This is a genomic window from Streptomyces sp. NPDC057271 (genome assembly GCF_042668715.1).
Classification (GTDB): domain Bacteria; phylum Actinomycetota; class Actinomycetes; order Streptomycetales; family Streptomycetaceae; genus Streptomyces.
The window spans coordinates 1-53,156 of the sequence record NZ_JBHUYJ010000041.1 but is presented as its reverse complement, the minus strand read 5'-3'; the positions used below and the strand labels follow the sequence as shown (position 1 = coordinate 53,156).

Genomic DNA, 53,156 nt, shown 5'->3' with positions numbered 1-53,156 from the left:
GGCGAGGGAGCCCGTGCCGTCGGGGTCGAGGCGGAGGCCGAGGCCGATCTGGCCCATCACGGCCACCTGTCCTTGTGGGAGGGACGGATGGCCGTCCGGCTGGTCAGCGAGAACCACGGCCCGTCGGACGTGTCCCAGGCGACGGTGCGACTGGCCTTCTCCGAGCCGATGGCGGGTGGGCAGGAGCTTCCTCCGTCCTGTCTGTGGGCGAGTGAGCGAGTCGTGGTCTGTCGTACCGGCGAGCTGCGTGCCGCCGGAGCGGTCGAGGAGCTGGTGCTCGATCTGCGGACGGCGGACTCCCCGGACGAGGTGATGGTCGACATCGCGACGCTCTGGTCCGACGGGGTCGCCGACGGGAACGCTCTGAACGACCGCCATCACGTCCTGGTCCTGGCCACCGGCGACCCGTACGTCTTCTGATCCCTCCTCCGCCCGCTGCGGCCGCATCGTCAGAAGGTGTAGCCGTCGGGGCGGACGAGGAGCGTCGTGCGGCGGGCGGGGTCGGCCCAGGTCGCCCGTATGAGCCGGGCCGGTGTCGTGGGGGCGGCCGGCAGGGCGGGTGTGCCGCCCTCGGGGGCGATCAGGACGAACTCTCCTTCGCGCAGCAGCTCGTAGAGCCTTCCCTCGCGCAGCTTCAGGTCGGGGACGCGCCGGGTGTTGCGGCCGTAGGAGATGCCGATCCCGCTGATCATGCCCATCGCCCTGGAGGAGGCTGCCGGGACGTGGTTGAGGAGGTGCGCGGCGAGAGCGCGCAGGGCGCGCCGGATCGGGCCGCGGGCCATGGCGAGCCGGATGATGGCGCCGCTGCTGCGGAGCACCGAGGCGCCGACGGGGTGGCGCTCGGACTGGTAGCTGTCGAGCAGGGCCTCGGGGTCGGGGGCGTCGCCGCGCAGGACCGCCGTGAGCTTCCAGGAGAGGTTGGCGGCGTCCTGGAGGCCGGTGTTCATGCCCTGGCCGCCGGCGGGTGAGTGGACATGGGCGGCGTCTCCGGCGAGGAAGACGCGTCCTACGCGGTAGGCCGGGGCCTGGCGTTCGTCGCTGTGGAAGCGGGAGAGCCAGCGGGCGTCGTGCATGCCGTAGTCGGTGCCGAGTGCGCGGCGGGCGATCTCGCGGACCTCGTCGAGGTCGAGGGGCTCGCCGTCGGGGACCTCGCGGTCGCGGTTCCATCCCATGACGCGGTACCAGCCGTCGCCGAAGGGGGCGATGAAGGCGAAGGCGTCCCCGACTCCGTTGACCGTGAGCATCCCTTCGGGCTTCTCGGCGAGACGGACGTCGGCGAGGACGATGGAGCGGATCACCGATTCGCCGGGGAAGGGCAGGCCGAGGGCGGTCCGCACGGTGCTGCGCACGCCGTCGGCGCCGACGAGATAGCGGGCGCGGACGGTGGTGGTGCCGTCGGGGCCGGTGAGTTCGGCGGTGACGTGGTCGGCGTCCTGGCTCAGTCCGCGCAGTTCCGTTCCGTACAGGAAGTCCACGCCTGTGGACAGCGCGCGCCTTTCGAGGAGCCGCTCGACCTGGTACTGGGGCGTGATGAGGAGGTACGGGAAGCGCGAGCGGAGACGGGTGAGGTCGAGGGAGAGGCGGCGGAAGAGCTTCAGCTCGGTGATGGGGGAACCGGTGGCGATCAGTTCGTCCGCGAGGCCCCGGGCGTCGAGCTGCTCCAGGGTGCGGGCGTGCACCCCGAAAGCGCGGGTCATGTTGCTGATGCCGTGCGGGCGGCGCTCGATCACCGTGACGCGGAGGCCCGCGGCGGCGAGGTCGCCGGCGAGCAGCATTCCGGTGGGGCCGGAGCCGGCGACGAGGACGTCCGTGTCCAGGTGGTTCATGGTTCACTCCTGACTCGACAGTGGTGCCCACGATTGTTTGCCAACAACTGTTGGTCAACGCTTGTTGGTAAATGTAGGCCCGGCCGCCCTGGCATGTCAACGCCTGTTGGCCTACAGTTGTTGACATGATGACCGCACGTCGCTCCGACGCCACCCGCGCCGCGATCCTCGAAGCCGCCCGCGAACGATTCGCCTCCGACGGCTACGAGCGCGCCACCATCCGGGCCATCGCCCGCGACGCGGGAATCGATCCCTCGATGGTGATGCGCTACTACGGCAGCAAGGAGGGGCTGTTCGCCGCGGCGTCCGAGATCGAACTGGACCTCCCCCAGCTCGGCGCCCTCCCGTCCCGGCACATCGGCGCGGTCCTGGTCAGGCACTTCCTCGAACGCTGGGAGCGCGACGACGTGCTCACCGGGCTGCTGAGGGTCGGCGTCACGAACACCGCGGGCGCCGAGCGGATGCAGGCGATCTTCGCCGGGCAGCTCGGCCCCATCGCCCTCGGCGTCTGCCCCGATCCCGCCGAGGCGCCGCGCCGCGCCGCGCTCGTCGCCTCGCAGATTCTCGGCATGGCGCTCGCCCGCTTCGTGCTGCGGCTGCCGCCCGCGGTCGAGATGTCCCAGGACGAGATCGTCGCCTGGCTCGGGCCGACCGTGCAGAGATACCTGACGGCCCCGGCGCCGGAGGCCCCGCAGTCCCGGACTTCGGAGCCGTAGACCCGGAGCCTCGGGACCTGGAGTCTCGTCACCACGGTGCCGGAACGCACGGCGGGGCCGGGCGCGTTCTGGCGCGGGCTCAACGCGGCCTGGGGCACCGTGTCCGACGCGTACAGCGATGCCGCAGTCGCCCTGCTCATCGCCCATATGCGACGGACCGTCGAACTCGGCGCCGTCCAGGTCGAGCGGCTGCGCGAGGGGGAACTCGACTGATCGTCGCGACCCGAACGGCCGGCCGCCGACCCCCTGGTACGCCTTCGGTCAGCGCGCGGCCGCGCCGCCGAACTCCCTCAGGGCGTCGGTGACGATCGCCTCCAGGCGGGCGTGGTGGGCGCCGCGCCAGTACACCCGCTCGCACTCCGTGCATCGCGCGAAGACGTCGTACGTCTTCTCCGTGCCCTGCTCCAGGCGCTCGCGCACCGAGTCCTTGTCGGCGTCGGTCAGCGGTCCGTTGCATGCGGTGCAGCGGGTCCACGGCCTCAGGGGCGGCGCGAACCGCTCCAGTACGTCACGGAGCTGGTCGTCGGGCTGGTCGCTGTACACATACGCGCCGGCCCACAGCTCCCGGCGGCGCAGCAGCCCACGGTCCCGGGAGAGCATCACGCGCCGCTCCTTCGCGGAGAGCGCCGCGAGCGCCGGGTCGCCGATGTCCTCGCTCTCGTACGCCGCGTCGACCCCGAGGAGACGCAACCGTCGGGCGAGCGTGCCCAGATGGACGTCGAGGAGGAGCCGCAGCGGGGCGCCGGGCACCTGCTGGGGCCGCTCGACTCCCTCGACCTCGATCGTCTCGCCCGTGGCGGGGATGTGGGACACCTCCACCGGACGCCCGTCCACCAGCAGCCGGCCGGTCTCGGTCAGCGGCACGCCGAGCGACTCCACGACATGGCCGAGCGTCGAGGCGCCGTCGGTGGCCACGGCCGTGCGCCCCGAGCGCCGTTCCGCCGAGACGAAGAGGCGCAGTCCGGGGGCGAAACTGATCTGGATCTCCGGTCCGTTCACGGGGACAGGATGTCACCGCCGCCCACTGGACGGCCAGGGAATTCGGTCCGGGGACGGCCCTGCCGGGCGGCCTGTCGCCTCGGCGAGTACGGTCGGCTGCTCGGTGAAGTCGAGCGGCTCCGGTCCGGTCGGCAGGGGGCGCCGGTTCCTGGGATACGGTCCCGCCATGAAGATCATCGACCTTGAGCCCGGTGACTCGCGCCTGGAAGCCGACCTGCTCCCCGTCCTGCGCGAGCTCCGCCCGCACCTCACGCCGGAGCTCTTCCGCGAGGTCCACCGCAACGGCCGCCCCCAGGGGCTGCGTTTCAGCGCCGCCTACTCCGAGGACGGTCTCTGCGTGGGTGCCGCCGGCTGGCGGATCATCGACAACACCAGCTCGATCCGGCAGCTCTACGTCGACGACCTGGTCACCGCCGCCACCGAGCGCTCCACCGGCGTCGGCCACGCGCTCCTGACCCACCTGGAGCAGCACGCCCGGAAGGCCGGCTGCCACGAGCTCAACCTCGACTCCGGCACCCACCGCACCGGAGCCCACCGCTTCTACCTGCGCGAGCGCCTCGACATCGTGGCCTTCCACTTCACCAAGGCCCTGGACGCGGACAGCCCGGAGAACTAGAGAGCCTCCAGATCCAGGCGCCAGTCGTTGCAGCGCATCGGACGGCCGGGCGGGTACTCAAGGTCACGCGCGCCGAGCAGCTCGAAGCCCACCTTGCGGCAGACCGCGTTCGACGGTCCGTTGTCCGTCGAGGGGAAGGCGTGCAGGAAGCGGTGCGTGCGTTCGGCGCGCGCCAGCTCGGCGACCAGACGCGTGGCAGCCGTCGCGACGCCCCGGCCCTGGTACCCCGGGAGCACCGTCCAGCCCGTCTCGTAGACCGGCTCGCCGTCCTCGGCCTGCTCCCAGAATCCGATACCGCCGACCGCGACCTCCTCGGGGATCAGCACGATCCGGTACATCCGGCCCGCGCTCGTCCGCTCGGCGCTCAGGCCCACATAGCGCCGATGCCGTCCGAGGAGCGCGTCGTCGGTTTCCGGGCCGCCGAGATGCTCCATCAGCTCGGGCGCGTTCATGGCGGTCAACAGACCGAAGTCGCCCTCGGACCAGGGCTCGAGACGCACGGGCGAGGCGGCCGGGGAGGGCGAGGCGGGGGAGGAGAGCGGGGCGTCGGCTTCCATGCCCGCACTGTAGGTCAGGGGTCTGACACCCGGCGGGCGTACGCGGTGGGCGGTACCCCGACCGTCGCCGTGAAGTCCCGTACGAGATGGGCCTGGTCGCTGTAGCCGAGCTCGGCCGCCAGGGCGGCCCAGTCGGGGGAGCTCCCGGCCTCCGTCGCCTCGGCGCGCTCCAGGGCCTCGTGGATGCGGTACCGCAGGATGACCCACTTCGGCCCGACGCCCACGTAGTTCGCGAACAGCCGCTGGAGCGACCGGTTCGACAGCCCCGCCATACCGGCCAGTTCGGACGCGCGCCGGATCGTCCGGTCCGTACGCACCCGATCCACCAGCGCCATGGCATGCGCGGCCTGTGGCTCGGGCGCGGGGCCGCGGGCGAGCAGGAAGGCGTCGAGCGCCGCCACGCGCGCGTGCTCGGCCTCCGGGGCGAGTACGGCGTGCACGGCGGGGGCGTCGGCGTCCGCGAACACCTCGCCGAGCGGGACGCGGCGGCCCGTCCACTCCGACACCGGCCACGCGGGGGCGAACGGCCGGAAGCCGCCCGGCCGGAACTGCACGCCGCAGACCCGGCCGACGCCCGTGAGCTTCTTCGTGAAGAGTTCGAGCCCTATCCCGGCGACCTCGGCGAACGACACGCCGCCCTCGCCCGCGCCCTCGATTCCGCCCGCGCCCGGGCCTGCGATTCCGCTCGCCCCCTCGCCTGAGATCCCGCCCGCGTCCTCGCCCTCGATCCCGCCCACGTCGTCGTAGCGCTGGAAGACGACGTTCACGGACGGATGCGGAACGACATGGCTCGCGTACGGCTCGGACAGGGCCCAGTCGATGAACCAGTAGTGCTCCAGGTACGGGCGCAGCTCCGGCGCCGGCTCGTGGCGGCGGAACCGGACGCGGGTGAGGAGTTCCGCCGCGTCGACGATTCCGCGGGTGTCACGGCGCGGGCCACGGGAGGGCGTCATGCCACTCAGCCTAGGCACCGACCTGGCGCTGTCGTGTTTCTTCAAGACTCCGACGGGAGGATCACCTAGCGTCATGACATGACGAACCGTATGCGACCCCTCAGCGAGCTGCTGGGTACCGCCGCCGCCCACGCCGCCCCCGTGGTGCGCGGTATCGCCGACGACAGCCTCAGCGCGCCCACGCCGTGCTCCGAGTACGACGTACGGGCCCTGCTCAACCACCTCTTCCACGTCGTCGTGAACTTCCAGGCGCTGGCCGCCAAGCAGCCCGCCGACTTCTCCACGGCCCCGGACTACCTGGGCGATGCCGACTGGCGCGCACGCTTCGAGGCCGAGACGGCGAAGCTCGTCGAGGCCTGGGCCGCGCCCGGCGCTGAGGAGGGGACCTCGGGGACGATGGGACTGCCGGCCCGTACCGTCGGATCCATGGCGCTGCTCGATCTGACCGTCCACGTCTGGGACCTCGCCCAGGCAGCCGGACAGACCTTCGAGCCGGATCCGGCCGTCGTGGAGAGCCTGGCGGGAACGGTGGAGCAGCTGGCTCCGACGGCCCGGAAGATGAACGTCTTCGGCGAGGCCGTGGAGGTTCCGGAGAGTGCCTCCGCCTTCGAGCGGCTCCTCGCGGCGACCGGGCGGAACCCGCGCGACCGGGCGGCGGCCTGAGGTATCCGTGCCTATCGCAGGCGGTCCGGGGAGCCCACCGAGAGGTGCGAGACGACCTGCCCGAAGGCCTGCTCCTCGGCGTGGGTGAGCGGCACGGTCTCCTGGGGGTGCCAGACCCGCTCCAGCGGCGCTTCGGCCCGCGCACGGCGAGCACGGGCGCGCAGGCCCAGCGCCACCCAGACCGTGGTGGAGACGGCGAGGAGTCCGACGAGGGTGATCACACGGGGGTCAGAGAACTGGCCGGGCAAGGACGACATGGCTGACTCCGGGGAGCGAGGGCCGGTACGGGGGGGCGTGCCCTGGCAGGGGGCGCGTGCGCACGGCGCTGACAATTACTGCGGCTTCCTCCCGACCTGTTCAGTTAACACCACGATGGGGGCTTTCCGGCAGGGGGCCCGGGACCGAAGCCCTGCCGGGAGGCCCTCTTGTGCGGGTCGGTGAACCGCTTCAGTGTGGCGGGGCAGTCAGGTTTCGGCCGGGGAGGGAGCAGCCGCATGCCGGACATGAAGGTGTGGGGGTTCACCGACGACAGGGGCACGGCGCTGGGTGCCGTGCGGGGGCCGGAGCGGGTGGTGGCCTATGTGCGGGCGGGGGCGGCCCTGCTCGACCTGGGGCTGCCGCCCGTCGCGGTGTACGGCTCGGGCCATGACGGCGAGGGCCTCGATCCGGTCAAGGCGGGAGAGCTGGCGGCGGCCGGGGTGCCCTACCTGGGGCCTGGGCGCGCCCTGGACGAGGCGCGGCTGCGGAGCCTCGGCCCCGAGCTGATCGTCGACGTCACGTACGACGGGAAGAGCGCGTACGCGCTGGACGAGGGTGTCGCCGAACGGCTCGGGGTGCCGCTGGCCGCGATCTCCGTGGGCAACGAGCTGCCGTTGGCGGCGATCATCGGGCGCTTCCGTGAGCTGGCGTCGTCCCTCGGCGTGGCTTCCCCTGGTGTGGCTTCCCCTGGTGTGGCTTCCCCCGGTGTGGCTTCCCCCGGCGCAGCGGCAGGCGCGTCCGCCGACCCCGTGGCCCCCGCCGAGGCGGCCCTGCGTGACGCCGCCGCCCGGACGGACGTCACCGTGCTCGCGCTCTCCGGCGCCGGTCCCGACCAGGTCCATCTGGCCCGGCCACAGGCCTGGCCCGAGCTCGCACGGCTCCGGGAGCTGGGCGTCCGGGTGGTCGATCCCGGCCCCGGACCCGGCGCCAACTGGCTCACGGCCGACTGGGAGCACGCCGCGGCGCTCCGCCCGGACCTCGTGCTCTTCGACAGTCGCGCCAACGCCATGGGGCCCGAGGTGTTCCCGCCCGTGGGTCACGCGCGCGTGGCGCCGTGGAATCCGGAGACTCCACCGAGCCCGGCGGCCTACGCCCGCTTCTTCGAGGGCATCGCGCAGGCCCTTCTGCGCTAGGTCCCCGTACGGTCACCGATCCGCCGGCGCTCCTGCCGTAGGGTCACCGATCCGCCGGCGCTCCCGTCCTACGGTCACCGATCCGCCGGCGCTCCTGCCGTACGGGCACCGATCCGCCGACGCTCCCGTCCTACGGTCACCGATCCGCCGACGCTCCCGTCCTACGGGCACCTATCCGCCGACGCCCTCGCCGACCCGGCCGCTCCCACCGCTCTCGCCACCCCCGACGCTCTCGCCCAGCTTCGCGCGCAGGGAGTTCGCGAACTCCTCCACGCGCGACAGCTGGGAGCGGAGTTCCGCGACGCGCGCGGCGGCCGCCCGTTCGTAGCGGCGTACCCGGGCGACCAGAGTGGACCGTTCGGCGGGGGAGAGGCGCGGGTCGGCGAGGCGGTCCGTCGCCGAGAGGAGGTCGCGGGTCTCGTCGATCGTGAAGCCCAGCGGCTTCATCCGGCGGATCACCATCAGCCGGTCGACGTCGGCGTCCGTGTAGAGCGGGAAGCCGCCCTGGGACGAGGCGGAGGGGACGACGAGACCACTGTCCTCGTACTGGCGGATGGTCCGCAGGGACAGTTCCGTCCGGGCGGCGACCTCGCCGATCTGCATGGGTTCGCCGACGATGCGCACTCTGCTCACGGTGCCCGTCCTTCCCGCGCGACTTTCGCGCGCTACATAGGCATTTGTCCTAACTTCAGCACTTATGCGAGCTGGAAGTGCGGCGAAACGCCTGCCGGTGGGGCGGCCTTTGGACAGCGGCCGGCTCGGCGAGACCCTGTTGCCCAAGCGGCTCGCACTGCCGATCTTCTGCACGCGCCGAGCCTGCGGGCCCTGTCCCGGAGGACCGGCTGGACGACGGAGCGGTACGGGGTGGGGCACTGGTGGGAGCAGCCGCTGCACAACCAGAGCGCGCTGCGGCTCAAGGCGCGGTTGCTGTTCATGAAGAACGGCGTCGTCGTCGACGTCCCGTACCGGCTCGGCTCCGCCCGTGAGCCGGCCGCCGAGCGCGCGAAGGCCGCCGCGGCCCGCGAGCGGGAGAACCGACCCCACGGCCCGCGGGCGGAGCCGGGAGGAGCCGGGAAGCGCGGCCAGGAGCCGGGAGGAGTCGGGAAGCGCGGCCAGGAGTCGGGAAGCGCGGCCAGGAGCCGGAAGGAACCGTCCCCTACGGCCAGACCAGGCAGTACGGCTGGTGACCCGCCTCGTGCAGACGGTGCGAGAAGTCCTGCCACTCGTGGAGCAGTTGGTAGACGTTGAACGCGTCGCGCGGGCCGCCGCGGTCCGGGACCGTGGACCAGATGAAGGCCGCCGCGCCGACCGACTCCTCGCCGATGCCGCGCAGCGGGTCGACCACGGTCATGGGCAGCTTCACCACGGCGTAGTCGGGGTGGAGGACCACCAGTTCCAGCGGGGGCACCTTGTACAGGGGCATGCCCTGGATGCCCGTGAGGACCATCGCGGCTATCGTCTCGGGCTTGATCTTGCTGAACATGCCACCCATGCCCAGCTCGTCGCCGCCCAGCTCCTCCGGGCGCATCGAGATCGGGACGCGGGCCGCCGTCGCGCCGTCCGGCGCGCCGAAGTACTTGTAGGTCACCCCCAACCGGCCGCCGCCCCCCGTCGTGGGTTCCGAGGACCCCGTGGGTCCTGTTGATTGCGTGGGCTCTTCCGTACGCCGTCGCCGGTGCCTCCCCCGCCGGGCAGGCTCGGGACCCAGATCGTCCGTCCCCTCGCCCAGTCCGCCACCGCGATGCATATCTCCACCCGACTGCTTTTTAGGCAACACGACCCCCGCCGTGCAACCCGATCATCGTGACAGTGACCTCCCCCACGCTCTCGCGGTGAAACACCTGTCCGCAAGAACGTCCGGCCCTCTGACACCATGGATTCCGTGAGCCATCCCTATGACGCCCCAGTTTCGCAGACGCCGGGGATCGACGCCCCGGCGTAATTTGCGGGGTGCTCACGCCCATACCGTAGTACTCGCAGCCGTACTCGCAGGTCAGGACCACAGTGCCGTATTCATACGAAGCCCCAGTCTCACAGACGCTTTTCGACCGCGCGTCCCTCGTGACGCCCGGCGGCGTGAACTCACCGGTGCGCGCCTTCCGGGCCGTGGGCGGAACGCCCCGGTTCATGGTGTCCGGTACCGGCCCGTACCTCACCGACGCGGACGGCCGGGAGTACGTCGACCTCGTCTGCTCATGGGGGCCGATGATTCTCGGCCATGCTCACCCCGAGGTCATCGCGGCGGTGCAGGCCGCCGTCGCCCGCGGCACCTCTTTCGGCACGCCCGGCGAGGGCGAGGTCGCCCTCGCCGAGGAGATCGTCGCCCGGATCGAGCCCGTCGAGCAGGTTCGGCTGGTTTCCTCCGGTACGGAAGCCACGATGTCCGCGATCCGGCTCGCCCGAGGCTTCACCGGCCGGGCGAAGGTCGTGAAGTTCGCCGGCTGCTACCACGGGCACGTGGACGCGCTGCTGGCCGCCGCCGGCTCGGGTGTCGCCACCTTCGGCCTGCCCGACACGCCCGGCGTGACCGGCGCGCAGGCGGGGGACACCATCGTCCTGCCGTACAACGACCTGGAGGCGGTCCGGGCCGCGTTCGCCGCGCACCCGGGTGAGATCGCCTGCGTGATCACCGAGGCCTCGCCCGGCAACATGGGCGTCGTCCCGCCGCTGGACGGCTTCAACGCAGGCCTGAAGCAGCTCTGCTCCGAGAACGGCGCGCTGTACATCTCCGACGAGGTCATGACCGGCTTCCGGACCTCCCGCGCCGGCTGGTACGGCGTCGACGGGGTGAAGCCCGACCTGATGACGTTCGGCAAGGTCATGGGCGGCGGCTTCCCGGCCGCGGCCTTCGGCGGCCGCGCCGACGTCATGGGGCACCTCGCGCCGGCCGGCCCGGTCTACCAGGCGGGCACCCTCTCCGGTAACCCGATCGCCACCGCCGCGGGCCTCGCGCAGCTGCGCCTGCTCGACGACGCCGCGTACGCCAAGGTCGACGCCGTCTCGAAGGAGATCCAGGAGCTCGTCACCGGCGCGCTCACCAAGGAGGGTGTGGCGCACCGGCTGCAGACCGCCTCCAACATGTTCTCCGTCTTCTTCACGGCCGACGAGGTCCGGAACTACGACGACGCGAAGACGCAGGAGGCGTTCCGCTTCAACGCGTTCTTCCACTCGATGCTCGCCGACGGGGTCTACCTGCCGCCGTCCGCCTTCGAGTCGTGGTTCGTCTCGACGGCGCACGACGAGCGCGCGATCGAGCGGATCGCCGCCGCGCTGCCCGCCGCCGCCCGCGCCGCCGCGGAGGCCACGGCATGAGCGCCTCCGACATCACGGTCGTCCACCTGGTGCGCCACGGCGAGGTGCACAACCCCGACGGAGTCCTCTACGGCCGCCGCTCCGGCTACCACCTCTCCGAGCTGGGCCGGCAGATGGCCGACCGGGTCGCCGAGCACCTGGCCGACCGGGACGTCACGTACGTCGTGTCGTCCCCGCTGGAGCGCGCGCAGGAGACGGCGCAGCCCGTCGCCAAGGGCCACGGCCTGGACCTGGCCACGGACGAGCGGCTGATCGAGGCGGGCAACGTATTCGAGGGCAAGACCTTCGGTGTCGGCGACGGCGCGCTGCGCAAGCCGGGCAACTGGAAGCACCTCACCAACCCGTTCAAGCCGTCCTGGGGCGAGCCGTACGTCGAGCAGGTCGTACGGATGATGGGCGCGCTGGACGCGGCGAAGAACGCGGCGCGGGGGCACGAGGCGGTCTGCGTCAGCCACCAGCTGCCGATCTGGATCGTGCGGAGCTTCGTGGAGAAGCGCCGGCTGTGGCACGACCCGCGGCGGCGACAGTGCACGCTGGCCTCGCTGACCTCGTTCACGTACCAGGGCGACAAGATCGTCTCGGTCGGGTACAGCGAGCCGGCGCGTGACCTCGTGCCCGCGCACCTGCTCGCGGGCGCGAAGCCGGTCAAGGGGAAGTCGAAGGCCTTCGGCGCGTGAGCGTTCCGCTGGGGAAGTCGTAGTCGAGCCGTCGAGCCGTCGAGGCGTCGAGGCGTTGAGCTGCCGAGTCGTCGAGTCGTCGAGTCGTCGAGGCGTTGAGCTGCCGAGCTGCCGAGCTGCCGAGCTGCCGAGTCGTCGAGTCGTCGAGTCGTCGAGCCGCCGGGTGGGTCGGCCGCGGGCCGTGGGGCTGGTCGCGCAGTTCCTCGCGCCCCTTCCGGGCCCTCGCGCAGTTCCTCGCGCCCCTTCGGGCTCCCGAACGTGGGGCGCTCCGCGTTCGGGAGACTGTTCCTCGGGTACACCTTCAGGGCGATCGGATGACGTGAAGTCATCTGGTCGCCCTGAAATTTTTGTGCTAATTCCCGGAACCTCCCTGTTCCTCCCGGCATCTCACTCATTGTCGGTTTGGATGACCGGCCGGTCATACGTACACGCGAATGGGGACGTCATGCGCGGGATCACTCGAAGGGGACTCATCGGGGCGGGTGCTGGCGCCGCCGCTGCGATCGGGATCGCGGGATGCAGTGGCAACGGGTCCGGCAGATCGCGTAATTCGGGTGCGGGTAAGGGCGGTGACGCCTCCGGAACCCAGGGCACCCCCACGCCCACCAAGGAAGAGGCCCAGCTCATAGGCGACGGTTCCACGTCCGACACCGGGAAGCAGCCGAACCAGCCCGACGCCCCCGTCCCCCTCGAACCGGGCCAGACCCCGCCGCAGTTCGTGATCTTCTCCTGGGACGGCGCCGGTGAGGTCGGCAACGGCCTCTTCCCGCGCTTCCTCGAACTCGCCAGGAACCACGACGCCGCGATGACCTTCTTCCTCTCGGGGATCTACCTCCTGCCGGAGTCGAAGAAGAGCCTCTACCGCCCGCCGAACAACCGCGTCGGCGCCTCCGACATCGGCTACCTCACCGACGACCACATCAAGGACACGCTCAAGAACGTCCGCCGGGCCTGGCTCGACGGACACGAGATAGGCACCCACTTCAACGGCCACTTCTGCGCCGGCTCCGGCTCGGTCGGCAACTGGACCCCGGCCCAGTGGCAGAGCGAGGTCGATCAGGCCGTGAAGTTCGTCACCGAGTGGAAGACCAACAGCGGCTGGACCGACCTCGACCCGCTGCCCTTCGACTACCGCAAGGAGCTGATCGGCGGCCGCACGCCGTGCCTCCTCGGCCAGGACAACCTCCTGCCCACCGCGAAGCGCCTAGGCTGGCGCTACGACGCCAGCTCGCCCGGCGGCCGCCAGATGTGGCCCGTCAAGCGCCAGGGCATCTGGGACCTCCCGCTGCAGGCCGTGCCGTTCCCCGGCCACTCCTTCGAGGTCCTCTCGATGGACTACAACATCCTCGCCAACCAGTCGAGGAACACCACCAAGGGCATGCCCTCGCGCTACCCGGGCTGGCGCAAGCAGGCCACCAGGGCGTATCTCAACGGGTTCGAGCGCGCGTACGAGTCCAACCGCGCGCCGTTCTTCATCGGCAACCACTTCGAGCAGTGGAACGGCGGCATCTACATGGACGCCGTCGAGGAGTCCCTCAAGGTCATGGCGGGCAAGAAGGACGTCCGGCTTGTCTCGTTCCGCCAGTTCGTGGACTGGCTGGACGTGCAGGACCCCAAGATCCTCGCCAGGCTCCGTACGCTGGAGGTCGGACAGGCGCCGACGGGCGGCTGGAGTACCTTCCTGAAGCCCGCTGCGTAAGGCGGAGCAAGGCGGAGTAACGCCGAGTACGTCCCTTAAGCCCCCTTGACAAGGGGCTTTACGGGCAGTCAGGGGGGTGCCCAAGATCCCCCAAACGCCCATGCGAAACTTTTCACATGAGCCTTAGCCGTGCCCCTCGACGCACCCTGCTCGCCGTCGGAACCCTGTCGGCCGCCCTCGCTCTGTCGGCCTGCGGCTCGGACTCCAACGGCAAGTCGGGGGGCGGCGGCGGAACCAACTTCGTGACCAACACGGGCGGTATCTCCACCGTGGCCAAGGGCGAGCGCACGGCGCCCAGCAAGATCGCGGGCGAGACCCTGGAGGGCGAGCGGCTCGACGTCGCCGACCTCAAGGGCAAGGTCGTCGTCCTGAACGCCTGGGGATCCTGGTGCGGCCCCTGCCGCGCCGAGGCTCCGCACTTCGCCAAGGTCGCGAACGACCTCAAGGCCGAGGGCGTGGAATTCGTCGGCCTCAACACCCGCGACTTCAACAAGCAGCAGGCGATCACCTTCGAAGAGGACTACGAGGTCCCCTACCCGAGCCTGTACGACCCCGCCGGAAAGCTGATCCTCAACGGATTCCCCAAGGGCACGCTCAATCTGCAGGCCATTCCGTCCACCGTCGTGCTCGACAAGGACGGGAAGATCGCCGCCCGCGCCCTCATGGCACTCGACGAGAAGAAGCTCCGCTCGATGATCGAGCCGCTTCTCGCGGAGAAGTGATCCGGTGAACGAGACGGTCTTCAGCGGGGCCCTCCTGCTCGCCCTGCCCATCGCCGTGCTCGGCGGCCTGGTCTCCTTCTTCTCCCCGTGCGTCCTGCCCCTCGTCCCCGGCTACCTGAGTTACGTGACCGGCGTCACCGGAACCGACCTGGCCGAGGCCAGGCGCGGCCGGATGGCGGGCGGGGCCGCACTCTTCGTCCTGGGCTTCACCGCCGTCTTCGTCTCCGGCGGCGCCCTCTTCGGCGGCTTCGGCAACACCCTGCAGGAACACCGCGAGGTCATCTCCAAGGTCCTCGGCGCGCTGACCATCGTGCTCGGCGCGTTCTTCATGGGCGCGATGCCGTGGATCACCCGCCGCGAGTTCCGCTTCCACAAGCGGCCCGTGACGGGGCTCCTCGGCGCGCCCATGCTGGGCGTGCTCTTCGGCGTCGGCTGGGTCCCGTGCATCGGCCCGACCCTCGCCGCCGTCCTCGCGCTCGCCTCCAACGAGGCCAGCGCCGGCCGCGGCGCCCTGCTCACCGTCGCCTACTGCCTGGGCCTCGGCCTGCCGTTCATCCTCACCGCGATCGCCTTCCGACGGGCGCTCGGCGCCTTCGGCTGGGTGAAGCGGCATTATGTCTGGGTCATGCGCATCGGCGGCATCATGCTGATCGCAACCGGCCTGCTGCTCGTCACCGGAGCCTGGGATCGCATCGTGTCCGAGATGCAGGTCTGGACTGCCGGCTTCACCCCGGGGATCTGACCCATGACCCACACCAGCCCGAGCGACACGAACGCGAGCGGCGCGAGCCCGAGCGAAGCCGACCCGAGCGACACGAACGCGAGCGAGGCCGAGGAGCGCGCGGACCTCAGCGCCGCGGGCTCGCAGCTCTCCACGGCCCCGCGCGAGGAGAGCGCCATCGGCGGTCCCACCCTCGGGGTCGTCGGCTGGATCCGCTGGTTCTGGCGCCAGCTCACCTCCATGCGAGTGGCGCTGATCCTGCTCTTCCTGCTCTCCCTCGGCGCGATCCCCGGCTCGCTCATCCCGCAGACCAGTGCGGACGAGCTGAAGGTGCGGACCTTCCAGGAGGCCCACCCCACGCTCACGCCGATCTACGAGAAGCTCCAGCTCTTCGACGTCTACAGCTCGGTGTGGTTCTCCGCGATCTACATACTGCTGTTCGTCTCCCTCATCGGCTGCATCGTGCCCCGCAGCTGGCAGTTCGTCGGCCAGCTCCGCGGCATGCCGCCCGCCGCGCCCGGACGCCTGACCCGACTGCCCGCGTACGCGACCTGGCGCACGGAGGCCGAGCCCGAGCGGGTCCGTGAGGCCGCGCTCACCCTGCTCAAGGGCCGCCGGTTCCGTGCGCACACCGTCAAGGACGCCGTCTCCGCCGAGAAGGGCTACCTCCGCGAGGCGGGGAACCTGGCCTTCCATGTCGCGCTGATCGTGATGCTGGTGGCCTTCGCCTGGGGCCAGCTCTTCAAGTCCGAGGGCGGCAAGCTGATCATCGAGGGTGACGGGTTCTCCAACACGCTCACGCAGTACGACGACTTCAGGTCGGGCTCCCTCTACAGCACCGACGACCTCGCCCCGTTCGGCTTCCAGCTGGACAGCTTCACCGGTACGTACGAGAAGAGCGGCCCGCAGCGCGGCACCCCGCGCACCTTCGAGGCCGCCGTCACGTACGCCGAGGCGGGCGGCAAGGACAAGAAGGCCGTCATCCGGGTCAACGAGCCGCTGGAGGTCGGCGGCTCCAAGGTCTATCTGATCGCCCACGGTTACGCCCCCGTGGTCACCGTCAAGGACGGCCGTGGCAAGGTCGTCTTCCACGGCGCCGTCCCGCTGCTGCCGTTCGACAACAACATCACCTCGACCGGCGCGATCAAGGTGATGGACGGCTACCGCGACAAGAACGGCAAGAAGGAGCAGCTGGGCTTCCAGGCCTTCTTCGTGCCGACCTTCGCGGGCGCCGGCAAGGGGGACATGTTCTCCCAGTTCCCGGCGCTCGACTTCCCCGTCATGGCCCTGACGGGCTACCACGGCGACCTGCGCGTCAACTCGGGGCTGCCGCAGAACGTGTACCAGCTCGACACCTCGAAGATGAAGCAGTTCAAGGTCGGCGGCGGGACCGGTGTCGCGCAGCGGATGCTGCCCGGCGAGACCATGACCCTCCCCGACGGTGCCGGCTCGATCACCTTCGAGAAGGACATCAAGGAGTGGGCGAGCTTCCAGATCTCCCAGCAGCCGGGCAACGGCCTCGCCCTCACGGGCGCGATCGCGGCGATCGCGGGCCTCAGCGGCTCGCTCTTCATCCAGCGCCGCCGGGTCTGGGTGCGGGCCGTACGGGGGGAGGACGGCGTCACCGTCGTCGAGATGGCGGGTCTTGGCCGGAGCGAGTCCGCCAAGCTCCCCGAGGAACTGGCCGAACTCGCGGCCACGCTCCACGCACAGGCGCCGACCGCGCCGGAAGCCGAACGGGCGGACGCCGAACCGGCGGAGCCCGCAGAACCTGCCGAAGCTGAAGCCGAAGGGGCTGAGAAGTGAATCTCGCCGCCGTGAGTCTCGCCGCCGAGACCAACGAGAGCCTGGCGCGGATGAGCGACATGCTCATCTACTCGTCGATGGCCGTCTACACCCTGGCCTTCTTCGCGCACATCGCCGAGTGGGTGCTGGGCAGCCGGAGCAAGGTCGGCCGTACGGCCGCCGCGCTGACGGCCCAGGCGAAGGCGACCGCTTCCGCCCCCGCCGTCCAGGTGAAGCAGGCCGGTGGCACCGCCGTACTCGACAGGCCCACGGTCGTCACCCGGGCGGGGGCGGGCGTCCGCGACGTCCCCGACGGCCCCGGCGCGGCCGGCGGCACGGTCAAGGGCGATCTGTACGGCCGTATCGCCGTCTCGCTGACCGCGCTCGCGTTCCTCATCGAGGCGTCGGGTGTGATCGCCCGGGCGTTCGCCGTGCAGCGGGCCCCGTGGGGCAACATGTACGAGTTCTCCACCACGTTCTCCACCGTGGCGGTCGGCGCGTACCTCGGCTTCCTCGTCGCCCGGAAGAACGTCCGCTGGATCGGTCTGCCGCTGGTCACCACGGTCCTGCTCGACCTGGGCCTGGCCACGACCTGGCTGAAGACCCCCAGCGACCAGTTGGTCCCCGCGCTCGACTCGTACTGGCTGTGGATCCACGTCTCCACCGCGATCTTCTGCGGCGCGGTCTTCTACCTCGGCGCGGTCGCCACCCTGCTCTACCTCTTCCGCGACTCGTACGAGAACAAGCTCGCGACCGGAGGCAACCCGGGTTCCTTCGCCCGCTCCGTCCTGGAGCGGCTGCCGTCGGCCGCCTCCCTGGACAAGTTCTCCTACCGGGTGAACGCGGCGATCTTCCCGCTGTGGACCTTCACGATCATCGCCGGCGCGATCTGGGCCGGCGACGCCTGGGGCCGCTACTGGGGCTGGGACGCCAAGGAGGTCTGGTCCTTCATCACGTGGGTCGGTTACGCGGCGTACCTGCACGCGCGGGCGACGGCGGGCTGGAAGGGCCGCAAGGCCGCGTACATCGCGCTCATCGCCTTCGGTTGCTTCCTCTTCAACTACTACGGCGTCAACATCTTCGTGAGCAGCAAGCACTCGTACGCGGGCGTCTGAGCTGGCACGGCGCCCGCCCCGGCGTGACGCTTGAGGTATGAGCGAGATACCCCGGGGCAGGTGCGAGACCCATGACGGCAACCTGCATCACCTGCGGTACGTGATCGATCTGCCCCATCCGAAGGTGCGGGTCTGGGCGGCCGTCGCGACACCGGAGGGGCTGCCGCAGTGGCTCTGCGCGGCGGATCCGCTGGAGCCGAGGCTCGGCGGAGCGGTGACGCTGCGCTGGCTGAACGATGACACGGAGGTCTCCGGGCAGGTGACGGCCTGGGACCCGGAGTACGTGGCCGAGTACACGGTCGGCCCGTCGCACGGCCGGATCCGGTTCCATCTGGAACCGGCCGGCAGCGGCGGGGCGACCGTTCTGCGTTTCACCAACGAGTTCCGCGCGACGCACGACGAGAAGCTGGACGTCATGGCCGGGTGGCACGACCACTTCGAGCGGCTGGCGGAGGCGCTGGACGGCAGGCCCACGGACTGGCGGGAGTGGTCCCCGGACCGCTGGCAGCACCTGCGCGAGCTGTACGTACGGGACGACGCCCCCTGGCCCAAGTGGGAGCCGTGAGCACCCCGGCCGGACCCGCCGGTGACGGCATGGCGTCGAGACCGTCCTCCCGGACCCGTACGGCCCGCCGAGGAGCATCCGGTCGTCGACGACCGCAGCCGCCCCGGTGACGGACCCGCCTGCCGAGCCGGTGACGGATCCGCCTGCCGCCCCGGTGGCGGACCCTGCCGCGCCGGTGACGGACCCTGCCGCGCCGGTGACGGGCCGCTCGCCCGGCGCGCGCGACGCGGGCCCGGGAGCGCCGGCTGCGCCCGCGGGGCCTCCGAAGTCAGCCCCTCCTCGGCGGCAGGCAGTCCTTCGCCGGAGGCCCGCCCTCCGGCCAGGCGATCTGGACGAACCTCTGTGAGCCGTCCTCGGCCAGTTCCACGATCGGGACCGCCTTGTTGAACGGGTTGCCGAAGTTGTCCAGGCAGATCCAGCCGCTCGCGCCGTCGACCCGGAGCGAGCCCTTCACCTGGGGCCACTGGGTGACCACGTCCGCCGCCTCCGGGTACCGGGCGCCCCGCGGCGTCGCCTGCCGGATCGCGTGGACCGCCGTCGCCATCGCGTCGTACGCCACGATCGCCTGGCCGTCCGTGAGCGGGACCGGCTTCTTCGTGGCCTTCGTGACGTCCGCGAGGAACGTCTCGTACGCGGCTGCCGAACCGCCCGTGCGCGGGATCGGGCGTCCGGGGGCGGGCTTCCAGGCGTCGGGGTGCGCGAGCGAGGCGTAGCGGACGGTCAGCTTCGTCTTCAGGGCGCTGCGGTTGAGCTTGCGGTCCCCGCCCAGATACGACCCCTCGTCACCGGTCAGGATCGTGAACGGGCGCTCCGCGCAGCCCCGGGCGCCGAGCGCGTTGATGAACTGCCGCAGCTGTGTGTGGCGGCCGGCGAAGAAGACCGTCTCCGCCCTCGTGTCGCAGATCAGATGCGTGATCTGGCGGAAGGTGTTCGCGGTCGTGCCCTCCTCCGTCGGGTCCGCGGGCGAGGTGAAGAGCTGCGGCTCGTACGGGGCGCCCTTGAGGGAGGAGCTGAAGGCCGCCTTCAGCGTGTCCGTGTAGTGGTCGCCGGTCCGGGTGTCCTGGACGAGCAGCGCCTTCGAGCCCTCGACCTGACCGAAGTGGCCCAGCGCCTTGGCCTCGTCGCCGTTGGTGGGGGAGACGCGGGCGAGGCCGGGGTAGCGGTTGTTGCCGGCGCCGGGGCCGTTGGCGATGTCGTCGGCGGTGATCGTGGTGCCGACGACGGCGATTCCCGCGCCGGTCAGGGCCGTCACCGCCTCCCGTATCGCGGTCGAGGAGGTGGCGACGCCGCTGACCGCCCGCAGCCGGTCGGGACCGCCCGTCATCGCCTTCAGCCGGTCGACGGTCTCACGCCAATGGGCGTTGTTCTTGCCGGTGTTGGCGAGTACGAGCCTGATCTTCGGGGTCTCGTTGTTGGACTCGTGGTTGGCGCGGTACTGCCGGGCGTAGGCGCCGACGACCTCGTGGAACACCTTCACCTGTAAGCCGCTGTCCGTCGAGGTGAGCGGCAGCAGCAGGGCGACCGTCGCGTATTCGTCGGGCTTCAGGGCACGGTTCTCGTCGCGGATCCGTCCGGCGATCTCGGTCAGCTCCGGGACACCGAAGTCGAAGCCGTCGCCGTTGACGCCGACGCACTCGGTACTGCCCGCGGGCCGCTCCACGCCCGCGGCGCAGGAACGGTCCTCCGGGGTGATGGCGTGGTCGATCGCGTACCCGGCCAGTGAGCCCACGACGGCGAGGGCGACCGCGGACGTGAGGATCTTCTGACGGGTGGTGTACCAGAGCCGGTAGCGCAGCGGGCTGACCATGGCCTCAGACTCCGTTCTCCGCACCGGGCGGGAGCGAGAGCCCCCGCCAGGCGCGGATGTCCCTCGGCCAGTGGGTGGCCGCGTCCCAGAGTGGACTGTTTCCCGTCCGATGGCGGCCGGAGAGCTGGCGCAGCTCGTGCGCCAGCTTGTCGGTCACGTCCTCGTCGGGCAGCGCGAGCGGATCGGTGAGCAGCCATACGGCGTGCAGCAACCGCCGCAGACTCAGATGGAGTTCGACGGTGTCGTCGTCGAACGCGGTGGGCAGGGATTCGCCGGACTCCTGGCCGAGCGCGATCGTCCGCCGCGGGTCGGGACCGGTCCGGCCCCGGTCGCGCGGGTAGGGCGCCGAGGCGATGAACCGCAGCCGCCCGAGCCAGCCGAGGATGTCGGCGTCGGGGAAGGTGAGCCGCAGATGGGTCACGGCGTCGTCGGTGCGCCCGAGCGCCAGCTCCTGGTGCAGCCGGTACGGGACGGGTCCGGTGGCGTAGTGCCGGTGCAGGGTCTCGTGGACGGCCCGCCAGGTGGCGTACTCCTCCCCGTCCTCGAAGCGGAGCCGGTGCAGGAGCAGCGCGCGCAGCAGCGGGTCGGCGACGAAGTGCTCGGGGCCCTCCGGCCAGTCCTCGGCGCGCAGCAGGTCCCGTACGCGCAGGGCGGTGTCGCCTTCGAGGGACTCGCCGCGCAGCCGGGTCCGGGCGAGCAGCCGGGCCGACTCCTCGTCGTGGGCGGCGGCGAGCACGGCGAAGGGGCCGTGCCGCAGGCCCGGCAGGAGCTCTTCGAGGAGGGTGGGGGCGACCGGCACCGGGGCGCTGTCCTCGCGCAGCTCCACCGTGAGGTCGAGCAGGGCGCCGGGGGTCAGCGAGGGCTTCCGGGCGGTGGGGACCTCGCCCGCGGCCCGGCCGAGCAGGACCACGCCGAGCGGCCGCCCGCCGGTCAGCCGGTGGACGGCACGGGCCAGTTCGGCCGGTGTGCGGCCCGCAGGGTCGAATCGGTCGAAGGCGCTCTGGGTCTGGGCGGGCGACAGCGGGGGCAGTTCGACGGCGAGGATGCCGGAGGTGACGTCCGGGCCGCGCGGGCAGGGCGCGCGGTGCGCGGTCTCGGGCAGTCGCAGCCGGGCCGCGTGCCGGATGCCGTCGTGGTCGCGGACGCGGGAGGCGGCGATGACGACGACCCGGTCGCGGCGGCCGTCGGCGCGGGCCCGCAGAATCGGCTCGACCAGGCGCCGGCCGAGCGGCTCGTGGGCGTTGTCGAGGAGGAGGACGGGCCGGCCGCGGCGGGCGCCGCGGTTGGCGAGGCCGGTGAAGGCGCGGACCAGGTCCTCGACGAGGGCGCCGACGAGGAAGTCCTCGGCCTCGCGGCGGCGCCGGCCGCCCTGCTCGAAGTCCATCGCGAGCTGCTGGAGCCCGGCCTTGCCCCGGCCGCCCGCGTTGCGGTAACTCCCGTACCAGCTCTCGGCCTTCTGCTGGAAGCGGCCGAACACCTCCTCCAGGACGGTCTCGACGGTCGCCTCGGCGAGCAGCCCGGCCATCGGCGCGGTGGTCTCGGCGAACTTGGCGGCGAGCTTGGTGAGGACCTTGGTGACCCAGTTCGCGGCGGCGCCCTTGGCCGCGTCGACGGTCGCGAGGACCGGTCCGAGGCGCTGGAGATCGCGCCGGGCCCGCTCGTCGTCCTCCTGCGACCAGCTGATGGACGCGACGGCGACCAGCCCGAGCGAGAGACGCGGGAACTGCACGGGCCGCGCGCCGAGCACCCGCGGCGCCAGCTGTACGGCGAGCTCGGCGAGCGCCCTGGTGAGCGGGTTCCAGCCGGGGCCGTGGTCGGCGGGCGGTTCGATGTGCGCGCAGTCGAGCAGGGCGAGCGGGGTGGCCGCCTTGTAGGCGTTGCGGATCTGCTTGAGCAGCGCCGTCTTGCCCATGCCCCGGCCGCCGGTGAAGACGGTGACGGGCGGGTCGTCGCCGTGCTCGTACGCGGTGCGGGCGTAGCGGTGCGGGGACAGTCCGACGAGCCGCGCGGCGAGTCCGGAATCCTGGAAGACGGCCTCGCGGCCGTACAGCTCTCTGTCCACGTGTCGTTACCCCCGTCACGCCACTTGTCTCAGCCAACTCCAGGATATCGACGGTGTGTTGGGAAAGCGGCGGGCTTTTCGACTCTGTTGCGCAGGTGTTGTCACTCCGTGGCGATCGCGTCGAGCCGGGCCCGGAGGTAGGCATGGGACTCGATCCCGTGAATGGTGGTCCCGGGGTCGCATTCGTGGAAGTACACGAGCGACATCAGCTCCTCGGTGGGCACGTCGGCGGGTGGCGGAAGCACCCGATGGCGGCCGGAACGCCGGCGGTGTGCCCGGTGACCAGCAGGAACCCGGCCTCGCGCAGGGCGCGGTCGACTGCGGGGAGCCGGGGGTCCGGGGCGCGGCCCAGACCGGTGGTCGGAAGGGAGGCCTCACTCCTGGCCGATGTCCTCGTTCCACAGGTCGGGGTGGTGCGTGACGAACTCCCGCATGAGCGCGACGCACTCCGGGTCGTCGAGCACGAGGATCTCGACCCCCTGCTCGGCCAGCCAGTCGTGCCCGCCGTGGAAGGTCTCCGCCTCCCCGACGACGACCCTGGAGATCCCGAACTGCCGCACCAGGCCGGAGCAGTACCAGCAGGGGGACAGGGTCGTCACCATGGTCGTCCCCCGGTACGACCGCTGCCGCCCGGCGGCCCGGAACGCGGCGGTCTCCGCGTGCGCCGACGGGTCCCCGTCCTGCACGCGGCGGTTGTGCCCGCGCCCGAGCAGTGTCCCGTCGGGGGCGTAGAGGGCGGCCCCGACGGGGACCCCGCCCTCGTCCCGCCCGGCCCGCGCCTCGGCGAGGGCGGTGGCGAGCCACCGCCGGGCGCTCTCCCTGCTGAGACGCTCGTCCATGTGGGGATGCTTCCCCGGCGGGTGCCGGAGATCACACGTGGTCGGCGGCGAGTCAGATGCTGACGACGGTGACGCGCCCGGAGCACAGCGCGGTGAGGTCCTCGGGATCGGAGGTGAGGATCGTGACGGGGCCGGGGGCGGCGAGGGCGGTGGCGCCGAGCATGGCGTCGATAGCGTACTTGTGGCCGTGCAGCCCGGCGTCGGCGAGGAGCGCCGCTGAGTGCCGGGCGATCGGCTCGGTGACGGGTTCGACGACGAGGCGGGAGAGGGTCCACTCCAGGGCCGGGCGGTTGATGCGCGGATGGACGACCTCCACCAGGGTGGCGGCGGACGTGATCACTCGCATGTCGTCGGCGCGGGCGAGCGCGAGCCAGCCGGTCACCGTCCGGTCGCGCAGGACGGCCTTCGCCAGCCCCTCACTGTCGAGGACCAGGCTGCCGCCGGGGACGGCGGGGGAGCGGGTCACGCGGCGTCGACTCCGGGATCGGCCTGCTCGTTGCGGGCCTGCTGGAGCCGGTCCCGCAGGGCCTGGATCTCCTCGTCGGTGACGGGGCCGTGCTCGGCTTCGGCGACGGTGATGAGTTCGTTGAGGTTGTCGCGTTCGATCTGACGCGCCACGGCCGCCGCCACATAGGCGGACAGCCCGGAGGGTCCGCTGCGGGCGCGGGCTGCCTCGGCGATGTCGCGTGGCATCGTGATCGAGTACTTGCCGGTGGGCTCGCTCATGCGATCCATCCTACCGGGGGTCCTACCCTCTCCGTGGGCCCGTGGATCCGGACCTACGCCTCCGGGGTGGGCGTGACGTAGGAGCCCTTGCCGGGGACGGTGACGATCAGTCCGCGCTCGCGCAGTTCACGCATGGCCCGGCGGGCGGTCAGTACGGCGATGCCGTACTCCTCGGACAGGCGGCCCGGCGTGGGGATCATCCGGTCGGGGGCGAACTCCCCGGAGGCGATCTTCGCTGCGATCACGTCGGCGAGCTGCATGTACAGCGGGCGTCCCGACTCAGGATCAAGGCTCATGGTGTCACGCTAGATAGTCGTACAAGTGCACGTTTGGGTGGCTCTAGCTACAGCATGATGCATCACTGTGCATCACGCACTATCTTGGGGGCACGCAAGACCCCGGCGACCGCTGGAACGGTCCCGGGGCATGGCCACCAACTGTCAACGGAGTTGATGACGTGCGGAACCCTATCGTCTGCTTACTGATGTGGCTGCTGATTCTGACCCTGCCACCCACCGGCAGGCACCGCCCACGCCCCGCCGCCCACAGCCACCGCCGACCCCGCCGCCCCACGGCCCCGGCCCCGGCACCGGCCCACCGGTCTCCGTACGCGCAGGAGCAGACGACGCTCCTCGACGGCGCCCGGTCACCCCTGGAGCGCCCCTACCTGGCCGCGGTACAGCGGCGGCGTCGCCGGACGTTGTGGCTGGCGACGGTCGGGGTGGACGTCGATCGCCGGAACATCCACGCCGGGGGTGCGCGATGAGCCGCTGTGGGGCGAGGCGCTCCGTGTTCGCGATCGCGGAGGTGGTGCGGCCGGTGTGGGCCGGGACGGTCTGCGTGCTCGACGCCGGGCACGACGGTGCGCACCGCGACCGCGCGGGCGACGGCTGGTGGGTGACACCGGAGGTCGCCGACGCGGTGAGCCTGTCCCTGCTGACCCGCGCCCTCACGGCCGACCCCGAGCCCGAGTTCCGGTCGCCGCGCTGCGTCGTCGGCCGTCACGCCCGCTGCCGGGACGGGGTACCGCGAGACAGCGGCGTACCGGGAGTCCGCCACCTCGTGTGCGGGTGTCCCTGCCACGCGGCGAACATCACCTCGCCCGACGAGCTCCCCTGAAGAACTCCGCGCCCTCCCGCTGTCCGCCTGCTTGGATGCGATCGTGATCGAATTAGCGTTCTTCGCAGGGTTGGCAGCCTTCGTCGGGTGGCTGATGCGCCGGAAGCAGCAGCAGAGGTCGACGGCGATGGCCGCCGGGGAAGCGGCCGGGGTGCCCTGCATGCTCAAGTGGTCGGCTCAGGGCTCTCGCTGGAGGCCTGGACGTCTGGTGATCGGTGCGGGCCCACTCGTCTGGAAGCCCTCGCTCGGCAGGCAGGAAGCCGTTCTGCCGAGCGATCTGCGTCAGACGGGGGTGCGGTCGCCCTCCCTGCGTGAGGCCATGGCCTTGAACCCGAGGTCACGGATCGTCCAGGGTGAGTCGTCCGACGGGACCATCCTGATCGCGGTCATGCCGGAGGAACTGGACCATGTGGTCGGCGCTCTGCGGAGCGCTTGAGCCCTGCCCGACGATCGCCCGTGAGGTACCGCATCTGGACGGGCGTGCTCTTCGCGATCTCCATCGGGGCGCTCCTGCTAACTCCCGCACGCTCTGATGCGCGACCGGCCGTTCGGTGATGCGCGGTCCGCCAGTCGGCATTGGCCTCGCTCCGGCTGGATACCTGGCCGGGGCCCCCTTGGAGGACATGGTGACGACACAGCCTGACCGCACCGGAGAACTCATCCCGCGCCCCGAGCAGACTCCCGCTGCTCTGCGGGCAGCCCTCGCGGTCGTCGCCCCCGAGCGGTTGCCCGAGATGGACGCCAGCCAGCGCGCGGCTGTTACGGAGGCCATCGAGCAGAGTGGCATCGCCCCCCTGCGTATGTTCCTGATCCAGTGGGCCGCAGTCATCGAGATCGAGCGCATCCCCGACACCGCCCGCGAACTGCGTCGCGCCGAGTACCTGGCCCAGATCACCGAGGACCCGGAGGAGAGCCGCCGGTACGTGCGAGCGGCCGGAGACATCGTCCGTGCCGCGCACAAGGCGGTAGGCGGGTGAGCTGGAGGTGGCCCCCATCGGCTCCGCCGATGGCCCCATCGGGAGGTCGCCCCACTGGCTCGTGGACCGCCCACCAGCACCGTCCGTAGCGTCGACGGCATGAGAAACGAGACCAGGGGAACCCTCGAACTGACCCTCGCCATGGTGCTCTCCGGCACCCTCGGCATCTTCGTCGTCGAGTCCGGGGCCGCGCCCTTCGAGGTGGTGTTCTTCCGGTGCCTCTTCGGGGCCGTCGCACTCGGTGCGTACAGCCTCGCCCGGGGGTACTTCACCGGGCACGGGTTCACGCCGAGGAAGCTCGGGCTCGCCGCGCTCGGCGGGGTGTTCATCGTCTTCAACTGGGTGTTCCTCTTCGAGGCGTACGAGGCGACCTCGATCTCCTTCGCCACCGTCGTCTACCACACCCAGCCGTTCTTCCTCGTGGTCCTCGGCGCCGTCCTCCTCCGGGAGCGGATCACCGCCGCCAGGCTCGGCTGGCTCGGGGTGGCCTTCGTCGGGCTCGTGCTCGTCTCCGGCATTCGGCCCGGGGACACCGCCTCGCTCAAGGGCCTCGGGCTCGCGCTCGCCGCCGCCGTGCTCTACGCGCTGTCGACGATCGTCACCAAGCGGATCACCGGCGTCCGGCCGCATCTCGTCGCTCTTGTGCAGGTGCTGGTCGGGCTTCCGCTGCTGCTGCCCTTCGTGGACACGGGGGACATGGAGGGCATCGGTGCGGGGTGGGGCTGGCTCGTCGGGCTCGGGCTCGTCCACACGGGGCTGATGTACGTCCTCATGTACGCCGCCTACCAGAAGCTGCCCACCGCGAAGATCGCCGTGCTCGCCTTCACCTACCCCGCCGTCGCGATGGTCGCCGACTGGGCGGTGTACGGGCACCACATCGGCCTCGTCCAGGCGCTCGGCGTCCCGCTGATCGTCCTGGCCAGCCTGAAGGTCACCCTTGCTGCTCGGACACCAGCCGCCGCGCCTGCTCCACGAACAGCCGGACATGCGCCGGAAGCCGCTTCCCCCGTCGCCACGCGATCTGCGTGAAGAGCGTGAACGGCGGACGCCAGTCCAACTCCACCAGTGCCCCGGACGCCAGCTCCTCGGAGACGGTGACCCGGGGCACCAGGGCGATGCCCAGGCCGCCCGCCACACCCCGTTTCGTCGCCTCCAGCGTGCCGAACTCCATGAACGGCGGGGACCACTCCCGAAGCTCCCGCTCGAACAGGTCGCGGTACGGACAGCCCGGCTCCGTCCCCACCAGCCGGCCCGCCGCTAGATCCGCCGACGTCAGATCCGTACGCCCCGCCAGCGGATGGCGCGGAGACGCCACCAGGCTCAAGGGCTCCTCCGCCAGGACCTCCGCCTCCAGGCCCGCGTGCTCGGTCTCCGGCTCCATCAGGAAGCCGATGTCGTACGTCCCCTCGCGCAGCGCCTGCCGGGTCTCGTCGCCCAGCGTGGGGCGCAGCGACAGCTGGACCTTGGGGTAGCGGTGGTGGAAGAGCTCCAGCAAGGGCGGTAGCCGGTAGGAGGTCAGCGACTCCATCGTGCCCACCGCGATCGTCCCGGCGGGCTCCTCCCCGGTCTCCACGACCGCGGCCCGCGCCTCCTCCGACAGTTCGATGATCCGGCGGGCGTACGGCAGGAGGCGCTCGCCGGCCTCGGTGAGCCGGATGCGGCTGCCGAGCCGTTCGAAGAGCTCCACGCCGAGCGAGGACTCCAGGGCGCGGATTTGGCCGGTGACGCTGGACTGGGCGTACCGCAGTTCGGTCGCGGCCCGGGTGAAGGAGAGGACGGTGGCCACCTTCTCGAAGGTGATCAGGAGCCGGAGCTCCATCACTTGTCCTTGTCGCGGTCCTGCTCGTCCCGCTCGGTCTTCTCCTCGTCCTTCTCCTCGGACTTCGGCTCGGTCTTCGGCTCGGTCTTCGGCTCGTCCGCGCGGGACGGCTTCCGGTCCTCACGGAGCGACTTCAGGAACTCGGGGTTGTCGTCGGGGGCGACCCACTGGTTCGCCCCGCGGCCACCGGCACCGAACGCGTGCCCACGGTCCTTGCCCGCGACGAACCACACGATGGGGGCGGCGATCGGGAACAGCAGGATCAGGACGACCCAGGCGAGCTTCGGCAGGTGCTTGGTCTCGTCGTCGGGGGTGGTCACGCAATCGATGCAGGCGTAGATCGTCAGCGCCAGCGGCAGGATGAACATCAGCGCCCTGAGCATGTGGGACAGCCCCCTGGATCCAGTGGCGGGGTACGTTTCGTCGGCCCCGGTGACAGGCCAAGCGTAGCCGGTGGCCGATACTGGGCCCCATGGCTTACGACGATCTCCGCTCGCTGCTCAGGGCGCTGGAGCGCGAGGGCGACCTCAAGCGCATCAAGGCCGAAGTCGATCCGTACCTGGAGGTCGGGGAGATCGTCGACCGGGTGAACAAGGCGGGAGGCCCGGCGCTCCTCTTCGAGAACGTCAAGGGCTCCGCCATGCCGCTCGCGATGAACGTCTTCGGGACGGACCGCCGGCTGCTCAAGGCCCTCGGCCTGAAGTCGTACGGCGAGATCAGCGAGAAGATCGGCGGGCTGCTCAAGCCGGAGCTTCCGCAGGGATTCGTCGGCGTGCGCGAGGCGTTCGGCAAGCTCGGCTCGATGGTCCACGTGCCGCCGAAGAAGGTGAAGGACGCTCCCGTCCAGGAGGTCGTCCTCACCGGGGACGACGTCGACCTCGACAAGCTCCCCGCGCTCTTCACCTGGCCCAAGGACGGCGGGTCCTTCTTCAACCTGGGGCTCACCCACACCAAGCACCCGGAGACCGGGGTCCGCAACCTCGGCCTCTACCGCCTCCAGCGCCACGACAAGCGCACCATCGGCATGCACTGGCAGATCCACAAGGACAGCCGTAACCACTACGCGGTGGCGGCCGAGCGGGGCGAGCGGCTGCCGGTCGCGATCGCCTTCGGCTGCCCGCCAGCCGTGACGTACGCCTCGACGGCACCGCTGCCGGGTGACATCGACGAGTACCTGTTCGCGGGGTTCGTGCAGGGCAAGCGGATCGAGATGGTCGACTGCAGGACCGTGCCGCTCCAGGTGCCGGCGCAGGCCGAGGTCGTCATCGAGGGCTGGCTGGAGCCGGGCGAGATGCTCCCGGAGGGTCCCTTCGGCGACCACACCGGCTTCTACACGCCGCAGGAGCCGTTCCCCGCGCTGAAGATCGACTGCGTCACCATGCGGAAGCGTCCGCTGCTCCAGTCGATCGTGGTCGGCCGGCCGCCGACGGAGGACGGGCCGCTGGGGCGGGCGACGGAGCGTTTCTTCCTGCCGCTCCTCAAGATCATCGTGCCGGACATCGTGGACTACCACCTGCCCGAGTCGGGCGGCTTCCACAACTGCGCGATCGTCTCGATCGACAAGAAGTACCCGAAGCACGCGCAGAAGGTCATGCACGCCATCTGGGGCGCGCACATGATGTCGCTGACCAAGCTGATCATCGTGGTGGACAAGGACTGCGACGTGCACGACCTGCACGAGGTGTCCTGGCGGGCGCTCGGGAACACCGACTACTCCCGTGACCTGACGGTGGTCGAGGGCCCGGTGGACCACCTGGACCACGCCTCGTACCAGCAGTTCTGGGGCGGCAAGGCGGGCATCGACGCCACGAAGAAGCTCCCCGAGGAGGGCTACACCCGGGACGGCGGCTGGCCGGACATGGTGGAGTCGGACCCGGCGACGGCCGCCCTGGTGGACCGCCGCTGGAAGGAGTACGGCCTGTGACCACCGCGGCCGTGCCCGGCGCGCAGCCGGGCCGTACGAGGGCGTTCCTGCGACTCGTGATGATCGAGCACTCGGTCTTCGCGCTGCCCTTCGCCTACATCGCCTCGCTGACCGCGATGTTCCAGCTGGACCGGACCATCCACTGGGGGAAGCTGCTCCTCGTCACCGTCTGCATGGTGGGGCTGCGGACCTTCGCGATGGCCTGCAACCGGATCATCGACCGCGAGATCGACGCCCGTAACCCGCGGACGGCCGGCCGTGAGCTGGTGACCGGGGCCGTGTCGGTGCGGTCGGCGTGGACCGGTGCGGGGATCGCCGTCGTCGTCTTCCTCGGGGCCGCGGCGCTGCTGAACCCGCTCTGCCTGGCGCTCGCGCCGCTCGCCGTGGTGCCGATGGTGGTCTATCCGTACGGCAAGCGGTTCACGAACTTCCCGCACGCGATCCTCGGCCTCGCGCAGGCCATAGGGCCGATCGGGGCCTGGCTCGCGGTGACCGGGGAGTGGTCCTGGGACGCGGTGATCCTCGGGTTCGCGGTCGGGGTCTGGATCGGTGGCTTCGACCTGATCTTCGCCTGCCAGGACGTCCAGGCCGACCGCGCCGAGGGCGTCATGTCGGTGCCTGCCCGCTTCGGCGTCCCGGCGGCGCTCTGGGGCGCCCGGGCCTCGGCGGTCGTGACGACGGGTCTGCTGGTCTGGTACGCGCTGGCCACGGACGCCGGGCTGTTCTTCTGGATCGGTCTGGTGATCGTGATCGCGGCGTTCTGCTACGAGCACACGATCGTGAAGCCGCACGACCTGTCCCGGCTGAACCGCGCGTTCTTCACGACGAACGGCTTCATCGGGATCTCGCTGTTCCTGTGCGCCCTGATCGACCTGGTGGTGCGCGGCCTGACCGTCTGAGGGTGTGGAGGCCTGACCGTCCGACAGGCCTGACCTCCCGACGGCCTGACCGTCCGATGGTCTTGAGGTGCCTGGCCGCCTGGAGGCCCGACGGCCTGGAGGTGCCTGGAGGTGCCTGGAGGTCCGACAGGCCCGACCGTCCGACAGGCCTGACCCTCCCGGCGGCCCGGTCGCGCGCCGGGCTCAGTCGATCTCGAAGCGCGGGCGGACCGGTCCGGCCGGCCGCGCGGGCGGGGGCGGAGGCGGGGCCGCGGCCTCGGGCTCGTCCAGCTGCCGGAAGCCGCCCAGCGGGTTGGTCCAGCTGCCGGTACTGCTGTCGGAGTCGTAGTCCGAGTTCGACCCCACGTCCGCGGTGATGTTCTCGCCCTTGCGCGGGGCGCCGCTCTTGTCGTTCCGTCGCTTGATCGAGTCCTGCAGGGTGTTCGGGTTCTCCAGCAGCGGGAGACCGAGGCCGGGCGCGGGCTCGCCCGTCGCGGCCTGGAAGACCGAGCGCGCGAAGGTGGTGCAGTTGAACGTGGCCAGGTTGTAGGCGTGGCCCTCGTTCGCCCGGATGTACTCCCGCGCGCTGTCGTACTGCGCCTCCGTCAGCTCGGCGGTGAGCCGGGACGTCGCGTTGTCCGGGCTGTCGTGGTTCCTCTTGACCTGCCCTTTCACCGACCGGAAGGGCTTGTCGTGGGGGACCTCCTCGGCGGGGAAGAAGCCGTACGACTTCCAGGTCTCCTGCCCGCCCTCCTCCTTGTAGAGGGCGACCCAGGCGTGCCCGAAGGCGAGGTTCCCCCAGTACTCGAGGTGGTGGCTGCGGCTGTTCTTCGCCGTCTGGATCTGAATGCGGTACCGCGCGCGGCTGCCCTGGGCCTGGCCGTCCTGCGTCCCGCCGCCCTGATCGCTCCCGCTCTCCATCCGCTGGATCTGTTGCTGCCGGCCGAGCGCGCGGACCGCCGCCGCGTTCCCCGCGCCGCGCTGCAGCGCGTGCACGTCGGCGGGGGTGAGGTGCTGGGGCTGCCCGGGGCGGTGGACGCGGTCCGGGGCCTCGCCCGCCCGCTGCTCGCGTCCCCGGCCGGGCGCGGACTCGGCCGCTCCTCGGTCTCGTCGAGTGATCATGGCCGCTCCGGAAGGCGTGACGTCATGGCGTGCGCGTCCGTAGTCTCCTCGCGGCGCGTTCGGACGGTCCAGGTCTCCGAGGGCAGAGCCGGGGGCATCGCGGGGCAGCCCGGGGGCGCGGCGGGGCAGCGGGAGGCGCCGGGGCAGCTCGGGGGTACCGGCGGCACCGGGGGCAGCCCCGGGGGCAGCCAGGGGGCCCTTCTCAGGAGGGCGGAGCGGTCCCGGTGGCCGCGGCGCGGCGGCGGAAGAGGAAGGCCGCCAGCACGCCCGCCGCGAGGCCGACGAGGTGGCCCTGCCAGCTCACAGCCGTGTTGGTGGGGGAGATGCCGGACAGGATCGCGCCGCCCCAGATCGCTCCGATCGCCAGCGCGACGCCGACGTCCAGCGGCTTGCGGTCGACGAAGCCCCTCGCCACCAGGTAGCCGAAGAGGCCGAAGACGAGGCCCGAGGCGCCCGCCGTGTTGCTGTACGTCGGGGAGATCAGCCAGACGCCGACGCCGTCGGCCACGATGATCAGGGCGGCGACGGCGAGGAAGCGGCGGATGCCGCCGAGCGCGGCGAGGAAGCCGAGGACGAGGAGCGGGATGCTGTTCGAGGCGACGTGGTCGAAGCCGAAGTGCAGGAACGAGGCCGGCACGATGTGCGCCAGCTCCGCCGGGTCGCGCGGGGTGATGCCGTATGTGTCGAGCGCGTGGCCCGTCGCGAGGTCGACGGCTTCGAGGACCCAGAGCAGGGCCACCCAGCCGGCCATGAGCTGTATCGCCGTCTTCGCCCGGTCGGACGTACGCCACCGTGGTGTTTCGAGCTCTGTCATGACCATCCCCCTGCGGTCTTCGGTCGTGTGTAGAGGAGAACGTACGGGACCCCGTGCGGAGTTCTCGTCCCGGGCCGCCGGATAGGCTCGGCGGCGTGGAGCCGGTAGAGGAAGAGCAGCGTCGTCCCTGGGTGGTCGGGGTGTCCGGGGCGTCGGGGACCCCGTACGCCGCAGCCGTTCTGAGGGGGTTGCTGGCAGCGGGGGAGAGTGTCGACCTGGTCGTCTCGCGGGCGTCGCGGCTGACGCTGCTCGACGAGACGGGGATCGCCTTCCGGGACGCGCACTGGCGCGAGGACCTGGCGGCGTGGCTGGCGCGTGGCGCCGACGGGAAGCCGGGGACGTTCGCGCCCGGCATCGACGACGTGCGGTACTGGGCGGCCGGGGATCTGGCCGCCGGGCCGAGCAGCGGCTCGTACCCCGTGAAGGGAATGCTGATCGTGCCGGCGTCGACCGCCTCGGTGGCGGGTGTGGCGCTGGGGCTTTCGAAGGACCTGCTGCAGCGGGCGGCGAGCGTGACGCTCAAGGAGCGGCGGCCGCTGGTGGTCGCGGTGCGGGAGACCCCGCTGAACGGGCAGACGCTGAAGCACCTGGTGGCGCTGGACGAGGCGGGCGCCGTGGTGCTGCCCGCCTCTCCGGCGTTCTATGCGGGGGCGACGCACATCCAGGATCTGGTGGACTTCGTCGCCGGGCGGGTGCTCGACGCGGCAGGGGTGCCACACCGGATGTACCGCCGTTGGGAGGGCGAGCTCGGTGGAGCTGCTTCCCGGGAGGGCTAGCGCTTCTTCGCGGCGCGCTTCTTCTCGGCGCGGCGGGAGGCGGACGGACGGTGGGCACGCGAGCGGTTGGCCATCTCCTGCAGCTCGCGCATACGGGCATGGGCCATCTCGATCGTGTACACGGTGAACACCACTCCTGAAAGATCGTCTTTGTTCAATTGAAAGATTCACAGGGCGTCGACCCCTGTGTACCTTAGATTCTATACCTAAACTCGCGGTATCGCTGGACAATGGAAGGCTTCATACCTATGGACGCCGTGGACAGGCAGCTCATCCAGGCTCTGCGCGAGAACGGCAGGGCTTCGTACGCCGAACTCGGCCGGCTCGTCGGGCTCTCCGGCCCCTCCGTCACCGACCGCATCAACCGTCTGGAGGCGGCCGGGGTCATCACCGGCTACCGCGCGACGGTCGACGCCGCCTCGCTCGGCCTCGGCGTGACCGCCCTCATCGGCATCTCCCTCTCCGACGCCGCCGACCACGAGGACGTGGCCCGCCGGCTGAAGGACCTCGCCGAGATCGAGGACTGCTGGTTCATCGCCGGCGACGACTCGTACATGCTCAAGGTCCGGGTCGACGACGTCGACGGACTGGAGAAGACCATCCGTCGTCTCTCCGGCACCAAGGGCGTCTCCCGCACCCGTACGACGATCGTGCTCTCCACCAAGTGGGAGAACCGGGTCGGGGATCTGCCCGAGGAGGGCTGAGAGTACGGTGGGTGGAGCCTGAAATCGTCAGACATGGGAGGCGGCCCTAGATGGACGCGGGACTCAAGCGCGAGCTGGAGCAGAAGGTCCGTTCCGGAGAGCGGCTGAGCCGCGAGGACGGCATCGCTCTGTACGAGTCCGACGACCTGGCCTGGCTCGGCGGCCTGGCCCACGAGGTCCGGACCCGCAAGAACGGTGACGTCGTCCACTTCAACGTCAACCGCCACCTCAACATGACGAACGTGTGCACCGCGTCCTGCGCGTACTGCTCGTTCCAGCGCAAGCCGGGCGAGAAGGACGCGTACACGATGCGCATCGAGGAGGCCGTCCGCCTCGCCAAGGCGATGGAGAACGAGAACCTCACCGAGCTGCACATCGTCAACGGGCTCCACCCCAACCTGCCCTGGCGCTACTACCCGCGCTCGCTCTCCGAGCTGAAGAAGGCGCTGCCGAACGTCTCGCTCAAGGCCTTCACAGCCACCGAGATCCACCACTTCGAGACCATCTCGGGCATGTCGGCCTCCGACATCCTCGACGAGCTGATCGAGGCCGGTCTGGAGTCCCTCACCGGCGGCGGCGCGGAGATCTTCGACTGGGAGGTCCGCCAGCACATCGTGGACCACCGCACCCACTGGGAGGACTGGTCCCGGATCCACCGCCTGGCCCACTCGAAGGGCCTGAAGACCCCGAGCACGATGCTGTACGGGCACATCGAGGAGCCCCGGCACCGCGTCGACCACGTGCTGCGGCTGCGTGAACTCCAGGACGAGACCGGCGGCTTCCAGGTCTTCATCCCGCTGCGGTACCAGCACGACTTCGTCGACATGCAGGACGGCAAGGTCCGCAACAAGCTCCAGGCGCGCACGACGATGGCGACGGGTGCGGAGGCGCTGAAGACCTTCGCGGTCTCCCGCCTCCTCTTCGACAACGTGCCGCACGTCAAGGTCTTCTGGGTCATGCACGGCGTGCAGACCGCCCAGCTCGCGCTCCAGCACGGCGCCGACGACATGGACGGCTCGGTCGTCGAGTACAAGATCACCCACGACGCCGACAACTACGGCACGCCGAACAAGCTGGGCCGCGAGGACCTGCTGGAGCTGATCCGCGACGCCGGCTTCCGCCCGGTGGAGCGCAACACGCGGTACGAGATCATCCGCGAGTACCCGGGACCGGACGCGGACCGCCGCGAGTCGCCCCAGGCGATGCGGGTCTGACGCCGTGGCCCTCCGTTTCGAGCTGGACCCCGCGGTCACCCCCGCGCTGCGCGACGGCATCCTGCGCCTCTGGGCGGACGTCTCCAACGCGGGCGGTGCCGTCGGCTTCGTCCCGCCGGTCGACGTGGACACGATCCGGCCCGAGCTGGTCAAGCACCTCGTCGCGATGACCGAGGGCCGGATGCGGCTCGTCGTCGGGTACGAGGAGGACGGCACCGTCGCCGCCACCACCTTCGTCGCGTACAACACGCACCGGCTGATGAAGCACTGGGTCTGGCTCTACACGGTCATGGTCCACCCCTCCCACCAGGGCAAGGGGTACGGCCGTGACCTGATGGCCGCCGTCGAGGACGCGGTCCGCGGCTTCGACGGGATAGAGGCGATACGGCTCACCTGCCGCGGTGGCACCGGCGTCGACCGCTTCTACGGCTCCTGCGGCTACAAGGAGGTCGGGCGGGTGCCCGGCGCGATCCGGGTGGCCGAGGGCGACGACCGGGACGACATCGTCATGCTGCTCCCGCTGAATTGATCCAATTCGTGCCGTGCTTCACTGGACGGGCAATCGAGAGAAAGGGGCCGTCGTGGCCGCGAACGGGACGGGCGCTGCGACCCTCCGCTACACCCTCATGCGACTCGGCGTCTTCGTCGGCTGCTTCTTCGCCCTCTGGGGGCTCGTCTACATCGGCGTACTGCCGCGCGGCCTCGGCGACTCCAACCTGCTCTGGGTGCTCCTCCTCGCCATCGTGATCTCCGCGCCGCTCAGCTTCGTGCTGCTGCGCGGGCAGCGGGACGCGATGTCCGCGCAGATCGTGGCCAAGGTGGACCGGGCGAAGGACCGCCTGGCGGAGAACCGCTCACGCGAGGACGCGTAACCCCCAGGTAAGTTACATCACAGCACAAACACCCCGGTCGGAGCTTCGAAGGCTCCTGACCGGGGTGTTCTGCGTTTCGGAGGCGGAGAGGGCTCCTGGCACCTCAAAGAAGAGCTTTGAGGTTCTCAAAGTTCAAGTGTTAACGTACCTGCCATGACGACAGCACTGCGCCTCCTCGATGCCGCGAGCACCCCGCTCGTGGCGCGCCTGCATGTCGATCTGTGCCTCCCCCAAGCACTCCGCTGCGCTCGTGCAGGGGGCACCCCCAGTACTTCCGCGGTCTGTTGCCGCGCCCTCTGATCCCGGCATCATGCGGCGGTACCGCCTGAACGCGTGTGTACCGCACCCCCGTCCCCGTATTTCCCCGATACGCACCGCTGGAGTGTGTCTGTGTCCGCGTCCGCGTCCACGCCCGAGCCGAAGTCCCCGGCTTCCTCCCGAATACCCAAGATCCCCTTCTGGGCCCAGATCGTCGCCGGTCTCGTGCTCGGCGTCCTGCTCGGCTGGCTCGCCCGCAGCCAGGACGTCAGCTGGCTGAAGGAGGGCCTCGGCCAGGTCGGCGACATCTTCGTCCAGCTCCTGAAGCTGGCCGTCGCCCCGCTCGTCTTCTTCGCGATCCTGGTGTCGATCACCAACCTGCGCAAGGTCAACAACGCGGCCCGGCTGGCCGCCCAGACCCTGGTCTGGTTCATGATCACCTCGCTGATCGCGGTCGGCATCGGCCTCGCGATCGGCCTGCTCACCAACCCGGGCGCCGGCACCGGCCTGACCCCGCAGGACGGCGAGCTGCCGAAGCGCGAGGGCACCTGGATCGACTTCCTGACCGGGATCATCCCGTCCGACGTCATCACGCCGTTCACCGAGCTGAACGTCCTTCAGATCGTCTTCATGGCCGCCGTCGCCGGCGTCGCCGCGCTGAAGCTCGGTGACCGCGCCAAGCCGATCCTCACCCTCTCGGAGTCGGTCCTGGAGCTGCTCCAGAAGGCCCTGTGGTGGGTCATCCGCCTCGCCCCCATCGGCACCGTCGGCCTCATCGGCTTCGCCATCGCCGACTACGGCTGGGAGCTGATCGGCAAGTACGCGACCTTCACCGCCGACGTCTACGTCGGCTGCGCCCTGGTGATGTTCGGCGTCTACCCGCTGCTGCTCGCGACGGTCGCCAAGGTCAACCCCGTCCAGTTCTTCAAGGGCGCCTGGCCGGCCATCCAGCTGGCCTTCGTCTCCCGCTCCTCGGTCGGCACCATGCCGGTCACCCAGAAGGTCACCGAGCGCCTCGGCGTCCCGAAGGAGTACGCCTCCTTCGCCGTCCCGTTCGGCGCCACGACCAAGATGGACGGCTGCGCCGCGATCTACCCGGCGCTCGCCGCGATCTTCATCGCGCAGATCTTCGACGTGCAGCTGGGCATCCAGGACTACCTGCTCATCGCCTTCGTCTCGGTCGTCGGCTCCGCCGCCACCGCGGGCCTCACCGGCGCGACGGTCATGCTGACCCTGACCCTCTCCACGCTGGGCCTCCCGCTGGAGGGCGTGGGCCTGCTGATGGCGATCGACCCGATCCTGGACATGATGCGCACGGCCACGAACGTCGCGGGCCAGGCGCTCGTGCCGGTCGTCGTCTCGGCCCGCGAGAAGATCCTGGACGTCGACGCCTACAACTCCGCGTCGTCCTCCCCGGTCGACGAGCGCGAGCCGGCCCTCGCCGCGTAACGCCCGCTCAGGCGCACAGCCTGCCTTGATGCCCATGCCCCCGTTCGCGGTGTGTGGGCATCACGCGTTCCGCCCCGCTCGCAGTGCCTCCGCCAGCCTGCGTGCCACGTCCGGGCGGCAGCGCCCGAGGTCCACGAGCAGCGTCAGATGCGGGCTGGCCAGGGACACCAGGTCGATCCCGAGCGACGGCAGCCTGACGTCCACCTCCGCCAGCGCGGCCCGCAACTCGTCCCGCGCCGCCCGGGCGTCCCTGATCTCGTCGACCGCCGTATCGCGCCCCGTCGTCGCCATGGCCGCGCACCTCCTCGTCGTCTTCCGCTTCCAGGGACGAGCATGGACGTGTGTCGCTACGATCACCAGGGGTAACGGTTTTCGCAGTGGCGGAACGAAAACGGGGGTCCTGTGCCCGCACCGAAGGAACTCGACCCATCGGCGTCCCTGGCCGCCCTGTACGGCACGAAGCTGCGCAAACTGCGGCTCCGGGCCGGGCTCACCCAACGTCAGCTGGGCGACCGGGTTCCCATCGCGCACAGCCGCATCGCCCAGTTCGAGCTGGGCAAGGAAGTGCCTCCGGAGGACGTGAGTCGCGGTCTTGACGAGATCCTCGGCGCGGAGGGGGACCTGGTCGACCTGTGGGGCCACTTACGCCGGACGCCCTATCCGGACTGGGCGCGGAGGTACATGGCCCTGGAGCCCAAGGCCGTGAAGATGTTCAAGTACATGGCGCAGGCCGTACCGGGCCTGTGGCAGACCGAGGCGTACGCGCGGGCTCTGCTCCGGACCAGTCGCCCGCGGGACACCGACGAGCGGATCGAGGAGCTGGTGTCCGCCCGGTTGGAGCGGCAGACGATCCTGCGGGGGGCCAGGCCGCCGCTGTTCTGGTGCATCGTGGACGAGGCGGTGCTGCGCCGCCCGGTGGGCGGCTCGACCGTCATGGCCGACCAGCTCGCATCCCTCCTCGGCCACGCCTCGACCCCTCACGCGGTTCTCCAGGTGTTGCCGTTCGGCGCGGGGGAGCACCCCGTCATGGGCGGTTCACTGACGCTGCTCGGCTTCGAGCGAGGGCAGGACGTGGCGTACACGGAGAGTTCGCACTCCGGGGAACTCGTGGAGGCTCCGGAGCAGGTCGCCGAATACGCGCTCGCCTACGATCTGCTGCAGGCGAAGGCGCTGGCTCCCGACCCTTCGCTGGCCGTCGTCCGTTCCGTCATGGAGGAGTACCGAGCATGGCAACCGCACGGCGTGATCTGAGCGGCGCCCGGTGGCGCAAGTCCAGTTACAGCAACGGGCAGGGCGGCGACTGCGTCGAGGTCGCCGTCGGTCTTCCCCGTACCGTCCCCGTGCGGGACAGCAAGAACACCGTCGGCCCCGTCCTGTTCCTCCCCACCCCCGCGTGGACCGTGTTCGTGGAGCACATCAAGGGGAGTCGGGCCTGACGCACCTCCACCGGGGCGCGTCGGCACGCGCTCCGGTCGGGCGCGGTTCACCAGGAAAAGGAACGGGAGAGAACCCTCCCGACCAGCCCCCCGACCCCCCAACTGCCCACGTCACACGAACGGGTGACGCGGTGTCGGAAACGCGGACGGGTGCGGTACGGTCTGCCGCAACAACGGCATATGCAACTCGGCCCCCGGCAGGACGGCAATCCTGACCGAGGGCCTACCGATCAGGAAGTCGAGACCTTCCCAATGGCTGATCCGCAGTCTAACGCGGCCATGTCCGCGCATCCCGTGTCCCACGTGATTCCCGACGGCGCGCCCCGCTCCGGTGTGATCCACGTCCGGCACCGTCACACCGAACGCTTCACGGTCGTCGGCAACCACCTCACCCAGCACGAGGAGCTCTCCGCCGTCGCGATCGGGCTCGCCGTGTACATCCAGTCGCTGCCCGACGGGGTCTCGGTGACCGCCAAGGCGCTCGCGCTCCGCTTCCGGGAGGGCGAGAAGACCGTCCGCCGGGCGCTCAACGAGCTGGAAGGCGCCGGATATCTGGCGCGTCCCCGACTCCCCGTCGGCGGTGGCAAGTTCGCCACCCGCACGCTCTCGTACGACAAGCCCGGATGTGCCCTCGTGGCGCCGGGATCGCGAGACCACGACCCGGACCCGGATGACCTCGATCCCACCCCGGATCCTGACCGCCCAGGTCCTGACCGCCCGGATCCCGACCCGGGTCAGGACCCCGACCCCGACCCGGACTCCGATCCCCACCCAGGTCCGGGCCCGCGCCGGGCCGCGCGCACCGTCGGCCGACCCCGCCCGCGCCGCACCCCCGCCGATGCCGCGCCCCCGGCGCCCGCCCCCGTCCCCGGTGGCCCCGCCGTCGGGGTCCTCGTCCGTCTCCGGCTCGCCGACCCGCGCCTCATGCTCTCCGTGCGAGACGTCCACCGCCTGGCACCGGCGGTCGACACCTGGCTCGCCCGCGCCGCCACCCCCGACCAGATCAGCCGCGCGCTCACCGTGAACCTCCCGCCCGAGCAGGTCCCCATCCACCACCCGGCCCGTTTCCTGGAGTACCGCCTCACCACTCATCTCCCGCCTCCCCTCCCTGCTGAGGAGCCGCCTCCGGCCCGTCCCGCACCGCTGATCACCTGCGACGGCTGCGAACGCGCTTTCAGGAGTCACGATCCGCAGGAATGCTGCGTGGACTGCCGAGCCGCCGCTTGAGCGAGATGCCCTGGGGTAACTTGGCCGGTGTGACTGCCCTGGCCATCGAAGAGGTCCGCCTTACCGCGTTCAAGAGCTTCCGCGATGAGGCCTTCCGGCTCGCACCGCTCACCGTGCTCATCGGGCGCAACAGCAGCGGCAAGTCAAACGCACTCGACGGCCTCGAAGTGCTGTCCCGGCTGGCGCGCGGCGAGGACATCGCGGACGCCCTGGAGAGCCGTCACAGCGCGTCGGGTCCAGTACGGGGCGGACTCGCGGGGTGCGTGCCGCACGGGCAGGACCGGTTCTCCCTCGGCTGCACGGTGCGGACGGGGCACGGCCCCATCCGGCTCGACGTGACCGTCCAGGTCGAGCCGGAGGTACAGATCGTCGAGGAACGACTCTCGGGTCCGACGCTCAAGGGGCATCGCGACATCCTCGTCAGCGGCGAACCGAGCCCGCACTCGGGCGACATCCACGCCGCCTGGCACAACGGCAAGCGCGGTAAGAATCCCAGCGGGCCATTTCGTAGCTCCCGACTGCTGACCTCTCAGCTTCCCGTACGGGTCGGCGGAGAGACGCAGGGCGAGACGGACACCCTGTGGTGCGCCGAAACCATGCTGTCCGCACTCGTCGGTGTCTTCCACCTCGACCCCGTGCCCCACCTGATGCGGCAGTACGTTCAGGCGCGAGACATCAACCTGCGGCGGACCGGTGAGAACCTGTCCGCGGCCATCGGCCACATCCAGCGGACCCGACCGGATCTCTTCGGACTCCTCGTCGACAGGCTGCGCGGCCTTGCCGAGCACGCCATCAAGACGCTGACCGTGACGAGGTCCGAGCTCGGCGACGTGATGCTCGCTCTGGACGAGGGATTCCTCGGGCGCACGCCCGCTCGAGAGATGAGCGACGGGATGCTCCGCTTCCTCGCCATCACGACCGCGTTGCTCACCGGCGGCAACGGCCTCGATCTCGGCACGACGCCCATCCCCGGCTCAGAGGGCCCTTCGTCTCTGATGCTTGTCGTCGAGGAGTTGGAGAACGGGCTTCACCCGTCACAGGCGTCGCAGGTTCTTCAGCTCGTCAGGGAAGCCAGTGCCGAGAACGGGACCCAGGTGCTCATCACCACACACAGTCCCGCCCTGCTCTCCGCGCTCGGCAGCACCGATCACGAGGGTGTCGTCGTGTGCTCGCGTGACCGGGAGACGGGCACGAGTCGACTCACCAGGCTCACCGAGCTGGAGGGCTACCCGGCGGCGATGGCGGCGGGATCTCTGGGTGACGTGGTGACCCAGGGGCGACTCGACGTGCAGGGGCGCCAGGCACGCGACTACACGGAGTTTGACCGGCTCCTCGGGATCGGGTGAGGCGTGGCACGTAGAGTCGAGTTCGTCGACACCTCGATCCTGTGCAACCTGCTGGGGGTCCCGGGCAAGTGCCAGGACCACGAGAAGGTGACCGCCGACCTGATGAGCAAGCGAGAGGCCGAGGACTGTGACCTGCTGCTGCCTGTGACCGCAGTCATCGAGACCGGCAACCACATTGCACAGCTGGCCGATGGCCGCCATCGAAGAACCTACGCGGAGAAGTTCGCCGGAGTGCTCCGCATGGTTGTGGAAGGCAAGGCTCCCTGGGCGCTCAACGAAGTCGAGTGGAACGCCGATCACCTCAGCACCCTGATCGCGGGCGGCAGTACGGGGGCGACCCTCGTGGAGCACGCTGTGGCCCGGGTCGGCTGCGGAGACCTGAACATCCTCATCGAGCGTGACCGCTATCTGGCCCGCACCGCGGGAGTGGAGGCAACGGTCTGGACCCTTGACCACGGTCTGGCCGCCCACGGCTGAAGACGCCGTAGGCTCTCTCCCGGAGCAGACGGGTGGGTCGGGGAAGGGTGGGCTTGGTGGGCGCCACGAAGGTCAAGCGGATGCCGCGGGAAGTGCGGGAGCGGCAGATGATGGACGCCGCCGTGCAGACCTTCGGGCAGCGGGGGTACCAGGCCGCGTCCATGGACGAGATCGCCGAGCTCGCCGGAGTCTCGAAGCCGCTGGTCTATCTGTATCTGAACTCCAAGGAAGAGCTCTTCACCGCCTGCATCCGGCGGGAGGCGCAGGCGCTGCTCGATGCTGTCGCTGCCGGGATCGACTCCCGGCTGCCGGCCGAGGAGCAGTTGTGGGCCGGGCTGCTGGCCTTCTTCACGCACACCGCCGAGCACCCCGACGGGTGGGCGGTCCTGAGCCGTCAGGCGCGGACGCACGGGGAGCCGTTCGCCAGCGAGGCGGGGCGGATGCGGGACGAGATCGTGGCGTACGTGGGGACGCTGATCGGGGCCGCCGCGCGGGAGACGCACCGGGCGACCGACCGGGATCCGGAGCTGGCCGAGCGGGATGTCGTGGGGCTCGCCCAGGCGCTGGTCGGCGCGGCGGAGTCGCTGGCCTCCTGGGCCAACGAGACGCCGGGGATGACGGCCTGGGAGTCGGCGGCGACGCTGATGAACTTCTCCTGGGCCGGGCTCGGCAACCTCATGAAGAGCGAGCGCTGGTCCCCTCGCCCTCCCCGGTGAACCCCGTGAGGTGCAGCCGGCCGTCCGGGCCGCGCAGTTGGAAGCGGCCCGTGGCGTCGGCGCCGTAGCGGACCGTCCGCGGCAGCAGGACCGGCGCCCTGAACTCCGCCCTCGCATGGGGGAACTCGCCTGAACCGTCCCGTTCGGCCAGGCAGCGCGCGAAGGTCCACATGCCGTGCGCGACCGTTCCCGGGAAGCCGAAGGCCCGGGCGGTGAGCGCGTGGAGGTGGATAGGGTTCCGGTCGCCCGACACGGCGGCGTAGCGGCGGCCCAGGTCGGGTGGGAGGTGCCACTCCGTGGTCGTGTGCAGGAGCGGGTGTTCGCGCGGCGGGGTGTCGACGGTGCTCGCGTGGCGGGCCAGGTAGCCGCTGGCCGACTCCCAGACCAGCCGGCCCGCGCGCCGTGCCTCCGTCACCATCGTGACCTCCGTGCCCCGGCGGTGCGGCCTGGAATCCCTTGCGTACACGGTGAGTTCGAGGTGGTTGGCGGTCGTCGACGGGGTGTGCCGGGTGATCGTGATCCAGGTGTGGACGAGTCCGAGCAGGGGGAGTGGGAAGTCCCGGCGGCTCATCAGTCGCATCGCCGACGGAAAGCCGAGGACGTGGGGGTAGGTCAGGGGGAGCGGGCCGCCCGCGGCGTACCGGAAGCCGCAGAGGCGGGCGTACGCGGCGAGGCGGTCCTCGTCGGCGCGCAGCGGGCCGCGGGTGATCCTGGTCCGGGGCGGCGGGGTGTCCGGGCGGGGTCGGGTGAACGGGGCGCGGGTCACGGCACCGGTCAGGGCGAGGAGGTCCGACAGTGTGCCGCGCGTGGTCATTGTCCCAACTCCCTGCCCGGTCTTAGATTTACTGAGAAGTAAGGTTACTCGTACGTCAGTAGCCGGTGTCCATCCCGACGGCCGAGGAGCGCACGTGCCCGACAACGAGCCGCAGCCGTACGTCACCGTCGTGGCCGGGAGGGTCCGCGAGGCCTCCGTGCCCCCGCTCGCGCCCCCGGTCCGACGCGGCTCGCTCGCCGACATCCCCTACGACAACGCGCGCGCCGAGCCGGGCGCCGTCGCCTTCTCCCGCAAGCGCGCCGGCGGCACCTGGGAGGACGTCACCGCCTCCGCCTTCGCCGCCGAAGTCCACTCCGTGGCCAAGGGGTTGATCGCCGCCGGCCTGCGTCCCGGGGACCGGCTCGCCCTGATGGCCCGTACCACCTACGCGTGGACCCTGCTCGACTTCGCCGCCTGGGCCGCCGGGCTGATCACCGTCCCCGTCTACCCCACCTCATCGGCCTTCCAGACCCGCTGGATCCTCCAGGACTCCGGCGCGGCCGCCTGTGTCGTCGAGGACACGACCCAGGGCCGGCTGGTCTCCACCGAGCGCCGCGGACTGCCCGGCCTCGCCCACCTCTGGGTCCTCGACTCGGGCGCCCTCGACCAGCTGCGCAAGGCCGGGGCGCACGTCCCGGACGAGACCGTGACCGCCCGCCGCGGACTGCTCACCCCCGAGACCCTCGCCACCCTCATCTACACCTCGGGCACCACCGGCCGCCCCAAGGGCTGCGCCCTGACCCACGCCAACTTCTTCGCCGAGGTCGACAACGCCATCGCGTTCCTCCACCCCGTCTTCCGCGAGATGAGCAAGGAGGCCCCGTCGACGCTGCTCTTCCTGCCCCTCGCGCACGTCTTCGGCCGGATGGTCGCGATCGGCTGCGTACGGGCCCGGGTGCGGCTCGGGCACACCCCGTCCATCGAGAACGGCGACCTGCTCGCCGACCTGGCCGGCTTCCGGCCCACGTTCCTCCTCGCCATCCCGTACGTCCTGGAGAAGGTGTACGACTCCGCCCGGGCGACGGCGGAGCGGAGCGGCCGGGCCGGCTCCTTCGACCGCGCGGCGCGGGTCGCCCGGCGGTACGGGCACGAGGACGAACCCTCGCTGGCACTGCGCGCGGCGCGGGCGCTGTACGACCCGCTGGTCTACCGGCGGATCCGGGACGCGCTCGGTGGCCGGCTGCGGCACGTGATCTGCGGCGGATCGCCGCTGGGGACCAGGCTCTCGGAGTTCTACTCGGGCGCGGGCATCGAGGTCTACGAGGGGTACGGCCTGACGGAGACCTGCGCCGCCGCGACGGTCACACCGCCGCGCCGCCCGCGCACCGGCACCGTCGGCAGGCCGCTGCCCGGAACGGCGGTACGGATCGCCGACGACGGTGAGATCTGGCTCAAGGGCGGTCACGTCTTCGCCGGCTACTGGGACTCCCAGCGCGGGCTCGCGCTGCCCTACACCGACGAGGGCTGGTTCCCGACCGGTGACCTGGGGGCGCTGGACGAGGACGGCTATCTGCGGATCACCGGCCGGAAGAAGGACATCCTCATCACCTCGGCCGGCAAGAACGTCGCCCCGGCCCCGCTGGAGGACTGGATCCGCGCCCACCCGCTGGTCGGCCAGTGCATGGTGCTCGGCGACGACCGCCCGTACGTCACCGCGCTGCTCACCCTGGACCACGACGGTCTCGTGCACTGGCGGCGGATGCGGAAGAAGGACCACATCGCGCTCTGGGAGTTCGCCCGCGAGGAGGAACTCCTCGCCGTGCTCCAGCGCGCCGTGGACGACGCCAACCGGCTGGTGTCCCGGGCCGAGGCGATCCGGGCGTTCCGCGTCCTGACCACCGAGTGGTCCGAGACCAGCGGCCATCTGACGCCCTCGCTCAAGCTGAGGCGGGGCGCGGTGCTGCGCGACTTCGCCCGCGAGATCGAGGAGATGTACGGGGGCGAGGGCGCGGCCGTCACACCATGAGGCTCACTTCGTGGATCTCGTCCGCGGCGTGGCCCGTGCGGGCGTGAACGCGCTGGACGGCGTCGGCCGAGGGCCCGTGGGACAGGCAGTAGACCGTGCCGGACTCCGGGTCGGCCCAGGCCTTCTCGAAGTGGACGCCCTCGTCCTTCTCGATCGCGAGGTCGGCGGCGTGTGCTTCCTTCAGTTCGTCGGCGGTGATCCCCACCATGTTCCGGTGGACATCCATGTACGTACCCATGGTTCTCGCACCTCCTCCTCTCATGGTGCGCCCGGGTCGGCGGTCACGGCCAGAGGAGTTCGGTGACCCAGCCGCCGGGCTCCCGGCGGTAGCGCAGCCGGACGTGCCGCCGCCGCTCGTCGCCCTGGAAGAACTCGACCTCGTCGGCTTCCAGGACGTACAGCGTCCAGCTCTCGGCGTGGGCGCCCGGCTCCGCCTCCGCCCGTTCCCAGGCCGCCTCACTCACCCGGCGCAGTTCCGCCAGCGACCCCAGCACCTCGCTCTGCCGGCCCACCAGGGCCGAGGCCAGCGCCCCGGTGGTGCGGGCGTGCAGATCGGCGTAGGCCTCGTCGCGCGGGGACGTCGAGACCTGGCCGCGGACCCGGACCTGGCGGCCCTGGCGGGGCCAGTAGAAGCCGAGCGCCGCCTCGGGGCGGGCGGCGAGCTGGCGGCCCTTCGCGCTCGTGGCGTGCGAGGCGAAGTGCCAGCCGCGTTCGTCGGCGCCGTGCAGCATCACCGTACGGACGTCGGGCCGGCCGTCCTCGTCCACGGTGGCCAGGGACATGGTGTGCGGCTCGACCTGCCCGGCGTCGGCCGCGGACACGAACCAGTCGTGGAAGAGGGAGAGGGGCTCGGCGGGCGCGGTCCGCGGGTCGAAGCCGGGCAGTTCGGTGTCCCAGACCCGCAGTGAACGGAGGGCGTGGTCGAAGTCGGTCATGCGGGAACCCTAGGCCGTGTCGTCGAAGTCCCGTCTGCCCGGCGGGCGGACGACGCTGTCTGACGACACTCCCTGGGCCGGAGCGCTGCCGCCGCGTCGCTCCGGCCCAGGATCGCCGGAACGGGGGGCGTCCGGCCGGTGCCCTGGCCGGCGGCGGGCTTCAGGTCCGGCCCAGCACCACCGTCCCCGACGAGCAGAACCAGCCCCCCGTCCCCGACGCCACCGCCAGCTCCGGCAGGCTGCCGTCCGGCCGGCGCACCTGGAGTCCCGGCGCCTCCCCGCGCAGCTGCCGTACCGCCTCCACCAGCAGGAACAGGCCCCGCATCCCCGGATGGCAGGCCGAGAGTCCGCCGCCGTCCGTGTTCACCGGCAGCCGGTCCTTCTCCTGGACGAAGGGGCCGCCCTCGCCCTTCGCGCAGAAGCCCAGGTCCTCCAGCGTCACCAGCGTCATGTACGTGAAGGCGTCGTAGATCTCCGCGAGATCGATGTCCTCCGGCCGCACCCCGGCCCGCTCGAACGCGAGCCGCCCGCTCACCGCTGCCGGGGAGACCGTGAAGTCCTCCCACTCCGACATCGTGGTGTGCGAGACGTGCTCGCCCGCGCCGAGGATCCACACCGGCGCCTTCGCCGTGTCCGGTACGTACTCCTCGGCGGCGAGCAGTACCGCGCAGCCGCCGTCACTGCGGATGCAGCAGTGGAGCTTGGTGAAGGGGTCGGCGATCATCGGGCCGCCGAGCACCTCGTCGACCGTGACGGGCTCGCGGAACATCGCCTCCGGGTTGAGCGCGGCGTTCGCCCGCGCCTGGACGGCGACCTCGGCGAGCTGCTCCAGGGTCGTCCCGTACTGGTGCATATGGCGACGGGCCGCCATCGCGTACTTGGCGATCAGGGTGTGACCGTAGGGGGCCTCGAACTGCAGCGGTCCGCGCGCCCCGAAGGAGAGGTTCGACGTGCGCCGCCGGGCCCTGATGTCGGCGCGGGCGGTCGAACCGTAGACGAGCAGGACCGCGTCGGCGTGGCCCGCGGCGATGGCGTCGGCCGCGTGCGCGGCCATGACCTCCCAGGTGGCGCCGCCGACGGCGGTCGAGTCCACCCAGCGGGGGCGCAGGCCCAGGTACTCGGCGACGTCGACGGGCGCGAGGGTGCCGAGCCCCGCCGAGGCGAGACCGTCGATCACCGAGCGGTCGAGTCCGCTGTCCGCGAGGGCGCGGCGCGCGGCCTGGGCGTGCAGAGTGTAGGGAGTGGCCTCGTCGACCCGGCCGCAGTCGGAGAGGGATATGCCGACGACGGCGACGCGGCGCCCGGCGCGGTCGCGGTTCCGTGAAGTGGTGGGCATGAATCTGACGGTACATCAGATATGGAGAACCGGATGGCGAGAAGCACGGCCGAAGACGTCGACGCGTACCTCGCCGAGATCGTCGAGCCGGACCGGTTGACGGTCCTCGTGCGGCTGCGCGAGCTCTGCCGCACCGAGCTGCACGGCTTCGAGGAGGTCATGGCCTACGGGATGCCGGCCTACCGGCGGCCGGGCGGCGAGCCGGAGATCGCCTTCGCCTCGCAGAAGCAGTACATCTCCTTCTATCTGATGCGCCCTGACGTGCGGGAGGGCTTCGAGGGGCGGCTCGCCGGCCAGGACATGGGCAAGGGGTGCCTGCGCTTCCGGCGCCCCGAGCGCGTCGACTTCACCCTCGTACGGGATCTGCTGCGTGCGACGGCGAAGGCGCCGGGCGGCATCTGCTGAAGCGGGCGGGGCGGGGTCCCGCCGAGATCCGCCCCGCCAGGCTCTGGGTTTCTTCCTCCGCCCGCCCTAGCATGACGGGCCGTCAGATACGGAGGGGAGCTCCATGGACGCCGCCTTCACCGCGGAGCAGGACGAGATCCGCCGCACCTTGCGCGAACTGCTCGCCAAACGCTCCGGACCCGCCGAGGTCCGCGCCGCCGTCGCGACCCCCGAGGGGTACGACACCGACCTGTGGAACCGGATGTCCGGCGCCCTCGGTCTGCCCGGTCTCGCCCTGCCCGAGGAGTACGGGGGCGTCGGCTGCGGGTCCGCCGAACTCGCCCTCGCCTGCGAGGAGACCGGCCGGGCACTCGCCCCCTCCCCCCTCCTCGCCACCGCCCTCCTCGTCGCCCCGGCGCTCCGCGCCCTCGGCGCCGAGCGGCAGCGCGCCGATCTGCTGCCGCGCATCGCCGACGGCTCCCTGACCTGCGCGCTCGCCGTCCCCGGCGCCTCGCTGTCGCTCGCCCTCGGCCTGACGGGCGACAACCGCTCCTGGGTCGCGGGCGGCGGCCGGGCCGGCGGCGTCCAGGCGCGGGCCACGGACGAGGGGTGGCAGCTGTACGGGGAGGTGACACAGGTCCTCGACGGCCACAGCGCCGGGCTGCTCGTGGTCGCCGCCCACGCCGGCGGCTTCGCCCGGAGCCGGACCCTGCTCTTCCTCGTCCGCGGGGAGGCGGCCGGACTCGTCCGCACCCGACAGTCGACCCTGGACGCGACCCGCTCCCAGGCGGCGATCCAACTCCGCGATGTCGAAGCCGAGTTGCTCGGCGAGGAGCCGGTCGACGTGCTCGGGACGCTCGCGGCGACCGGACGGACGGCCGCCGCGGCCCTCGCGGCCGAGGCGATCGGCGCGGCCCAGGCCGCCCTGGACCGTACGGTCGAGTACGTCGGCTCCCGCGAGCAGTTCGGGCGGCCCGTCGGCTCCTTCCAGGCGATCAAGCACCGGATCGCCGACCTGTACGTCCAGGTGGAGGCGGCACGCTCGCTGACGTACGGTGCGGCCCGCGAACCGGCGACGGGCGCGCTGGCCCTCGCGGCCGCCCTGGAGGCGCTGCGGACGGTCGCGGGCGAGACGATCCAGCTCCACGGCGGCATCGGCTTCACCTGGGAGCACGAGGCGCATCTGTACATCAAACGGGCGACCGCCGACGAGCTGCTCTTCGGGCCCGCGCGCCGGCTGCGCGAGCGGGCGGCCCAGGAGACGGGCCTGTTCGGAGAGGCGGCGGCCTGATGCCCGTGGGGTTGCGCCTGATGCAGAAGGTGTCGTCCACGAGGACGTTCGCGAAGGTCGCCCCGCACTTCATCCCGGCGATGGACCGGGCCGTGCACCGACTGACGCGAGGGAAGGTGCTGCTGAGCGCCCAGATGCTGCCCGGGGTCGTCCTGACGGCGAAGGGCGCCAAGTCGGGGCAGCCCCGTGTGACGCCGCTCGCGTGCATGCCGGAACCCGCCGGCACCTGGCTCCTGATCGGGTCGAACTTCGGGCGCGAAGGGCATCCGGCCTGGACGGCGAACCTGCTGAAGCACCCGGACGCGGAGGTGAGTTGGCGCGGCGAGGCGATCCCGGTACGGGCGGAGCTGCTGGCGGGGGAGGAGCGGGCGGCGGCGTGGCGCGCGGCGCTCGCCTTCTGGCCGCCGTACGCGACGTACCAGCAGCGGGTGGAGCGCGAGATCAGGCTCTTCCGCCTGACGAGGCGCTGAGGTCCCGGGGCGGGGGCGATCCCGGCAGAAGAACGCCGACGGCGGTCTCGCGAAGGGGACCGCCGCCGGCGCGACAGGACGGACGAGGAACGGGCGGGCGGGGATCAGGCTGCGATCCGAAGGCGTGCCCGCAGGGGTGTGCGCGGGTTGGTGCCCGAGGTGCGCGAGGTGCGCGAGGCGGGGGCGACGTGCGCGCGGGTGCGTGCGGATGCGTGCGGTGCGCGCGGGTGCGTGCCGGTGCGTGCGGACCGGCGGGCCCGAGGCTACTTCGTCGGCTTCCTGCCGGTGATGCCCAGGTGCACCAACAGCGCCAGATTCGGCTTCAGTTCGGCCTGCTTCACACCCCAGGTCTGGAAGCCCTTCTGGTGACCGGCCACCGAGGCCAGCATCGCCACCAGGGAGCCCGCCATCGCCGCGGGGCTGACGTCCTTGTCGACCTTGCCCTTCGACTGGAGCTCCTTCACGCTGTCCGTAAGGGAGTTGGTGACGGAGTTCAGGATCTTCATGCGGATCTTGTAGAACCGCTTGTCGCCCTCCGCGGCGCCGAGGTCCACGACCCGGAGGATCGCGTCGTGCTTGCGCCAGAAGTCCAGGAAGCCCTCGACCAGTTCCTCGGAGGTCTGCCAGCCGGCCTTGCCGACCCAGGAGCGGCCGGAGACCAGTTCGGTCAACGCGGCGCCCTCCTTGGCCATTTCCTCCGCGATCTCGAGGACAGCGCCCTCGACGTCGGGGAAGTACTGGTAGAACGTCGCGGGTGAAGTGCCCGCCTTCCGGGCCACGTCGATGACCTTGACGTCCCGGTACGGCGAGGAGCTGAGCATCTCGCTGAGGCAGTCGAGCAGCTTCTGCCGCGTCGCCTGGCCGCGTCGTCCGGCCACGCGGCCGTCGACGGTGCGTACTTGTCCTGTCATGCCGTCAGCTTACCGAGGGGTGATCGGCGCGCGATTCGGCCGACTGCAAATGGGGTGCACCCCCGCCCACCCCTCCCCGGCGGGGTCGGGGACGGCGGAAGGATCAGCTCCATTCGAAAAGGCTTATTAACAGCCTGTGGACAACTTCGGTGGACAACTCAGGGGCACCGGGTTCGCTGCCTCCCTATATGGCGGTATGTTCGATTATGGGGCGTGCGGGACAGGTGTCCCCGGCCTAGCGTGGAGCCATGGCCGTATTCACAGAGGGCACCCCGTGCTGGGTGGAGGCGCAGCTCCCCGATCTCGAGGCGGGCAAGCGGTTCTACGGCGAGCTCTTCGGCTGGACCTTCGACCCCGACCGCGACGAGGCCCTCAGCGACGGCAGGCGCGTCGCCGGACTCGTACCGAAGCGGGACGGCAGGATGCCCACCACCTGGACCGTCTTCCTCGCCACCGAGAACGCGGGCACGCTCGCGGCCCGGATCAAGGCGGCCGGCGGGCAGATGATCATGGAGCCGTACCCGGTGGGCCCCTTCGGGGTGCTGGCGCTCGCCGCCGACCCCGGCGGCGCCGTCTTCGGGCTCCGGCAGGCCGGTGACGACGAGGGCTTCGAGAAGACGATGCTCCCCGGCTCCTTCTGCTGGATGGAGGTCTACACGAGGGAGCGGGACGCGGTCGACACCTTCTACGCCTCCGTCTTCGGCTACCTCGGCCGCCAGGTGGACGCGGACGAGGAGGGCAGGGAGGGCGGCTTCGACTACCGCGTCTGGTCCCCGCCCGGCTCCCGCCCCGGCGACGACACCGCCTTCGGCGGCCGGGCCGTGCTCACCGATGCCTTCCCGGCCGAGATGCCCGGGCACGTCCTCGTCTACTTCGCCGTCACGGACTGCGACGCGGCCTGCGCGACCGCCGTCGACCTCGGCGGCCGGATCACCAACCCGCCCTTCGACACCCCGCACGGCCGTATCGCCGTCCTCCACGACAACCAGGGCGCCCGTTTCGCGGTCCTCGCGGAGCCGTCGGACGCCCCGGCGGCCGAACCTCCGGCCGCCGTGACCGTGTCCCGTACGTCAGCCGATACCTCGGCCGAAGCGTCGGCCGGGCCCGCGACCGGGTCGCGGACTCGTTCGGGGGACGACGAATCCGCCGAATCGGCCGAAAGGGCTACCTCCACGTCCGACGATATGCACTGAGACACCCCGATCCGCCCCCGGGTTCGCAACCGTCGTCCCGGACAGGAAGAATCAGGGCCACGGGGCCGTATTCTCATGGCCCGTACGGGGAGGTGGCAGGCAAGTGGAGCAGCTGACGCAGCACGACCCGAGACGGATCGGGCCCTTCGAGGTGCTGGGACGGCTCGGTGCCGGCGGCATGGGACTCGTCTATCTCGCGCGCTCGGCGTCGGGACGGCGCGTGGCGATCAAGACCGTGCGGACCGAGCTCGCCGAGGACCAGCTGTTCCGTGTCCGTTTCACCCGTGAGGTCGAGGCCGCGCGGGCCGTCTCCGGTTTCTACACGGCCGCCGTCGTCGACGCCGACCCGCGGGCCGCCGTGCCGTGGCTCGCCACCGCGTACGTCCCCGCTCCCTCCCTCGAGGAGATAGTGAACGAGTGCGGGCCGCTGCCCGCCCAGGCCGTGCGCTGGCTGGCTGCCGGTGTCGCCGAGGCGCTGCAGTCCATCCACGGCGCGGGCCTGGTCCACCGCGACCTGAAGCCGTCGAACGTCCTCGTCGTCGAGGACGGACCCCGGGTGATCGACTTCGGTATCGCCTCCGGGGTCTCCAACACCCGGCTGACCATGACCAACGTCGCCGTCGGCACGCCCGCGTACATGTCGCCCGAGCAGGCCCGCGACTCGCGCAGCGTCACCGGCGCGAGCGACGTCTTCTCGCTGGGCTCGATGCTGGTCTTCGCGGCCACCGGCCACGCCCCGTTCCACGGCGCCAACCCCGTCGAGACGGTGTTCATGCTGCTCAGGGAGGGCCCGGACCTGGAGGGGCTGCCCGACGAGCTGCGTCCGCTGATCGACTCCTGTATGCAGACGGACGTCACGCGCCGTCCCTCCCCGGCCGATCTGCAGGCCCAGCTCGCGCCCCATCTCTTCGGCCCCGGCAGTGACGACAGCGGTACGGCGTCGGCGTGGCTGCCGCAGTCCGCGACCGCCATGATCG

63 protein-coding genes and 1 pseudogene (1 of these 64 running past the window's edge) are annotated in these 53,156 nt (G+C 71.1%); 39 read left to right on the top strand and 25 right to left on the bottom strand.

Going from position 1 to position 53,156, the window contains the following annotated elements:
• Positions 1 to 420 carry the 3' portion of a hypothetical protein gene (locus ACFUJR_RS20310; RefSeq protein ID WP_383166078.1) on the top strand. 63 nt of this gene lie to the left of the window's left edge, so only the last 420 of its 483 coding nucleotides appear in the window; the start codon falls outside the window, past its left edge; its stop codon occupies positions 418 to 420.
• 29 nt (positions 421 to 449) lie between these two features.
• On the opposite strand, the gene ACFUJR_RS20305 is transcribed toward ACFUJR_RS20310, so the two are convergent.
• Positions 450 to 1,826, bottom strand: coding sequence for an FAD-dependent monooxygenase (locus tag ACFUJR_RS20305; protein ID WP_383166076.1), 1,377 nt, complete (start codon positions 1,824 to 1,826; stop codon positions 450 to 452).
• 125 nt (positions 1,827 to 1,951) lie between these two features.
• Here ACFUJR_RS20305 and ACFUJR_RS20300 point away from each other — a divergent pair, with 125 nt between their 5' ends.
• On the top strand, positions 1,952 to 2,542 hold the full coding sequence (locus tag ACFUJR_RS20300; RefSeq protein ID WP_383166073.1) for a TetR family transcriptional regulator: 591 nt from the start codon (positions 1,952 to 1,954) through the stop codon (positions 2,540 to 2,542).
• Positions 2,543 to 2,578: 36 nt separating this feature from the next.
• Complete coding sequence (locus ACFUJR_RS20295; protein ID WP_383166070.1) at positions 2,579 to 2,755, top strand: hypothetical protein; 177 nt, start codon at positions 2,579 to 2,581, stop codon at positions 2,753 to 2,755.
• Positions 2,756 to 2,803: 48 nt separating this feature from the next.
• Here ACFUJR_RS20295 and ACFUJR_RS20290 read toward each other — a convergent pair whose 3' ends face one another.
• The gene (locus ACFUJR_RS20290; protein WP_383166067.1) at positions 2,804 to 3,541 is read right to left on the bottom strand and encodes a Mut7-C RNAse domain-containing protein; all 738 of its coding nucleotides are present in this window, start codon (positions 3,539 to 3,541) and stop codon (positions 2,804 to 2,806) included.
• Between the two features lie 166 nt (positions 3,542 to 3,707).
• Here ACFUJR_RS20290 and ACFUJR_RS20285 point away from each other — a divergent pair, with 166 nt between their 5' ends.
• Positions 3,708 to 4,157, top strand: a complete 450-nt coding sequence (locus tag ACFUJR_RS20285) for a GNAT family N-acetyltransferase (protein ID WP_383166064.1) — start codon at positions 3,708 to 3,710, stop codon at positions 4,155 to 4,157.
• Here the strand turns inward: ACFUJR_RS20285 and ACFUJR_RS20280 are convergent.
• Both ACFUJR_RS20280 and ACFUJR_RS20275 read right to left on the bottom strand, forming a co-directional pair.
• A complete protein-coding gene (locus ACFUJR_RS20280; RefSeq protein WP_383166061.1) occupies positions 4,154 to 4,714 on the bottom strand; it encodes a GNAT family N-acetyltransferase in 561 nt (186 codons plus the stop codon). The genes ACFUJR_RS20285 and ACFUJR_RS20280 overlap by 4 nt on opposite strands.
• Positions 4,715 to 4,728: 14 nt before the next feature.
• A complete protein-coding gene (locus tag ACFUJR_RS20275; RefSeq protein WP_383166058.1) occupies positions 4,729 to 5,667 on the bottom strand; it encodes a DUF6597 domain-containing transcriptional factor in 939 nt (312 codons plus the stop codon).
• Positions 5,668 to 5,745: 78 nt separating this feature from the next.
• On the opposite strand from ACFUJR_RS20275, the gene ACFUJR_RS20270 reads away from it, so the two are divergent.
• Positions 5,746 to 6,330 carry a TIGR03086 family metal-binding protein gene (locus ACFUJR_RS20270; RefSeq protein ID WP_383166055.1) on the top strand — a complete coding sequence of 195 codons (585 nt, stop codon included), beginning with the start codon at positions 5,746 to 5,748 and terminating at the stop codon, positions 6,328 to 6,330.
• A gap of 11 nt (positions 6,331 to 6,341) precedes the next feature.
• Here ACFUJR_RS20270 and ACFUJR_RS20265 read toward each other — a convergent pair whose 3' ends face one another.
• Positions 6,342 to 6,587: a hypothetical protein gene (locus ACFUJR_RS20265; RefSeq protein WP_383166053.1), complete on the bottom strand. Its 246-nt coding sequence runs from the start codon at positions 6,585 to 6,587 to the stop codon at positions 6,342 to 6,344.
• A gap of 237 nt (positions 6,588 to 6,824) precedes the next feature.
• Between ACFUJR_RS20265 and ACFUJR_RS20260 the strand changes: the two genes are divergently transcribed.
• Entirely contained in the window at positions 6,825 to 7,721 is an 897-nt protein-coding gene (locus tag ACFUJR_RS20260) for an ABC transporter substrate-binding protein (protein WP_383166050.1), read from the top strand.
• A gap of 171 nt (positions 7,722 to 7,892) precedes the next feature.
• Here the strand turns inward: ACFUJR_RS20260 and ACFUJR_RS20255 are convergent, their stop codons facing one another.
• Positions 7,893 to 8,324: a MerR family transcriptional regulator gene (locus ACFUJR_RS20255; protein ID WP_383166090.1), complete on the bottom strand. Its 432-nt coding sequence runs from the start codon at positions 8,322 to 8,324 to the stop codon at positions 7,893 to 7,895.
• Positions 8,325 to 8,877: 553 nt separating this feature from the next.
• Entirely contained in the window at positions 8,878 to 9,468 is a 591-nt protein-coding gene (locus tag ACFUJR_RS20250) for a hypothetical protein (protein ID WP_383166047.1), read from the bottom strand.
• A 257-nt stretch (positions 9,469 to 9,725) separates the two neighbouring features.
• On the opposite strand from ACFUJR_RS20250, the gene hemL reads away from it, so the two are divergent.
• The 8 genes from hemL (at position 9,726) to ACFUJR_RS20210 (ending at position 18,317) form a co-directional block, all read left to right on the top strand.
• Positions 9,726 to 11,033: a glutamate-1-semialdehyde 2,1-aminomutase gene (gene hemL, locus ACFUJR_RS20245; RefSeq protein WP_383166040.1), complete on the top strand. Its 1,308-nt coding sequence runs from the start codon at positions 9,726 to 9,728 to the stop codon at positions 11,031 to 11,033.
• Positions 11,030 to 11,710: a histidine phosphatase family protein gene (locus ACFUJR_RS20240; RefSeq protein WP_383166037.1), complete on the top strand. Its 681-nt coding sequence runs from the start codon at positions 11,030 to 11,032 to the stop codon at positions 11,708 to 11,710. The genes hemL and ACFUJR_RS20240 overlap by 4 nt, the downstream gene beginning before the upstream one ends.
• A gap of 445 nt (positions 11,711 to 12,155) precedes the next feature.
• Entirely contained in the window at positions 12,156 to 13,409 is a 1,254-nt protein-coding gene (locus ACFUJR_RS20235; protein ID WP_383166034.1) for a hypothetical protein, read from the top strand.
• A gap of 116 nt (positions 13,410 to 13,525) precedes the next feature.
• A complete protein-coding gene (locus ACFUJR_RS20230; RefSeq protein WP_383166031.1) occupies positions 13,526 to 14,131 on the top strand; it encodes a TlpA family protein disulfide reductase in 606 nt (201 codons plus the stop codon).
• Between the two features lie 4 nt (positions 14,132 to 14,135).
• On the top strand, positions 14,136 to 14,873 hold the full coding sequence (locus tag ACFUJR_RS20225) for a cytochrome c biogenesis CcdA family protein (protein ID WP_383166028.1): 738 nt from the start codon (positions 14,136 to 14,138) through the stop codon (positions 14,871 to 14,873).
• Positions 14,874 to 14,876: 3 nt separating this feature from the next.
• Positions 14,877 to 16,658, top strand: a complete 1,782-nt coding sequence (locus ACFUJR_RS20220) for a cytochrome c biogenesis protein ResB (protein WP_383166025.1) — start codon at positions 14,877 to 14,879, stop codon at positions 16,656 to 16,658.
• An 11-nt stretch (positions 16,659 to 16,669) separates the two neighbouring features.
• Positions 16,670 to 17,752, top strand: coding sequence for a c-type cytochrome biogenesis protein CcsB (ccsB, locus tag ACFUJR_RS20215; protein WP_383166087.1), 1,083 nt, complete (start codon positions 16,670 to 16,672; stop codon positions 17,750 to 17,752).
• Positions 17,753 to 17,789: 37 nt separating this feature from the next.
• On the top strand, positions 17,790 to 18,317 hold the full coding sequence (locus ACFUJR_RS20210; protein WP_383166022.1) for an SRPBCC domain-containing protein: 528 nt from the start codon (positions 17,790 to 17,792) through the stop codon (positions 18,315 to 18,317).
• A gap of 268 nt (positions 18,318 to 18,585) precedes the next feature.
• Here the strand turns inward: ACFUJR_RS20210 and ACFUJR_RS20205 are convergent, their stop codons facing one another.
• The 7 genes and pseudogenes from ACFUJR_RS20205 to ACFUJR_RS20175 form a co-directional block, all read right to left on the bottom strand.
• On the bottom strand, positions 18,586 to 20,124 hold the full coding sequence (locus ACFUJR_RS20205) for an ABC transporter substrate-binding protein (RefSeq protein WP_383166019.1): 1,539 nt from the start codon (positions 20,122 to 20,124) through the stop codon (positions 18,586 to 18,588).
• A gap of 4 nt (positions 20,125 to 20,128) precedes the next feature.
• A complete protein-coding gene (locus ACFUJR_RS20200; RefSeq protein ID WP_383166016.1) occupies positions 20,129 to 22,186 on the bottom strand; it encodes a hypothetical protein in 2,058 nt (685 codons plus the stop codon).
• A 101-nt stretch (positions 22,187 to 22,287) separates the two neighbouring features.
• Positions 22,288 to 22,455, bottom strand: a pseudogene (locus ACFUJR_RS20195) (isopenicillin N synthase family oxygenase); the annotation flags it as partial.
• A 105-nt stretch (positions 22,456 to 22,560) separates the two neighbouring features.
• The gene (locus ACFUJR_RS20190) at positions 22,561 to 23,025 is read right to left on the bottom strand and encodes a nucleoside deaminase (RefSeq protein ID WP_383166013.1); all 465 of its coding nucleotides are present in this window, start codon (positions 23,023 to 23,025) and stop codon (positions 22,561 to 22,563) included.
• A 52-nt stretch (positions 23,026 to 23,077) separates the two neighbouring features.
• Positions 23,078 to 23,491 carry a type II toxin-antitoxin system VapC family toxin gene (locus ACFUJR_RS20185; RefSeq protein ID WP_383166010.1) on the bottom strand — a complete coding sequence of 138 codons (414 nt, stop codon included), beginning with the start codon at positions 23,489 to 23,491 and terminating at the stop codon, positions 23,078 to 23,080.
• Positions 23,488 to 23,751: a CopG family transcriptional regulator gene (locus ACFUJR_RS20180; RefSeq protein ID WP_383166007.1), complete on the bottom strand. Its 264-nt coding sequence runs from the start codon at positions 23,749 to 23,751 to the stop codon at positions 23,488 to 23,490. The genes ACFUJR_RS20185 and ACFUJR_RS20180 overlap by 4 nt, the downstream gene beginning before the upstream one ends.
• A gap of 53 nt (positions 23,752 to 23,804) precedes the next feature.
• Positions 23,805 to 24,047, bottom strand: a complete 243-nt coding sequence (locus tag ACFUJR_RS20175; protein ID WP_361438227.1) for a winged helix-turn-helix domain-containing protein — start codon at positions 24,045 to 24,047, stop codon at positions 23,805 to 23,807.
• Positions 24,048 to 24,208: 161 nt separating this feature from the next.
• On the opposite strand from ACFUJR_RS20175, the gene ACFUJR_RS20170 reads away from it, so the two are divergent.
• The 5 genes from ACFUJR_RS20170 (at position 24,209) to ACFUJR_RS20150 (ending at position 26,876) form a co-directional block, all read left to right on the top strand.
• Positions 24,209 to 24,517, top strand: a complete 309-nt coding sequence (locus ACFUJR_RS20170; protein ID WP_383166004.1) for a hypothetical protein — start codon at positions 24,209 to 24,211, stop codon at positions 24,515 to 24,517.
• Between the two features lie 23 nt (positions 24,518 to 24,540).
• Entirely contained in the window at positions 24,541 to 24,870 is a 330-nt protein-coding gene (locus ACFUJR_RS20165; RefSeq protein ID WP_383166001.1) for a hypothetical protein, read from the top strand.
• 43 nt (positions 24,871 to 24,913) lie between these two features.
• On the top strand, positions 24,914 to 25,306 hold the full coding sequence (locus ACFUJR_RS20160) for a hypothetical protein (protein WP_383165998.1): 393 nt from the start codon (positions 24,914 to 24,916) through the stop codon (positions 25,304 to 25,306).
• A gap of 190 nt (positions 25,307 to 25,496) precedes the next feature.
• Complete coding sequence (locus ACFUJR_RS20155) at positions 25,497 to 25,847, top strand: hypothetical protein (protein WP_383165995.1); 351 nt, start codon at positions 25,497 to 25,499, stop codon at positions 25,845 to 25,847.
• A 99-nt stretch (positions 25,848 to 25,946) separates the two neighbouring features.
• Positions 25,947 to 26,876 (top strand): DMT family transporter, encoded by a 930-nt coding sequence (locus ACFUJR_RS20150; RefSeq protein ID WP_383165992.1) that lies wholly within the window; start codon positions 25,947 to 25,949, stop codon positions 26,874 to 26,876.
• Here the strand turns inward: ACFUJR_RS20150 and ACFUJR_RS20145 are convergent.
• Together ACFUJR_RS20145 and ACFUJR_RS20140 are read right to left on the bottom strand one after the other, a co-directional pair.
• Positions 26,779 to 27,666 carry a LysR family transcriptional regulator gene (locus tag ACFUJR_RS20145; RefSeq protein ID WP_383165989.1) on the bottom strand — a complete coding sequence of 296 codons (888 nt, stop codon included), beginning with the start codon at positions 27,664 to 27,666 and terminating at the stop codon, positions 26,779 to 26,781. The two genes, ACFUJR_RS20150 and ACFUJR_RS20145, sit on opposite strands and share 98 nt — an antisense overlap.
• The gene (locus tag ACFUJR_RS20140) at positions 27,666 to 28,049 is read right to left on the bottom strand and encodes a PLD nuclease N-terminal domain-containing protein (RefSeq protein ID WP_383165986.1); all 384 of its coding nucleotides are present in this window, start codon (positions 28,047 to 28,049) and stop codon (positions 27,666 to 27,668) included. Before ACFUJR_RS20140 ends, ACFUJR_RS20145 begins: the two co-directional genes overlap by 1 nt.
• 89 nt (positions 28,050 to 28,138) lie before the next feature.
• Between ACFUJR_RS20140 and ACFUJR_RS20135 the strand changes: the two genes are divergently transcribed.
• Both ACFUJR_RS20135 and mqnP read left to right on the top strand, forming a co-directional pair.
• Positions 28,139 to 29,590: a menaquinone biosynthesis decarboxylase gene (locus ACFUJR_RS20135; RefSeq protein ID WP_383165983.1), complete on the top strand. Its 1,452-nt coding sequence runs from the start codon at positions 28,139 to 28,141 to the stop codon at positions 29,588 to 29,590.
• Positions 29,587 to 30,489 (top strand): menaquinone biosynthesis prenyltransferase MqnP, encoded by a 903-nt coding sequence (gene mqnP, locus ACFUJR_RS20130; protein WP_383165980.1) that lies wholly within the window; start codon positions 29,587 to 29,589, stop codon positions 30,487 to 30,489. The genes ACFUJR_RS20135 and mqnP overlap by 4 nt, the downstream gene beginning before the upstream one ends.
• Positions 30,490 to 30,672: 183 nt before the next feature.
• Here the strand turns inward: mqnP and ACFUJR_RS20125 are convergent, their stop codons facing one another.
• Together ACFUJR_RS20125 and ACFUJR_RS20120 are read right to left on the bottom strand one after the other, a co-directional pair.
• Positions 30,673 to 31,590 (bottom strand): hypothetical protein, encoded by a 918-nt coding sequence (locus tag ACFUJR_RS20125; protein WP_383165978.1) that lies wholly within the window; start codon positions 31,588 to 31,590, stop codon positions 30,673 to 30,675.
• 202 nt (positions 31,591 to 31,792) lie between these two features.
• Positions 31,793 to 32,404: a rhomboid family intramembrane serine protease gene (locus ACFUJR_RS20120; protein ID WP_383165975.1), complete on the bottom strand. Its 612-nt coding sequence runs from the start codon at positions 32,402 to 32,404 to the stop codon at positions 31,793 to 31,795.
• A 95-nt stretch (positions 32,405 to 32,499) separates the two neighbouring features.
• Here ACFUJR_RS20120 and ACFUJR_RS20115 point away from each other — a divergent pair, with 95 nt between their 5' ends.
• Positions 32,500 to 33,180, top strand: a complete 681-nt coding sequence (locus ACFUJR_RS20115) for a UbiX family flavin prenyltransferase (protein ID WP_383165972.1) — start codon at positions 32,500 to 32,502, stop codon at positions 33,178 to 33,180.
• Here ACFUJR_RS20115 and ACFUJR_RS20110 read toward each other — a convergent pair.
• Positions 33,177 to 33,311, bottom strand: a complete 135-nt coding sequence (locus ACFUJR_RS20110; RefSeq protein WP_383166093.1) for a hypothetical protein — start codon at positions 33,309 to 33,311, stop codon at positions 33,177 to 33,179. The genes ACFUJR_RS20115 and ACFUJR_RS20110 overlap by 4 nt on opposite strands.
• A gap of 117 nt (positions 33,312 to 33,428) precedes the next feature.
• Here ACFUJR_RS20110 and ACFUJR_RS20105 point away from each other — a divergent pair, with 117 nt between their 5' ends.
• The 5 genes from ACFUJR_RS20105 to ACFUJR_RS20085 all read left to right on the top strand — a co-directional run bounded on the left by ACFUJR_RS20105 (position 33,429) and on the right by ACFUJR_RS20085 (position 37,677).
• Positions 33,429 to 33,884, top strand: coding sequence for an Lrp/AsnC family transcriptional regulator (locus tag ACFUJR_RS20105; protein WP_318104107.1), 456 nt, complete (start codon positions 33,429 to 33,431; stop codon positions 33,882 to 33,884).
• Between the two features lie 50 nt (positions 33,885 to 33,934).
• Positions 33,935 to 35,098, top strand: coding sequence for an aminofutalosine synthase MqnE (gene mqnE, locus ACFUJR_RS20100; RefSeq protein WP_383165969.1), 1,164 nt, complete (start codon positions 33,935 to 33,937; stop codon positions 35,096 to 35,098).
• Positions 35,099 to 35,102: 4 nt separating this feature from the next.
• A complete protein-coding gene (locus ACFUJR_RS20095; protein WP_383165966.1) occupies positions 35,103 to 35,627 on the top strand; it encodes a GNAT family N-acetyltransferase in 525 nt (174 codons plus the stop codon).
• Between the two features lie 52 nt (positions 35,628 to 35,679).
• The gene (locus ACFUJR_RS20090; protein ID WP_383165964.1) at positions 35,680 to 35,970 is read left to right on the top strand and encodes a DUF4229 domain-containing protein; all 291 of its coding nucleotides are present in this window, start codon (positions 35,680 to 35,682) and stop codon (positions 35,968 to 35,970) included.
• A 390-nt stretch (positions 35,971 to 36,360) separates the two neighbouring features.
• Positions 36,361 to 37,677: a dicarboxylate/amino acid:cation symporter gene (locus ACFUJR_RS20085; RefSeq protein WP_383165961.1), complete on the top strand. Its 1,317-nt coding sequence runs from the start codon at positions 36,361 to 36,363 to the stop codon at positions 37,675 to 37,677.
• Positions 37,678 to 37,737: 60 nt separating this feature from the next.
• Here ACFUJR_RS20085 and ACFUJR_RS20080 read toward each other — a convergent pair whose 3' ends face one another.
• Positions 37,738 to 37,968, bottom strand: coding sequence for a hypothetical protein (locus ACFUJR_RS20080; RefSeq protein ID WP_383165958.1), 231 nt, complete (start codon positions 37,966 to 37,968; stop codon positions 37,738 to 37,740).
• 111 nt (positions 37,969 to 38,079) lie between these two features.
• Between ACFUJR_RS20080 and ACFUJR_RS20075 the strand changes: the two genes are divergently transcribed.
• The 6 genes from ACFUJR_RS20075 to ACFUJR_RS20050 all read left to right on the top strand — a co-directional run bounded on the left by ACFUJR_RS20075 (position 38,080) and on the right by ACFUJR_RS20050 (position 42,879).
• Positions 38,080 to 38,928 (top strand): Scr1 family TA system antitoxin-like transcriptional regulator, encoded by an 849-nt coding sequence (locus ACFUJR_RS20075; RefSeq protein WP_383165955.1) that lies wholly within the window; start codon positions 38,080 to 38,082, stop codon positions 38,926 to 38,928.
• Entirely contained in the window at positions 38,904 to 39,113 is a 210-nt protein-coding gene (locus ACFUJR_RS20070; RefSeq protein ID WP_383165952.1) for a DUF397 domain-containing protein, read from the top strand. Before ACFUJR_RS20075 ends, ACFUJR_RS20070 begins: the two co-directional genes overlap by 25 nt.
• Positions 39,114 to 39,392: 279 nt before the next feature.
• Positions 39,393 to 40,340 (top strand): hypothetical protein, encoded by a 948-nt coding sequence (locus ACFUJR_RS20065; protein ID WP_383165949.1) that lies wholly within the window; start codon positions 39,393 to 39,395, stop codon positions 40,338 to 40,340.
• Positions 40,341 to 40,369: 29 nt separating this feature from the next.
• Positions 40,370 to 41,686, top strand: coding sequence for an AAA family ATPase (locus tag ACFUJR_RS20060; protein ID WP_383165946.1), 1,317 nt, complete (start codon positions 40,370 to 40,372; stop codon positions 41,684 to 41,686).
• Between the two features lie 3 nt (positions 41,687 to 41,689).
• Complete coding sequence (locus tag ACFUJR_RS20055; protein ID WP_383165944.1) at positions 41,690 to 42,163, top strand: hypothetical protein; 474 nt, start codon at positions 41,690 to 41,692, stop codon at positions 42,161 to 42,163.
• 56 nt (positions 42,164 to 42,219) lie between these two features.
• Positions 42,220 to 42,879 carry a TetR/AcrR family transcriptional regulator gene (locus ACFUJR_RS20050; RefSeq protein WP_383165941.1) on the top strand — a complete coding sequence of 220 codons (660 nt, stop codon included), beginning with the start codon at positions 42,220 to 42,222 and terminating at the stop codon, positions 42,877 to 42,879.
• Here the strand turns inward: ACFUJR_RS20050 and ACFUJR_RS20045 are convergent.
• On the bottom strand, positions 42,839 to 43,693 hold the full coding sequence (locus ACFUJR_RS20045) for a MaoC family dehydratase (RefSeq protein ID WP_383165939.1): 855 nt from the start codon (positions 43,691 to 43,693) through the stop codon (positions 42,839 to 42,841). The genes ACFUJR_RS20050 and ACFUJR_RS20045 overlap by 41 nt on opposite strands.
• A 94-nt stretch (positions 43,694 to 43,787) precedes the next feature.
• On the opposite strand from ACFUJR_RS20045, the gene ACFUJR_RS20040 reads away from it, so the two are divergent.
• A complete protein-coding gene (locus ACFUJR_RS20040; RefSeq protein ID WP_383165936.1) occupies positions 43,788 to 45,659 on the top strand; it encodes an AMP-dependent synthetase/ligase in 1,872 nt (623 codons plus the stop codon).
• On the opposite strand, the gene ACFUJR_RS20035 is transcribed toward ACFUJR_RS20040, so the two are convergent.
• From ACFUJR_RS20035 to ACFUJR_RS20025, 3 genes are all read right to left on the bottom strand, one after another.
• Positions 45,649 to 45,897 (bottom strand): SCO4226 family nickel-binding protein, encoded by a 249-nt coding sequence (locus ACFUJR_RS20035; protein ID WP_383165934.1) that lies wholly within the window; start codon positions 45,895 to 45,897, stop codon positions 45,649 to 45,651. The two genes, ACFUJR_RS20040 and ACFUJR_RS20035, sit on opposite strands and share 11 nt — an antisense overlap.
• A 43-nt stretch (positions 45,898 to 45,940) precedes the next feature.
• Positions 45,941 to 46,594: a pyridoxal 5'-phosphate synthase gene (locus ACFUJR_RS20030; RefSeq protein ID WP_383165930.1), complete on the bottom strand. Its 654-nt coding sequence runs from the start codon at positions 46,592 to 46,594 to the stop codon at positions 45,941 to 45,943.
• Between the two features lie 160 nt (positions 46,595 to 46,754).
• On the bottom strand, positions 46,755 to 47,930 hold the full coding sequence (locus ACFUJR_RS20025; protein ID WP_383165927.1) for an acetyl-CoA acetyltransferase: 1,176 nt from the start codon (positions 47,928 to 47,930) through the stop codon (positions 46,755 to 46,757).
• Between the two features lie 33 nt (positions 47,931 to 47,963).
• Between ACFUJR_RS20025 and ACFUJR_RS20020 the strand changes: the two genes are divergently transcribed.
• From ACFUJR_RS20020 to ACFUJR_RS20010, 3 genes are all read left to right on the top strand, one after another.
• Positions 47,964 to 48,335, top strand: a complete 372-nt coding sequence (locus ACFUJR_RS20020) for an iron chaperone (RefSeq protein ID WP_383165924.1) — start codon at positions 47,964 to 47,966, stop codon at positions 48,333 to 48,335.
• 103 nt (positions 48,336 to 48,438) lie between these two features.
• Positions 48,439 to 49,605: an acyl-CoA dehydrogenase family protein gene (locus tag ACFUJR_RS20015; RefSeq protein ID WP_383165921.1), complete on the top strand. Its 1,167-nt coding sequence runs from the start codon at positions 48,439 to 48,441 to the stop codon at positions 49,603 to 49,605.
• A complete protein-coding gene (locus ACFUJR_RS20010; protein WP_383165918.1) occupies positions 49,605 to 50,075 on the top strand; it encodes a nitroreductase family deazaflavin-dependent oxidoreductase in 471 nt (156 codons plus the stop codon). The genes ACFUJR_RS20015 and ACFUJR_RS20010 overlap by 1 nt, the downstream gene beginning before the upstream one ends.
• A 263-nt stretch (positions 50,076 to 50,338) precedes the next feature.
• On the opposite strand, the gene ACFUJR_RS20005 is transcribed toward ACFUJR_RS20010, so the two are convergent.
• The gene (locus tag ACFUJR_RS20005) at positions 50,339 to 50,986 is read right to left on the bottom strand and encodes a TetR family transcriptional regulator (RefSeq protein WP_383165915.1); all 648 of its coding nucleotides are present in this window, start codon (positions 50,984 to 50,986) and stop codon (positions 50,339 to 50,341) included.
• Positions 50,987 to 51,234: 248 nt separating this feature from the next.
• Between ACFUJR_RS20005 and ACFUJR_RS20000 the strand changes: the two genes are divergently transcribed.
• The gene (locus tag ACFUJR_RS20000) at positions 51,235 to 52,179 is read left to right on the top strand and encodes a VOC family protein (protein WP_383165912.1); all 945 of its coding nucleotides are present in this window, start codon (positions 51,235 to 51,237) and stop codon (positions 52,177 to 52,179) included.
• Between the two features lie 103 nt (positions 52,180 to 52,282).
• Positions 52,283 to 53,156: serine/threonine-protein kinase (locus ACFUJR_RS19995; RefSeq protein WP_383450597.1), on the top strand; the 874-nt coding region annotated here is incomplete at its 3' end.

Excerpts from the sequence above, each read along its gene's own strand:
- ACFUJR_RS20180 (WP_383166007.1), bottom strand. The coding sequence starts at position 23,751 with ATGAGCGAGCCCACCGGCAAGTACTCGATCACGATGCCACGCGACATC.
- ACFUJR_RS20280 (WP_383166061.1), bottom strand. The coding sequence starts at position 4,714 with ATGGAAGCCGACGCCCCGCTCTCCTCCCCCGCCTCGCCCTCCCCGGCC.
- ACFUJR_RS20135 (WP_383165983.1), top strand. The coding sequence starts at position 28,139 with ATGGCTTACGACGATCTCCGCTCGCTGCTCAGGGCGCTGGAGCGCGAG.
- ACFUJR_RS20145 (WP_383165989.1), bottom strand. The coding sequence starts at position 27,666 with ATGGAGCTCCGGCTCCTGATCACCTTCGAGAAGGTGGCCACCGTCCTC.
- ACFUJR_RS20070 (WP_383165952.1), top strand. The coding sequence starts at position 38,904 with ATGGCAACCGCACGGCGTGATCTGAGCGGCGCCCGGTGGCGCAAGTCC.
- ACFUJR_RS20120 (WP_383165975.1), bottom strand. The coding sequence starts at position 32,404 with ATGACAGAGCTCGAAACACCACGGTGGCGTACGTCCGACCGGGCGAAG.
- ACFUJR_RS20265 (WP_383166053.1), bottom strand. The coding sequence starts at position 6,587 with ATGTCGTCCTTGCCCGGCCAGTTCTCTGACCCCCGTGTGATCACCCTC.
- ACFUJR_RS20305 (WP_383166076.1), bottom strand. The coding sequence starts at position 1,826 with ATGAACCACCTGGACACGGACGTCCTCGTCGCCGGCTCCGGCCCCACC.
- ACFUJR_RS20020 (WP_383165924.1), top strand. The coding sequence starts at position 47,964 with ATGGCGAGAAGCACGGCCGAAGACGTCGACGCGTACCTCGCCGAGATC.
- ACFUJR_RS20275 (WP_383166058.1), bottom strand. The coding sequence starts at position 5,667 with ATGACGCCCTCCCGTGGCCCGCGCCGTGACACCCGCGGAATCGTCGAC.
- ACFUJR_RS20025 (WP_383165927.1), bottom strand. The coding sequence starts at position 47,930 with ATGCCCACCACTTCACGGAACCGCGACCGCGCCGGGCGCCGCGTCGCC.
- ACFUJR_RS20205 (WP_383166019.1), bottom strand. The coding sequence starts at position 20,124 with ATGGTCAGCCCGCTGCGCTACCGGCTCTGGTACACCACCCGTCAGAAG.
- ACFUJR_RS20010 (WP_383165918.1), top strand. The coding sequence starts at position 49,605 with ATGCCCGTGGGGTTGCGCCTGATGCAGAAGGTGTCGTCCACGAGGACG.
- ACFUJR_RS20030 (WP_383165930.1), bottom strand. The coding sequence starts at position 46,594 with ATGACCGACTTCGACCACGCCCTCCGTTCACTGCGGGTCTGGGACACC.
- ACFUJR_RS20260 (WP_383166050.1), top strand. The coding sequence starts at position 6,825 with ATGCCGGACATGAAGGTGTGGGGGTTCACCGACGACAGGGGCACGGCG.
- ACFUJR_RS20000 (WP_383165912.1), top strand. The coding sequence starts at position 51,235 with ATGGCCGTATTCACAGAGGGCACCCCGTGCTGGGTGGAGGCGCAGCTC.
- ACFUJR_RS20230 (WP_383166031.1), top strand. The coding sequence starts at position 13,526 with ATGAGCCTTAGCCGTGCCCCTCGACGCACCCTGCTCGCCGTCGGAACC.
- mqnE (WP_383165969.1), top strand. The coding sequence starts at position 33,935 with ATGGACGCGGGACTCAAGCGCGAGCTGGAGCAGAAGGTCCGTTCCGGA.
- ACFUJR_RS20255 (WP_383166090.1), bottom strand. The coding sequence starts at position 8,324 with ATGCAGATCGGCGAGGTCGCCGCCCGGACGGAACTGTCCCTGCGGACC.
- ACFUJR_RS20080 (WP_383165958.1), bottom strand. The coding sequence starts at position 37,968 with ATGGCGACGACGGGGCGCGATACGGCGGTCGACGAGATCAGGGACGCC.
- ACFUJR_RS20235 (WP_383166034.1), top strand. The coding sequence starts at position 12,156 with ATGCGCGGGATCACTCGAAGGGGACTCATCGGGGCGGGTGCTGGCGCC.
- ACFUJR_RS20105 (WP_318104107.1), top strand. The coding sequence starts at position 33,429 with ATGGACGCCGTGGACAGGCAGCTCATCCAGGCTCTGCGCGAGAACGGC.
- ACFUJR_RS20035 (WP_383165934.1), bottom strand. The coding sequence starts at position 45,897 with ATGGGTACGTACATGGATGTCCACCGGAACATGGTGGGGATCACCGCC.
- ACFUJR_RS20150 (WP_383165992.1), top strand. The coding sequence starts at position 25,947 with ATGAGAAACGAGACCAGGGGAACCCTCGAACTGACCCTCGCCATGGTG.
- ACFUJR_RS20065 (WP_383165949.1), top strand. The coding sequence starts at position 39,393 with ATGTCCGCGCATCCCGTGTCCCACGTGATTCCCGACGGCGCGCCCCGC.
- ACFUJR_RS20015 (WP_383165921.1), top strand. The coding sequence starts at position 48,439 with ATGGACGCCGCCTTCACCGCGGAGCAGGACGAGATCCGCCGCACCTTG.
- ACFUJR_RS20005 (WP_383165915.1), bottom strand. The coding sequence starts at position 50,986 with ATGACAGGACAAGTACGCACCGTCGACGGCCGCGTGGCCGGACGACGC.
- ACFUJR_RS20285 (WP_383166064.1), top strand. The coding sequence starts at position 3,708 with ATGAAGATCATCGACCTTGAGCCCGGTGACTCGCGCCTGGAAGCCGAC.
- ACFUJR_RS20240 (WP_383166037.1), top strand. The coding sequence starts at position 11,030 with ATGAGCGCCTCCGACATCACGGTCGTCCACCTGGTGCGCCACGGCGAG.
- ACFUJR_RS20220 (WP_383166025.1), top strand. The coding sequence starts at position 14,877 with ATGACCCACACCAGCCCGAGCGACACGAACGCGAGCGGCGCGAGCCCG.
- ACFUJR_RS20140 (WP_383165986.1), bottom strand. The coding sequence starts at position 28,049 with ATGCTCAGGGCGCTGATGTTCATCCTGCCGCTGGCGCTGACGATCTAC.
- ACFUJR_RS20125 (WP_383165978.1), bottom strand. The coding sequence starts at position 31,590 with ATGATCACTCGACGAGACCGAGGAGCGGCCGAGTCCGCGCCCGGCCGG.
- ACFUJR_RS20250 (WP_383166047.1), bottom strand. The coding sequence starts at position 9,468 with ATGCATCGCGGTGGCGGACTGGGCGAGGGGACGGACGATCTGGGTCCC.
- ACFUJR_RS20175 (WP_361438227.1), bottom strand. The coding sequence starts at position 24,047 with ATGAGCCTTGATCCTGAGTCGGGACGCCCGCTGTACATGCAGCTCGCC.
- ACFUJR_RS20210 (WP_383166022.1), top strand. The coding sequence starts at position 17,790 with ATGAGCGAGATACCCCGGGGCAGGTGCGAGACCCATGACGGCAACCTG.
- ACFUJR_RS20270 (WP_383166055.1), top strand. The coding sequence starts at position 5,746 with ATGACGAACCGTATGCGACCCCTCAGCGAGCTGCTGGGTACCGCCGCC.
- ACFUJR_RS20300 (WP_383166073.1), top strand. The coding sequence starts at position 1,952 with ATGATGACCGCACGTCGCTCCGACGCCACCCGCGCCGCGATCCTCGAA.
- ACFUJR_RS20190 (WP_383166013.1), bottom strand. The coding sequence starts at position 23,025 with ATGGACGAGCGTCTCAGCAGGGAGAGCGCCCGGCGGTGGCTCGCCACC.
- ACFUJR_RS20045 (WP_383165939.1), bottom strand. The coding sequence starts at position 43,693 with ATGACCACGCGCGGCACACTGTCGGACCTCCTCGCCCTGACCGGTGCC.